This is a genomic window from Adlercreutzia agrestimuris (genome assembly GCF_943193125.1).
Classification (GTDB): domain Bacteria; phylum Actinomycetota; class Coriobacteriia; order Coriobacteriales; family Eggerthellaceae; genus Xiamenia; species Xiamenia agrestimuris.
The window spans coordinates 230,686-287,758 of sequence record NZ_CALPCX010000003.1 but is presented as its reverse complement, the minus strand read 5'-3'; the positions used below and the strand labels follow the sequence as shown (position 1 = coordinate 287,758).

Annotated in this window: 48 protein-coding genes, 8 tRNA genes and 1 other RNA gene (1 of these 57 cut by a window edge); 43 read left to right on the top strand and 14 right to left on the bottom strand. The window is 45.4% G+C overall.

The features are described 5' to 3' along the window. Positions 1-134: 134 nt before the first annotated feature. The 6 genes from NFR28_RS06885 (at position 135) to smpB (ending at position 2,848) form a co-directional block, all read left to right on the top strand. A tRNA-Cys gene (locus NFR28_RS06885) sits at positions 135-208 on the top strand. 27 nt (positions 209-235) lie between these two features. Then, a tRNA-Gly gene (locus NFR28_RS06880) sits at positions 236-311 on the top strand. A gap of 53 nt (positions 312-364) precedes the next feature. Further along, positions 365-916, top strand: a complete 552-nt coding sequence (locus NFR28_RS06875) for a 2-thiouracil desulfurase family protein (protein WP_251179088.1) — start codon at positions 365-367, stop codon at positions 914-916. 73 nt (positions 917-989) lie between these two features. Beyond that, positions 990-1,271, top strand: coding sequence for a hypothetical protein (locus tag NFR28_RS06870; RefSeq protein WP_251179087.1), 282 nt, complete (start codon positions 990-992; stop codon positions 1,269-1,271). Positions 1,272-1,277: 6 nt separating this feature from the next. Then, on the top strand, positions 1,278-2,354 hold the full coding sequence (locus NFR28_RS06865) for a M42 family metallopeptidase (protein ID WP_251179086.1): 1,077 nt from the start codon (positions 1,278-1,280) through the stop codon (positions 2,352-2,354). A gap of 29 nt (positions 2,355-2,383) precedes the next feature. Then, on the top strand, positions 2,384-2,848 hold the full coding sequence (gene smpB / locus NFR28_RS06860; protein WP_251179085.1) for an SsrA-binding protein SmpB: 465 nt from the start codon (positions 2,384-2,386) through the stop codon (positions 2,846-2,848). Positions 2,849-2,872: 24 nt separating this feature from the next. Here smpB and ssrA read toward each other — a convergent pair. Both ssrA and NFR28_RS06850 read right to left on the bottom strand, forming a co-directional pair. Next, positions 2,873-3,242: a transfer-messenger RNA gene (gene ssrA, locus NFR28_RS06855) on the bottom strand. A 154-nt stretch (positions 3,243-3,396) separates the two neighbouring features. After that, positions 3,397-4,137 carry a hypothetical protein gene (locus NFR28_RS06850; protein WP_251179084.1) on the bottom strand — a complete coding sequence of 247 codons (741 nt, stop codon included), beginning with the start codon at positions 4,135-4,137 and terminating at the stop codon, positions 3,397-3,399. Between the two features lie 294 nt (positions 4,138-4,431). On the opposite strand from NFR28_RS06850, the gene NFR28_RS06845 reads away from it, so the two are divergent. Continuing rightward, positions 4,432-6,123, top strand: coding sequence for a L,D-transpeptidase family protein (locus NFR28_RS06845; protein WP_251179083.1), 1,692 nt, complete (start codon positions 4,432-4,434; stop codon positions 6,121-6,123). An 82-nt stretch (positions 6,124-6,205) separates the two neighbouring features. Here NFR28_RS06845 and ybaK read toward each other — a convergent pair whose 3' ends face one another. Further along, a complete protein-coding gene (ybaK, locus tag NFR28_RS06840; protein WP_251179082.1) occupies positions 6,206-6,694 on the bottom strand; it encodes a Cys-tRNA(Pro) deacylase in 489 nt (162 codons plus the stop codon). 70 nt (positions 6,695-6,764) lie between these two features. Here ybaK and murI point away from each other — a divergent pair, with 70 nt between their 5' ends. From murI to NFR28_RS06820, 4 genes are all read left to right on the top strand, one after another. After that, positions 6,765-7,664: a glutamate racemase gene (murI, locus tag NFR28_RS06835; protein WP_251179081.1), complete on the top strand. Its 900-nt coding sequence runs from the start codon at positions 6,765-6,767 to the stop codon at positions 7,662-7,664. Between the two features lie 55 nt (positions 7,665-7,719). Next, positions 7,720-8,325, top strand: coding sequence for an RdgB/HAM1 family non-canonical purine NTP pyrophosphatase (gene rdgB / locus NFR28_RS06830; protein WP_251179080.1), 606 nt, complete (start codon positions 7,720-7,722; stop codon positions 8,323-8,325). Positions 8,326-8,395: 70 nt separating this feature from the next. Beyond that, positions 8,396-8,469 (top strand) — tRNA-Gly (locus NFR28_RS06825). 11 nt (positions 8,470-8,480) lie between these two features. Further along, a tRNA-Pro gene (locus tag NFR28_RS06820) sits at positions 8,481-8,557 on the top strand. A gap of 4 nt (positions 8,558-8,561) precedes the next feature. On the opposite strand, the gene NFR28_RS06815 is transcribed toward NFR28_RS06820, so the two are convergent. Beyond that, complete coding sequence (locus tag NFR28_RS06815) at positions 8,562-8,804, bottom strand: glutathione S-transferase N-terminal domain-containing protein (protein ID WP_251179079.1); 243 nt, start codon at positions 8,802-8,804, stop codon at positions 8,562-8,564. 231 nt (positions 8,805-9,035) lie between these two features. Continuing rightward, positions 9,036-9,111: transfer RNA gene (locus NFR28_RS06810), tRNA-Arg, on the bottom strand. Positions 9,112-9,587: 476 nt separating this feature from the next. Between NFR28_RS06810 and arcA the strand changes: the two genes are divergently transcribed. The 5 genes from arcA (at position 9,588) to argS (ending at position 16,653) form a co-directional block, all read left to right on the top strand. Next, the gene (gene arcA, locus NFR28_RS06805) at positions 9,588-10,808 is read left to right on the top strand and encodes an arginine deiminase (RefSeq protein WP_251179078.1); all 1,221 of its coding nucleotides are present in this window, start codon (positions 9,588-9,590) and stop codon (positions 10,806-10,808) included. 146 nt (positions 10,809-10,954) lie between these two features. Continuing rightward, a complete protein-coding gene (argF, locus tag NFR28_RS06800) occupies positions 10,955-11,950 on the top strand; it encodes an ornithine carbamoyltransferase (RefSeq protein ID WP_251179077.1) in 996 nt (331 codons plus the stop codon). A 24-nt stretch (positions 11,951-11,974) separates the two neighbouring features. Beyond that, positions 11,975-12,928: a carbamate kinase gene (gene arcC, locus NFR28_RS06795; protein ID WP_251179076.1), complete on the top strand. Its 954-nt coding sequence runs from the start codon at positions 11,975-11,977 to the stop codon at positions 12,926-12,928. A gap of 189 nt (positions 12,929-13,117) precedes the next feature. Next, a complete protein-coding gene (locus NFR28_RS06790) occupies positions 13,118-14,734 on the top strand; it encodes a YfcC family protein (RefSeq protein ID WP_251179075.1) in 1,617 nt (538 codons plus the stop codon). Between the two features lie 191 nt (positions 14,735-14,925). Then, positions 14,926-16,653: an arginine--tRNA ligase gene (gene argS, locus NFR28_RS06785; protein WP_251179074.1), complete on the top strand. Its 1,728-nt coding sequence runs from the start codon at positions 14,926-14,928 to the stop codon at positions 16,651-16,653. Between the two features lie 111 nt (positions 16,654-16,764). Here argS and NFR28_RS06780 read toward each other — a convergent pair. Both NFR28_RS06780 and NFR28_RS06775 read right to left on the bottom strand, forming a co-directional pair. Continuing rightward, positions 16,765-16,840 (bottom strand) — tRNA-Lys (locus tag NFR28_RS06780). 80 nt (positions 16,841-16,920) lie between these two features. Beyond that, positions 16,921-16,997 (bottom strand) — tRNA-His (locus tag NFR28_RS06775). A gap of 174 nt (positions 16,998-17,171) precedes the next feature. Here NFR28_RS06775 and NFR28_RS06770 point away from each other — a divergent pair. Beyond that, positions 17,172-18,416 (top strand): NYN domain-containing protein, encoded by a 1,245-nt coding sequence (locus NFR28_RS06770; RefSeq protein WP_251179073.1) that lies wholly within the window; start codon positions 17,172-17,174, stop codon positions 18,414-18,416. Between the two features lie 85 nt (positions 18,417-18,501). Here the strand turns inward: NFR28_RS06770 and sstT are convergent, their stop codons facing one another. Further along, positions 18,502-19,764: a serine/threonine transporter SstT gene (gene sstT / locus NFR28_RS06765; RefSeq protein WP_251179072.1), complete on the bottom strand. Its 1,263-nt coding sequence runs from the start codon at positions 19,762-19,764 to the stop codon at positions 18,502-18,504. Positions 19,765-20,039: 275 nt separating this feature from the next. Between sstT and NFR28_RS06760 the strand changes: the two genes are divergently transcribed. The 7 genes from NFR28_RS06760 (at position 20,040) to thrS (ending at position 29,422) form a co-directional block, all read left to right on the top strand. Further along, positions 20,040-20,124 (top strand) — tRNA-Leu (locus tag NFR28_RS06760). Positions 20,125-20,386: 262 nt separating this feature from the next. After that, positions 20,387-21,781 (top strand): trigger factor, encoded by a 1,395-nt coding sequence (gene tig, locus NFR28_RS06755; protein WP_251179071.1) that lies wholly within the window; start codon positions 20,387-20,389, stop codon positions 21,779-21,781. A 156-nt stretch (positions 21,782-21,937) separates the two neighbouring features. Next, a complete protein-coding gene (locus tag NFR28_RS06750) occupies positions 21,938-22,558 on the top strand; it encodes an ATP-dependent Clp protease proteolytic subunit (protein ID WP_275556973.1) in 621 nt (206 codons plus the stop codon). Between the two features lie 14 nt (positions 22,559-22,572). Then, on the top strand, positions 22,573-23,979 hold the full coding sequence (clpX, locus tag NFR28_RS06745) for an ATP-dependent Clp protease ATP-binding subunit ClpX (RefSeq protein WP_251179069.1): 1,407 nt from the start codon (positions 22,573-22,575) through the stop codon (positions 23,977-23,979). A 53-nt stretch (positions 23,980-24,032) separates the two neighbouring features. Then, a complete protein-coding gene (locus NFR28_RS06740; protein ID WP_251179068.1) occupies positions 24,033-26,711 on the top strand; it encodes a valine--tRNA ligase in 2,679 nt (892 codons plus the stop codon). Positions 26,712-26,865: 154 nt separating this feature from the next. Beyond that, complete coding sequence (locus NFR28_RS06735; protein ID WP_251179067.1) at positions 26,866-27,375, top strand: zinc ribbon domain-containing protein; 510 nt, start codon at positions 26,866-26,868, stop codon at positions 27,373-27,375. Positions 27,376-27,505: 130 nt separating this feature from the next. Continuing rightward, positions 27,506-29,422 carry a threonine--tRNA ligase gene (gene thrS / locus NFR28_RS06730; RefSeq protein WP_251179066.1) on the top strand — a complete coding sequence of 639 codons (1,917 nt, stop codon included), beginning with the start codon at positions 27,506-27,508 and terminating at the stop codon, positions 29,420-29,422. A gap of 138 nt (positions 29,423-29,560) precedes the next feature. On the opposite strand, the gene NFR28_RS06725 is transcribed toward thrS, so the two are convergent. Further along, positions 29,561-30,199 (bottom strand): NAD(P)H-binding protein, encoded by a 639-nt coding sequence (locus tag NFR28_RS06725; RefSeq protein ID WP_251179065.1) that lies wholly within the window; start codon positions 30,197-30,199, stop codon positions 29,561-29,563. Positions 30,200-30,334: 135 nt separating this feature from the next. Beyond that, positions 30,335-31,786 (bottom strand): cation:proton antiporter, encoded by a 1,452-nt coding sequence (locus NFR28_RS06720; RefSeq protein WP_251179064.1) that lies wholly within the window; start codon positions 31,784-31,786, stop codon positions 30,335-30,337. 162 nt (positions 31,787-31,948) lie between these two features. Between NFR28_RS06720 and NFR28_RS06715 the strand changes: the two genes are divergently transcribed. After that, positions 31,949-32,899, top strand: a complete 951-nt coding sequence (locus NFR28_RS06715) for an ion transporter (RefSeq protein WP_251179063.1) — start codon at positions 31,949-31,951, stop codon at positions 32,897-32,899. A 9-nt stretch (positions 32,900-32,908) separates the two neighbouring features. On the opposite strand, the gene NFR28_RS06710 is transcribed toward NFR28_RS06715, so the two are convergent. After that, positions 32,909-33,841, bottom strand: a complete 933-nt coding sequence (locus NFR28_RS06710) for a patatin-like phospholipase family protein (protein ID WP_251179062.1) — start codon at positions 33,839-33,841, stop codon at positions 32,909-32,911. Between the two features lie 220 nt (positions 33,842-34,061). On the opposite strand from NFR28_RS06710, the gene trxA reads away from it, so the two are divergent. The 5 genes from trxA to NFR28_RS06685 all read left to right on the top strand — a co-directional run bounded on the left by trxA (position 34,062) and on the right by NFR28_RS06685 (position 38,542). Then, the gene (gene trxA, locus NFR28_RS06705) at positions 34,062-34,373 is read left to right on the top strand and encodes a thioredoxin (RefSeq protein WP_251179061.1); all 312 of its coding nucleotides are present in this window, start codon (positions 34,062-34,064) and stop codon (positions 34,371-34,373) included. A gap of 141 nt (positions 34,374-34,514) precedes the next feature. Continuing rightward, the gene (gene trxB / locus NFR28_RS06700; protein ID WP_251179060.1) at positions 34,515-35,507 is read left to right on the top strand and encodes a thioredoxin-disulfide reductase; all 993 of its coding nucleotides are present in this window, start codon (positions 34,515-34,517) and stop codon (positions 35,505-35,507) included. Positions 35,508-35,563: 56 nt separating this feature from the next. Then, a complete protein-coding gene (prfA, locus tag NFR28_RS06695) occupies positions 35,564-36,646 on the top strand; it encodes a peptide chain release factor 1 (RefSeq protein WP_251179059.1) in 1,083 nt (360 codons plus the stop codon). A 1-nt stretch (position 36,647) separates the two neighbouring features. Beyond that, positions 36,648-37,625, top strand: a complete 978-nt coding sequence (prmC, locus tag NFR28_RS06690; protein WP_251179058.1) for a peptide chain release factor N(5)-glutamine methyltransferase — start codon at positions 36,648-36,650, stop codon at positions 37,623-37,625. A gap of 32 nt (positions 37,626-37,657) precedes the next feature. Continuing rightward, the gene (locus tag NFR28_RS06685; protein WP_251179057.1) at positions 37,658-38,542 is read left to right on the top strand and encodes a purine-nucleoside phosphorylase; all 885 of its coding nucleotides are present in this window, start codon (positions 37,658-37,660) and stop codon (positions 38,540-38,542) included. Here NFR28_RS06685 and NFR28_RS06680 read toward each other — a convergent pair. Both NFR28_RS06680 and NFR28_RS06675 read right to left on the bottom strand, forming a co-directional pair. After that, on the bottom strand, positions 38,482-39,045 hold the full coding sequence (locus tag NFR28_RS06680) for a gamma carbonic anhydrase family protein (protein WP_251179056.1): 564 nt from the start codon (positions 39,043-39,045) through the stop codon (positions 38,482-38,484). The genes NFR28_RS06685 and NFR28_RS06680 overlap by 61 nt on opposite strands. A gap of 39 nt (positions 39,046-39,084) precedes the next feature. Further along, positions 39,085-39,384 (bottom strand): hypothetical protein, encoded by a 300-nt coding sequence (locus NFR28_RS06675; RefSeq protein ID WP_251179055.1) that lies wholly within the window; start codon positions 39,382-39,384, stop codon positions 39,085-39,087. 542 nt (positions 39,385-39,926) lie between these two features. Between NFR28_RS06675 and ilvD the strand changes: the two genes are divergently transcribed. From ilvD to NFR28_RS06625, 10 genes are all read left to right on the top strand, one after another. Next, complete coding sequence (ilvD, locus tag NFR28_RS06670) at positions 39,927-41,621, top strand: dihydroxy-acid dehydratase (protein ID WP_251179054.1); 1,695 nt, start codon at positions 39,927-39,929, stop codon at positions 41,619-41,621. Further along, the gene (gene ilvB / locus NFR28_RS06665; protein WP_251179053.1) at positions 41,618-43,594 is read left to right on the top strand and encodes a biosynthetic-type acetolactate synthase large subunit; all 1,977 of its coding nucleotides are present in this window, start codon (positions 41,618-41,620) and stop codon (positions 43,592-43,594) included. Before ilvD ends, ilvB begins: the two co-directional genes overlap by 4 nt. A gap of 3 nt (positions 43,595-43,597) precedes the next feature. After that, positions 43,598-44,083, top strand: coding sequence for an acetolactate synthase small subunit (gene ilvN / locus NFR28_RS06660; protein WP_120360516.1), 486 nt, complete (start codon positions 43,598-43,600; stop codon positions 44,081-44,083). Between the two features lie 38 nt (positions 44,084-44,121). After that, complete coding sequence (gene ilvC, locus NFR28_RS06655) at positions 44,122-45,120, top strand: ketol-acid reductoisomerase (protein WP_251179052.1); 999 nt, start codon at positions 44,122-44,124, stop codon at positions 45,118-45,120. 200 nt (positions 45,121-45,320) lie between these two features. Then, entirely contained in the window at positions 45,321-46,901 is a 1,581-nt protein-coding gene (gene serA / locus NFR28_RS06650; protein WP_251179051.1) for a phosphoglycerate dehydrogenase, read from the top strand. A gap of 116 nt (positions 46,902-47,017) precedes the next feature. Further along, positions 47,018-48,553, top strand: coding sequence for a 2-isopropylmalate synthase (locus NFR28_RS06645; RefSeq protein WP_251179050.1), 1,536 nt, complete (start codon positions 47,018-47,020; stop codon positions 48,551-48,553). After that, positions 48,553-49,971, top strand: a complete 1,419-nt coding sequence (trmFO, locus tag NFR28_RS06640) for a methylenetetrahydrofolate--tRNA-(uracil(54)-C(5))-methyltransferase (FADH(2)-oxidizing) TrmFO (RefSeq protein ID WP_251179049.1) — start codon at positions 48,553-48,555, stop codon at positions 49,969-49,971. The genes NFR28_RS06645 and trmFO overlap by 1 nt, the downstream gene beginning before the upstream one ends. 14 nt (positions 49,972-49,985) lie before the next feature. Next, positions 49,986-50,936 carry a tyrosine recombinase gene (locus NFR28_RS06635; protein ID WP_251179048.1) on the top strand — a complete coding sequence of 317 codons (951 nt, stop codon included), beginning with the start codon at positions 49,986-49,988 and terminating at the stop codon, positions 50,934-50,936. A 160-nt stretch (positions 50,937-51,096) separates the two neighbouring features. Further along, complete coding sequence (locus NFR28_RS06630; RefSeq protein WP_251179047.1) at positions 51,097-51,657, top strand: hypothetical protein; 561 nt, start codon at positions 51,097-51,099, stop codon at positions 51,655-51,657. Beyond that, positions 51,647-52,087 (top strand): hypothetical protein, encoded by a 441-nt coding sequence (locus tag NFR28_RS06625; RefSeq protein WP_251179046.1) that lies wholly within the window; start codon positions 51,647-51,649, stop codon positions 52,085-52,087. The genes NFR28_RS06630 and NFR28_RS06625 overlap by 11 nt, the downstream gene beginning before the upstream one ends. Positions 52,088-52,114: 27 nt before the next feature. Here NFR28_RS06625 and NFR28_RS06620 read toward each other — a convergent pair whose 3' ends face one another. Next, positions 52,115-52,465, bottom strand: a complete 351-nt coding sequence (locus tag NFR28_RS06620; protein ID WP_275556972.1) for a nitrous oxide-stimulated promoter family protein — start codon at positions 52,463-52,465, stop codon at positions 52,115-52,117. Between the two features lie 234 nt (positions 52,466-52,699). On the opposite strand from NFR28_RS06620, the gene uvrA reads away from it, so the two are divergent. The 3 genes from uvrA to NFR28_RS06605 form a co-directional block, all read left to right on the top strand. Next, positions 52,700-55,636, top strand: a complete 2,937-nt coding sequence (gene uvrA / locus NFR28_RS06615; protein WP_251179045.1) for an excinuclease ABC subunit UvrA — start codon at positions 52,700-52,702, stop codon at positions 55,634-55,636. A gap of 152 nt (positions 55,637-55,788) precedes the next feature. Further along, positions 55,789-56,316 carry a GNAT family N-acetyltransferase gene (locus NFR28_RS06610; RefSeq protein ID WP_251179044.1) on the top strand — a complete coding sequence of 176 codons (528 nt, stop codon included), beginning with the start codon at positions 55,789-55,791 and terminating at the stop codon, positions 56,314-56,316. 33 nt (positions 56,317-56,349) lie between these two features. After that, on the top strand, positions 56,350-57,073 hold the 5' portion of the coding sequence (locus NFR28_RS06605) for an alcohol dehydrogenase (protein WP_251179043.1). 143 nt of this gene lie beyond the right edge of the window; 724 of the gene's 867 nt are visible here — the first part of the coding sequence; it begins with the start codon at positions 56,350-56,352; the stop codon falls past the right edge of the window.

The following is a 57,073-nucleotide window of genomic DNA, read 5'->3' as shown; positions in this document are numbered from 1 at the left end:
GACATGGCTCAGCTGGTAGAGCATCACCTTGCCAAGGTGAGGGTCGCGGGTTCGAATCCCGTTGTCCGCTCCATTGACATTAAAAGGCCGGTCAGGCGGTTGTTTGACCGGCCTTATTAATGAAGCGATTTTGTGGCGACGTGGCCAAGCGGTAAGGCAGAGGCCTGCAAAGCCTTTATCCCCGGTTCGATTCCGGGCGTCGCCTCCATTCGCTATCTCTGCAAGAGAGACATATGCGGACATGGCTCAGCTGGTAGAGCATCACCTTGCCAAGGTGAGGGTCGCGGGTTCGAATCCCGTTGTCCGCTCCATTGATTCTTAAAGCCGGTCTTATGATCGGCTTTGTTGCTTTAAGGGGTCAACCATGGTTGCAATAGCCATAAGCGCTTGTCTTTTGGGCGAGCCGTGTCGCTGGGATGGTCAAGCTAAGCCATCGTCTCTTGCGTTGAGTTTTATACAGGCACCTGAGGTGTCGGTGATTCCCTTTTGTCCTGAAGTCTTAGGTGGGTTATCAACGCCGCGTGACCCTTCTGAACTTGTCAGAAGCGATATGTCGGTTTGCGCTATGACGCGTGCGGGCGCTCATGTAACCGATGCCTTTCGTATGGGAGCAAAACAGGCACTTGCGCAACTGAAGGCAAACAACGTTGTTCTTGTGATAGCTAAGGAAGGTAGTCCTTCGTGTGGATCATCACGCATATATGATGGTTCTTTTACTGGGCAAATGATTGAGGGCGAGGGTATGTCCACGCAATTGTTTCGCCAGAATGGTATGGTTGTTGTAAGCGAAGAGCGCATAATGGATCTTTTTAGCGAGTATTGTGCAAAGCATGCCGATGAGTGCAGTGATGTTGCGTGTGGTTGGGATGCTGAGGACTTTGCGTTGTGGGTTCAAAAGAACGCAACAATTAACTAAACTTAACAACGGTAAATGTGCGAAAAGACGCAAGCTACGAGAAAAGATATATTTGAGTTAGAGAAGGGACAGCATGCAAACATATGTGGCACATTATCAGTCGCCGGCAGCATCAGATGCGCGCGGTTTAGGACTCTTTGAGTTTGAGAGCGATGCTCGCGCTGGCTCAAAAGCCAACATTCATGACGCGCGATTAAAGATGCTTGAACTGTTTGGTAAAGATGCTGTTTCGTGGTCTATTGTAAAGGTGGAAAAGAAGAAGGCATCACAGGCTGAAGTTGATGGTCAAATGATGCTTGATTTTCGTCCACCAAAACCCGAACGTAAACGTGCGGTACGCAAAGAATATTGGTAGGTCATTATGAAGAAACAAGAAGTTAAGTTTTTAAAGAAACTCTTAGAGACACCCTCGGCAACAGGAAGCGAAGAGGGAGTAGCAGAGCTTGTACGCGATCGCCTGGCTTTAGTGGCAACAGAAATTCAAACTGACGTTATGGGTTCTGTGCATGCTCGATTACAAGGCAAGACACAAGGACCTTCCCTTATGTTGTCAGCGCATATGGACGAAATAGGTCTTATGGTTACCTATATTTCAGATGACGGCTTTTTATCGGTAGCGGCGGTTGGTGGTGTAGACGCTGCAATTTTGCCAGGAATGCGCGTTGATGTGCATGCATCACAGTCAGAAGAACCACTTCGCGGAGTTGTAGGAAGAAAACCTATTCATCTCATTAAAGCTGATGAGCGTACTACGGTAACCCCGCTCGATCAATTGGTGATTGATTTGGGTATGAAGCCTAAGCTGGTGAAAAAACTCGTTTCTGTTGGCGACGTGATAACTTTTGCCGTTGGCTTCGAGCGCTTTGGTGACAATATGGCCGTGTCTCGAGCTTTTGATGATAAATGTGGCGTGTGGATTATTTCTCGCGTTCTTGAAAAGCTTGCAGAGGCAGGGGGAGCGCCAGGTGATTTCATTGCAGCATGTACGGTTCAAGAAGAAATTGGCGTTCGAGGAGCTACGACGTCGGGATATAGTGTCAATCCGGATGTTGCAATTGCCTTTGATGTGACACATGCAACTGATTATCCGGGAATTTCGCAATCAAAATATGGAAAAATTTGTTGCGGACAAGGTCCGGTTATTGCACGTGGTCCAAATATTAATCACGAAGTATTTGCTCGCTTAGTTGCTGCAGCTGAGGCTGAAGGAATTCCTTATCAAATTGAAGCTGAGCCTTCAGTGACAGGAACCGACGCACGTGCGCTTCAAGTATCACGCGGTGGTATTCCAACCGGTTTAGTGTCTGTCCCGCTTCGTTATATGCATACACCAACTGAAGTTGTGTCTTTGAAGGATTTAGATGCAACGGTTAAGTTGCTCGTTCGTTTTGCGCAGGATTTAGACGAAGATGCATGTTTCGTTCCGGGCGTTTCTTAATCATGATGCTGCGATAAGGATGTTTGGTTATGAAGCGTTCTCAAGAATCAATTGCTCAGAACAAAAAAGCATTTCACGAATATGAAATTTTAGAAACCTTTGAAACAGGTATCGTTCTTACTGGTACTGAGGTGCGCTCTCTGCGTGAAAATCACTGTCAGATGACGGATTGCTTTGCGCTGATTCGTGATGGGGAAGTATGGCTTAACAATGTACATATTGCGCCTTATTCACATGGCAATATTGCAAATCCTGATCCCGATAGAAAACGCAAGTTGCTCTTGCACAAGCGTCAAATTCGCAAACTTGCTGAGCAAGTGAAGGAAAAAGGTTATGCGCTTGTGCCACTTAAGATGTATTTCAATGAGGATGGTCGCGTGAAGGTGGAAATTGCCTTGGCGCGTGGCAAAAAGCTCTACGACAAGCGTGCGTCCATGGCGGCTCGAGATTCAAAACGCGAAGTTGAGCGTGCGCTTAAAGAGCGGAGCCGATAAAGAATAATTGAAACATGAGTGAAATGGTGGAGGCGCGGAGAATCGAACTCCGGTCCATACTATATTCTCCTTGAGGCACCTACAAGCTTAGTTTATGGTCAAAGTTTAAGAACGGTTTAGTCCACAAACAAACAAAACCTTTCCGAGTCAGTTCAATCTTTATCTAAACCATACTGGCTACGTGTTTAGATGCATTCCCCTCAGATGACACCGCGCTTGGGTCGGGGACTTCCCAAGGTTGGCGGCCAGGTGCAATTAAGCAGCCATGGCGAGCGCCGGAGCGCTCTGAGTGTTATTTTTGCCAATTAAATTGACTTTACCCCTGTTTAACGTGGCGAGGAGACCACGACCTGCTCCTCAATTCAAACATACCATGTCGAAACCAGTCGCCCCCATGTAAATACAACTATGGGATATACGCACAAAGCGTACCCATTAGAAACGCTGATCCACCATTTTCAAGGTTCTTTGCCAAAAAAGGCAGGAGGTCATACTAACAGCCTGCCTTTACTCATGCAAGTAATACTGCATCAATTAAGCAATAAATGCTATTTCTTCTTCAAGAAAGAAAAGTCAAGTGCGCCTTTGATGTCATCAAAGGCATCTTTAAGCTCGGCTGCTACTGCAACGCCATCCTTGTAAATAGCATTCATGTCAGAAGTTGCTGCAGCTACTCCTTCTTTTGTGATGCCGAGATCAAACTCGTCGTCATCGTCATCGTCATCGTCATCAAAGACTTCATCTTCGTCTTCAACGTAGTAGTATTCAACTTCTTCGCCATCTTCAAGCAGGACAAAACCAATCTCTTCGTCATCATCGTTGACGATATAGCGAACAACGTCATCATCGTTGAGCTCAATCTCAACAACTTCAAACCCGTAATCATTGTCTGAAGGCTCAACAAGGGTTACTTCTTCAGAATCTTCGGCAAGGTAGTCTACGTCATAATCATCTAAAGTGCCTTCATTGGGAAGGTCATCCATTGAAGTGTCGTCACCATCAGGATCAATGATGTGATATCCCTCTTCTGAGAGAAACATTCCAGTTTCATCTGTAATGGTTTCTTCAACCAAGCTTGGAGCAGTAGGATCTACGTCTTCGCCATCATAGCCAGAGTTAGATTCAAAGGTTCGATAGGCATGTTCTAGATCTGTGGTGAGGTCTGTAGGATCCATAACCTCGTCATCTAAAAAGGATTCAACGTCTTCAATTTCGGTTTCTTCATCAATTTGCTCAGCGTCGGTTTCTGCCCCAGATTCGAGGTCTGTTAACTCATCTTCTAGGCTCATAGGTAGCCTCCTTTGTTGATTCTATGGCGCGAAACACATCGCTTCTTGTATTGCTAGTAATCATCATAGATCACTTCTTTTATAGATGAGGTTACAGGTTGTCTAAAGTTATCCTATGAACGGTTGAGGAGCAGAAGTTGCGTGATTTCGGTCGATATTCTGTCAGATTTATCGTGAAAATTAAAAACATTTGTTACCATTTAGGACACCTATCTTTATTGTGGTTAATGGACCGTTTTTTGAACGAACCATAATTGATGCATTGAAAAGACGATTCGTTTTTTGAGAGAGAACATGGCAAAAAAGAAGAACCAAACGTCACGCGGTCGTCATGCGGCTGGCGTGTCTTCAGATAAGGCAAAAAAGAATAGTACTGTAGGAGCAGATCTTCCGGCGAAGGCAACTGATGAAACTACTAAAATTGATCAAGTAACCTCTCCTGCAGAAACAAAGGAAGCTTCTGATACTCAGACTTCGGCGTCAGCTGAACCTATACGTGAAGGCGCATTTACGCCAGCACTGAATACGCCTGTGAGACAAATTGACATGACGAATGCTAAGCGTCATGGAAGAAAACATGGCGCTGCAAAAATTCTGGCAATCACTGCAGGTGTATTGCTCATACTGGCTATTGCTGCATATTCTGGAGTGGCTCTTTATTTCACCGATAGGTTTATGCCTCAATCAAAAATTGGCAATTTAGATGTCTCACTTATGACTGCCGATGAGGCTCAAGATGCTATTGAGCAGTCCATCGCAGGTTATGAGTTGTCAATAGTTGGTGATGGATTTGATTTGGATCTTACTGCTTCAGATGCAGGCTTAGCTATTGATGCTGAGGCGGTAGTTCGTGCGGCGCTTTCTCACGAAAATCCTTGGGATTGGCCAAATGAGCTACAGAAACCCCATGATGAAACCGGCGCACTTGTTACCACCTATAACAACTCTGGCTTGGGTGATGTTATTCGTGCAGCCGTAGAAGAATATAATGCAAATGCCACACAGCCAACAAACGCAACTATTGGCTATGATGCTACTACTCATTCCTTTGTAGTGCGAGCTGAAAAACCTGGTACGGCGCTTAATCCGGATGCTGTAATTCGTGCGGCAGACGAAGCAATTATTGCGCTCTCTTCTCAGGCAAAACTGACCGATGCGGATCTTTTGCAGCCTGAAGTCACTTCAACGGACCAGCGCTTGGCAGATGCGGCCTCTCAAGCAAATAAGATGATTACGGCTAACCTTGTGTTGGATATGGATGGTATTGACGTAGGAGAGATCAATGCTGATTTACTATCGCAGTGGATCACCATTGATGAAAATCTACAGGCAACACTTGATACCGAAAAGCTCACTGAATGGGTGGATAATCTGGTAAAGGACTGTTCAACGGTAGGTACGCAACGCACCTATAAGCGTCCCGATGGTAAAGAATGCACCGTTGATGGCGGTATTTATGGTTGGGAAGTTGATGGTGAAGCACTTCAGACAATGGTGCGAGATGCGGTAGATGGCGGAGCTGTCCAAACGATATCAGTCCCTACGCTTTCTGAGGGAGATGCATATACCGCTCCCGGTGAGCAAGATTGGGGCAAGCGTTACCTTGATATTGACCTAACAGAACAATACGTTCGCCTTTATGATGATAAGGGTGAATTGGTCTGGGAGTCTGATTGCGTTTCTGGTGAACCTGATGGTGAGCATGATACTTCAACAGGTGTCTTTTGGCTCAACCGAAAGGCAAGCCCCTCAAAACTCATTGGTTATGAGGGTGATAAGCGTATTTATGAAACCGAAGTAAGATACTGGATGCCTTTTGACGGAAATGCTATTGGCTTGCATGATGCAGATTGGCAAAGCGAATTTGGCGGTGAGCGTTTCAAGGAAGGCTTTGGCAGTCATGGGTGCGTCAATTTGCCTGTTGACAAAGCAAAAGAGCTTTATGATCTGATTGAGGAAGGCGACGTAGTCGTCAGCCACTGGTAAACCAGGGAAGTAATGGTCGGTTACAGGCAGGTTGTTGGTAAGTGCGTTACAGACGTATGAGTTTGTGCGTTCAGATGAAAACCTATATTAACGTTAAGTCTGCAAAGCTGGCATTGATAAGCTGGAAAAGATCAGAGGGTGCCATTTCAAGCTGGCATCCCAATCGTCCTCCTGAAAACGTTATCGTGTCATAGAGCTGGGCTGTTTCGTCTATGTATGTGTCAAATGCTTTGTTCATTCCAATAGGCGAACAACCTCCGTGAATGTAACCAGTTAATGGCAGCAATTCTTTAGACTTAATCATAGCAATGGATTTTTCGCCACATGCCTGCGCTGCTTTTTTAAGATCAAGTTCGCATTCGACAGGGATCATAAAAACATAGTGCTGACCAGTTTTACCTTGTGTTACAAGCGTCTTGAATACTTTATCGGGGTCAAGCTCTAAAAGATGAGCCACTTCTGTGCCTGATAACGCTTCAGGGCATTCAAAATAGCGAACGATACAAGGTAGACCCGAAGCTTCTACTTCGCGGATTGCATTAGTTTTTTTCTCAGCGTGTGACTTTGACATAATGAATACGCTCTATTCTCTTTGGTGTAAACACGATGTGATGTCATTAGAGGATTCGTTCACGGTTGCTATGCTAGGTTATACTAACAACATGATAAGAGACAACAACATTTCAAGCTGTGCACCAATTGGCATCTTTGATTCAGGCTTTGGTGGTATTACAGTAGCGCGCGCAATCGCAAAAGCGCTTCCTCATGAATCAATTGTCTATGTCGGTGATTCTGCGCGCTGTCCATATGGACCTCGAGAATTATCTGAGGTAGACGGATTTGTGCAGCAAATCGGGAGTTGGCTTGTTGAGCGCGGTGTTAAGATGCTGGTAATTGCTTGCAACACTGCCACTGCTGCAGGTTTGGTACATGCGCAGCAAACGTTTTCGGTGCCGGTTATTGGAGTGGTTGAGCCAGGTGCACGAGCAGCGGCTCAGACTACAAAGAATAAGCGCGTAGGTGTTATTGCTACGAAGGCGACGGTTGAATCAAACGCTTATACTGACGCTATTCGACATATTGATGCAGGAATCACTGTTTTTTCTACCGCTACGCCGCGCTTTGTGGAAATTGCTGAGCAAGGTATCCGTATGGCTGAAGGTCCTATTGAAGATTACACCTCACTTGCCTCTAAGGTGTATGTTCGCCCAGCTTTTCAGGAAATTGCACGAGAGTATCTTGAGCCGCTGCGAAGATGCGATATTGATACTCTTGTACTTGGATGTACGCACTTTCCCCTGTTGAAAGCATTAATTGGCAGTGTCATTGGGAGAGAAGTTACCTTGATTTCTTCCGCTGCAGAGGCGGCTAAAGATGTAGCAGAAATCCTCAGAAGGCAAAATGCGCTCGCCCCTGAAACCGCGGTTCCATCCTATGACTTTTTTACAACAGGAGAAAATGTTGAAGAGTTTAAATCGTTTGGAAGCCGAGCCTTTCGACAACCTATTGAGCATGCCTGGTCGATTAGTTTTGACGAGTGATTCATAGATAATGAATGTTTGCAACCTTGGGTAAAAAAGTAGATTGAGAGTAATTATGCCAACGATAGTTATCGCAAGTAACAACAAGCATAAGGTCACTGAAATATGTCAGATTCTTGATTTTGATGGCTGGGAGTTTAAGACCCTTGAGGAGATGGGTATTACCTCAGATCCAGAAGAAGACGCTGACTCATTTGAGGGTAATGCGCGCATTAAAGCTCAAGCGGTAAAAGCGCTATGTCCTCAATGCGCTGTTTTGGCTGATGATTCTGGTTTAGTAGTCGATGCTTTGGATGGACGGCCGGGTGTGTATTCATCTCGTTTTGCAGGCGAAAATTCAACCGACGCGCAAAACAATGCTTTGCTTTTGTCGGAATTAGAAGGAGTAGAAGAGCAAGAGCGCACTGCCCGTTTTGTCTGCACAATCGTATTTTATGATGAAACAGGTCATGAATATGTAGCGCAGGGAAGCGTTGAAGGGCTTATAGGATATAAAGAATGTGGAGAAGGTGGATTTGGATATGATCCGCTTTTTTACCCCGATGTGTTTAATCACGAATGTACGTTGGCGCAGGTGGCTCCTGAAGACAAGAACAGCGTTTCACACAGGGGCAATGCTCTGAGAAAACTCAAAGAAATGGTACAAAAGAGCCAAGCTTAATGACAATTATCGAATATTCCAAAGATTTTTCTACGATTTCAAAAACTTAGGCTATAATGCCTAAAGCACTGCGGGTGTAGTTCAATGGTAGAACTCGAGCCTTCCAAGCTCGCCACGCGGGTTCGATTCCCGTCACCCGCTCCATTCTTCTACGTCGGGGCGTGGCGCAGCCTGGTAGCGCGCCTGCTTTGGGAGCAGGATGTCGCAGGTTCGAATCCTGTCGCCCCGACCATTTTTTAACAGTAGTTCTCTTTAATCCATGCAATAATATCGTCTGATTCGTAGAGTGCTTTGCCCTGATGTACGAGGCAGGGCACTTGTGCTTTTCCACCCAGTGTGATGAGCTTCTCACGGTTGTCGCCCTCAAGGATGTTAGCCAGCTTGATGTTCAGTTTGTTATTTTCTAAATACGAAATGACCTTATGACAAAACGGGCAGGTTGGCTTGTAATAAAGCACAGCGTTTTCGATTGTTTTCATGCGAACTCCTTTTGTTTACTATCAACAAGAAAAAACTGAGATCGGAATATCTCTTTTAGGTTTGTTGCAAGAAGGACTTATGCCCAAAGCTTGAACACACAAACGTAGTTTATGTAGTTTGCTATTTTGTTTGAAGGATTGCCGCGCGATTGTCCCCTGATTGTTTTTTGAGAACACAAAAGATGAAGATAAAAGGGATGAGACAAAAGACTTTGGACCTGATGGTTAGAGTGGTGCGCCCAGTAGGATTCGAACCTACAACCTACGGATTAGAAGTCCGTTGCTCTATCCGTTGAGCCATGGGCGCACAACGAAGTTGATTATAGCGCAACATAATCAGCATGACAGATAAGTCTGTTTGAAAGTTAGTAAAAGCAATAATTTGCTCCATTTATGCCTATAAAACCTTATAAAAAAGCCATCTATGAGGAAATGCATTATTTTTAACAATTATGCAACTTGTTACATATGACATTAAAATAGTGACGCTTAAAATCCCCCGTCAAACGCGAAAAATGAGTTGATATTTTGGCTAAAGATGGGGTGGTTTGCTTCACTAAAGTTATGTTGAATATATGAAGCGGGAAATGGAAGATGATCAAAATACAAGGAAATGGCTGGTGCTATAAAAGCGATAAGAGATTGTTGCTATTTTGTGGTTGCTTTTTGGTTGGGTTCATGCGAACTTTTATCTATGCGTTTTTGCCAGGTGCGCAACGGTGAACACGCAATTTGTTTTTTGGAAAATGCATAAAATGCATGTGATTTTAAGGAGGGTTGCTTATGGCTGGCGTGAACGTCAAGAGCGAGATCAAGCCTCTTAAGAAGGTCTTGCTCCACCGCCCCGGCGACGAGCTTTTAAACCTCACCCCCGACACGCTTGAAGAATTGCTCTTCGATGACATTCCATTTTTGCGTGTCGCTCAGGCAGAGCATGATCGCTTCGCCGAGATTCTTCGCTCTGAGGGCGTGGAAGTGGTTTATCTTGAGGACCTCGTAGCGGAAGTCGTAGCTTCATCTAAAGATCTGCGTGAACAGTTTGTTTATCAGTGGATCGAAGAAGCTGGTATTCGTACCGAGCGTTACAAGAAGATCATCCATGACTACTTGGAAGAGAACTATCCCGATCCTAAAGAGTTGGTCTTAAAGACCATGGCTGGCATCAATCTTCAAGAGCTGCATGTCAACAAATCTGACTCTTTGGTTGATTTGGTATCTGATACGTGCAAATTGGTGTGCGCACCGATGCCGAACCTCTACTTTACTCGTGACCCGTTTGCAATGATTGGTAACGGCGTTTCTTTGAACCATATGTATTCAGAGACACGTAACCGCGAGACCATCTATGGCGAGTACGTATTTAAGTATCATCCTGATTACAAAGATGTGCCGCTGTACTACAGCCGCTACAACACCTTCCACATTGAGGGTGGCGACATCTTAAACATCAATGATAAGGTCTTAGCTGTCGGCATTTCTCAGCGCACCGAGCCCGATGCAATTGACCAACTTGCACACAACGTGTTCAACGATCCGACCTCAACTATTGAGACGATCCTTGCATTCAACATCCCGAACTCTCGTGCATTCATGCACCTGGACACGGTATTTACCCAAATTGATACCGATAAGTTCACCGTGCATCCTGGCATCATGGGCCCGCTGACGGTCTTTGAAGTTACCTCTGATGGTAACCAAGGCTTGAAGGTTCGCGAGCGCAATGAGCCGCTTGAGCACATCTTGGAAGAGTATGTGGGTTGCCCCGTTGAGCTCATTCCTTGCGGTGGCGGCGATCGTATTGCTGCTGCTCGTGAGCAGTGGAACGACGGTTCTAACACCCTGTGCTTGCGTCCTGGCACCATCGTTGTGTATGAGCGCAACGACGTTACCAACGAAGTACTTCGTGAGAAGGGTCTCAACGTACTTGAGATGCCTTCAGCTGAACTCTCACGCGGTCGTGGTGGCCCACGCTGCATGAGCATGCCGATCTGGCGTGAGGACTAATCTTAGTTCTGAAACCCAGATTGCATGATTTACGTCTTTGGCAGTTGGTTGTAGCAATACCGTTACAACCAACTGTTAAGAGGCGGGCGATAACTTGGCGTCGTCCGTCGATTTTTTGTTGATAAACAAAAAGAAAGGAATACACAATGCCTGTAAATTTGAGTGGTCGCTCATTCCTGCGTCTTCTTGACTTCTCTACTGAGGAGATCGAGTATCTGTTGAAGCTTTCTCGTAACTTCAAGGATTTGAAGCGTACCGGCACCCCGCATCGTTATCTTGAGGGCAAGAACATCGTTCTGCTTTTCCAAAAGACTTCTACTCGTACCCGTTGCGCATTTGAGGTTGGCGCTATGGACCTCGGTATGGGCGTAACCTATCTTGATCCGGGCAGCTCACAAATGGGCAAGAAGGAATCTATTGAGGATACCGCTCGTGTACTCGGCCGTTTCTATGACGGTATTGAGTTCCGTGGCTTTGACCAGGCTGACGTAGAGGATCTTGCTGCTAACGCTGGCGTTCCGGTATGGAATGGCTTGACCGACGCATGGCATCCGACTCAGATGCTTGCTGACATCCTGACTGTTCAGGAGAACTTCAACTATGACATCAAGGGTAAGACCTTGGTATTCATGGGCGATGCAAAGAACAATGTTGCTCGTTCTTTGATGGTTGTTTGCGCTAAGCTCGGCATGAACTTCGTGGCTTGTGGCCCGAAGGAGTGCTTCCCGGATCCTGAGCTCGTTAAGACCTGCGAAGAGATCGCAAAAGAGAACGGCTGCACGATCACCCTTACCGATGACGCTGTTAAGGGCTGCACTGGCGCTGACGTTATCTACACCGACGTTTGGGTATCAATGGGTGAGCCTGACGAGGTTTGGGCAGAGCGCATTAAGCAACTCGAGGCTTATCGCGTAACCGAGAAGCTCATGGGTGTTGCTAACAAGGACGCAATCTTCCTGCACTGCCTGCCGGCATTCCATGACACCAACACCACCATTGGTGCTGACATCGCTAAGCGCTTTGGCGTATCTGAGATGGAAGTTGAGGACTCAGTATTCGAGTCTAAGGCCTCTAAGGTCTTTGATGAGGCTGAGAACCGCATGCACACCATTAAAGCTGTTATGTACGCAACCCTCCAATAATTATTGAAAGGTTCGGTGAACTAAATGGGTTACAAGAAGGGATCTGGTCCTTCCGTAGTAATCGCTTTGGGCGGCAACGCACTGGGCAACACCCCTCAAGAACAGCTTGAGTTGGTAAAGAATACCGCTAAGCACATTGTCGACATGGTAGAAGACGGCGTTAACGTTGTTGTATCACACGGCAATGGTCCTCAAGTTGGCATGATCAACAATGCATTTGCATATGCTGCTGCCAACGACGGCAAGACCCCGGAGATGCCTTTCCCCGAGGCCGGTGCTATGAGCCAGGGATACATTGGTTATCAATTGTCTCAGGCTATTTTGAACGACCTTCGCGAGCGTAACATTGACCGTTCTACGGCTTGCATCGTTACGCAAACGGTGGTTGATCCAGATGACCCCGCGTTCCAGAATCCGACCAAGCCGGTTGGCGCTTTCCTTTCCGAAGAAGAGGCAAAAGCCAAGGCTGACGAAACGGGCTGGACGTTTAAAGAGGATGCGGGCCGTGGCTGGCGCCAGGTCGTAGCTTCTCCGAAGCCGGTTCGCATTGTCGAGTTCGACGCCATTAAAGACCTGATGGATAACGGTTATATCGTTGTTTCAACTGGTGGCGGCGGAGTTCCGGTATTTGAGATTGACGGACACTATGAAGGTGTTCCGGCAGTTATCGACAAAGACCGTTCTTCGTCAAAATTGGCATCGGACTTTGGGGCAGACATGCTGGTCATTTTGACCGCTGTCGAAAAGGTGTGCATCAACTTTGGCAAGCCTGATCAAGAGGAACTCTCTACTATGACAGTTGCTGAAGCTCGTAAGTACATTGAAGAGGGTCAGTTTGCTCCTGGCTCAATGCTTCCGAAGGTAGAGGCTTGCATCGAGTTTGTTGAGTCTCATCCTGAGGGCAAAGCACTCATTACGTCGCTTGAGTGTGCAGCTGCTGGTCTTGAAGGCAAGACGGGTACTGTTATCACGGCATAATTGTGCTTGATTGCAAGCTCGGTTCATTCGCCAAAATGAATTAGAGCTGAATTCCTCTCCGGAGTCGCGCCACGGCTCCGGAGAGGGTGGGTACACCGCAAATGATACGGTTATGCTTCCGCCATTTGTAGGAAATTTCTCGTTCGCCAATTGTCATATACCAAGATCCTTTAATAAGGAGGGGTTGAAATGACCGAGAATGAAAAAGCAAAGTCAAGAAAGAAGCGTTCGATTTCGTCGTTTACTATCTTGCTCATCATCCTGATTGTCCTGGCAGTAATCACTGTTATTATGTCGGGCATGGGTGTTGAAGGTGTTACAGGCGCTACGATTGCCAACGTAGCTACAGCACCGGTTAAAGGCTTTACAGATGCCTTGCCTGTATGTTTGTTCGTACTTATCCTTGGCGGTTTTTTGGGCATTATCACCGAAACTGGCGCTTTGGATGCAGGTATTGCAGCTTTGGTAAGAAAACTGAAGGGTAACGAACTTGTTCTGATCCCGATTTTGATGTTTATCTTCTCAATTGGTGGTACCACGTACGGCATGTGTGAGGAAACGGTACCGTTCTATCTGCTTTTGGCAGCTACGATGGTGGCAGCTGGCTTTGATAGCTTGGTTGGCGCTGCGGTAGTTTTGCTTGGTGCAGGTTGCGGCGTTTTGGGTTCAACGGTTAATCCGTTTGCTGTTGGCGCAGCTGTTGACTCACTCTCTACTTCTGGTATTGCAATCAATCAAGGCACCATTATTGTTCTTGGTTTGATTCTGTGGCTTGTTACCCTGGCCATCTCAATCGTGTTTGTCATGCGTTACGCTAAAAAGGTAAAGGCTGACAAAGGCTCAACCATTTTGTCACTGCAAGAGCAGCAGGCAATGATGGATGAGTGGGGCATGAAAGAGTCTACCGAAGAAGAGAAATCGGGCGATTCTGCAAGTGAACCAAAGATGACTGCTCGTCAAAAGTGGTCGCTGATCGTATTTGCTCTTACGTTTGTCATCATGATCGTAAGCTTCATCCCGTGGGAAGACTTCGGAGTTGAAATCTTTAACGCCGGCGCTTCTTATGAAGAAGTTACTGCAACTGTTTCTGGTGAAGACGTTGACGCTGTTTGGGCTGACGCCGAAGGTAGCAATTTGATCCTTGATCCTGATGCTGCTATTGAGACGGTTGGAGAAGAGCAGGTAACTGAAGGATGGTCTTCATTCCTGACTGGTTTGCCATTGGGTCAGTGGTACTTTGACGAGGCTTCAACATGGTTCTTGTTGATGGCTATCATCATTGGTATTGTAGGCGGAGTTTCTGAGGCTCGATTCGTTAAAGCATTCATCAACGGCGCAGCTGACATGATGAGCGTTGTATTGATTATTGCTTTGGCTCGTTCAATCACCGTATTGATGGGTGAAACTGGTCTGGATCTCTGGATTCTTGAAAACGCAGCTAACGCACTGCAAGGTTTGTCGGCGTTCATTTTTGCGCCTCTGTCATTCTTGCTCTATGTTGTGCTTTCGTTCTTGATTCCGTCTTCATCTGGTATGGCTACGGTTTCTATGCCAATCATGGGACCGCTTGCCAACAACCTTGGTTTCTCACCAGACGTTATGATCATGATCTACAGCGCTGGTAATGGTTTGGTGAACCTCTTCACCCCGACCAGTGGTGCTATCATGGGTGGTCTTGCCTTGGCTAAGATCGAATACTCAACCTGGTTGAAGTTTGGTGCAGTGTTGTTCGTAATCTTGGGTGTGGTATGTATGGTTATCCTGACCGCAGCCATGATTTTGATACCGGGCACGGCAGCTGTATAGCGCATATAGGTTTTTTGGCGCATAACCTATAGTTGCAAAGGGAACCTTGTCTTCGGCGGGGTTCCCTTTGGTTTATTTCGGCTTATATTCGCATTATTTCGCGCGTATATGTATGAATTCCAAAAACTTTTGCATAATGATGTTACAATCGCATGCATTATTGATTTAACCGATAGAGAAAGCAGTTCAATATGCAAATTCGCGAACAACTGGAAGAGCTTGTTGATTATGCAATCAAGCAAGCATGTGAGGATGGCTCACTGTCTTTGACCGATATTCCCGAAGCTTCTCTTGAGCGTCCGCGCGATGAAGCGAATGGTGATTGGGCTAGTACAGTAGCAATGCGTTGCGCAAAGCAGGCAAAACGTAATCCCCGCGAAATTGCACAAATTATTATTGACCATTTACCTCAAAATGACGTAATTGCAGCAGTTGAGATTGCAGGTCCAGGTTTTATTAACTTCCGTCTATCAGACGCTGTTTTGCAGAGTGTGGTAAAAGATGTTCGCATCTCTCAGGAAAACTATGGCAAAGGCGAGATCCCGGAAGGGGAGCGCTATGTCAATCTAGAGTATGTTTCAGCTAACCCAACTGGTCCTCTGCATGTAGGACATGGTCGTTGGGCAGTTTTGGGAGATGCAATGGCTCGCGTAATGCGTCATGCAGGCTATGACGTTTTTGAAGAGTTCTACATTAATGACCATGGTACCCAGATGGATGTTTTTGGTAACTCGGTTGCTGTTCGCTATATGCAGCGTTTAGGTTATGACTACGAAATGCCTGAGCAATGTTATGGTGGTAGCTATGTTGGTGACATCGCCCAAGGTATCATTGATAAAGAGGGCGACAAATATGTTGAGCTTTCTGATGAAGATCGCATGAAGGCATTTCGTGAGATTGCTTATCAAGAAATGCTTGATCTGCAAAAAGATGTCCTTGGACGTCTTGGTACCACCTTTGATACCTGGTTTAGCGAGCGCAGCTTGTATGTTGAGGATCAAGACGGTGAGAGCGCAGTTTCTGTTGCGCTTAAGGCAATGGATGACAAAGGCTACGTCTATACTGAAGATGGTGCAACGTGGTTTAAGTCAAGCGCATTAGGTGACGAAAAAGACCGTGTTCTGATCAAAGCTAATGGTGAGATGACGTATTTTATGTCAGATGTAGCCTATCACTACAACAAAATGCAGCGTGGTTTTGATCATCTGATTGATCTTTGGGGCGCAGATCATCATGGATATATCAAGCGTTGCGAATGCATGCTTGAAGCATGGGGATGGCCTGGAGCTCTTGAAGTCGTGCTTGGTCAGTTGGTGAATTTGTATCGCGATGGTGTGGCTGTGCGTATGTCTAAGCGTACAGGTGAAATGGTGACACTTGAAGAGCTTATTGATGAGGTAGGAGTTGACGCAACGCGTTACACCATGCTTTCGCGTTCATCTGATCAACAAATTGATTTTGATATTGAGCAAGCTAAAAAAGAAGATAACTCTAATCCAGTTTACTATGTGCAGTATGCCCATGCACGCATCTGCTCTGTAATTAAAAAAGCTGCATCCCCTGAAGATATTGCTGCTTTTGAGGCAGGGGAGATTGACATGGATGAACTGGCAGCTCGCACTGTGCCTGAAAATGTTGATCTTGCTCCACTTACGCATGAAAGCGAATTGGCGCTTATGCGCAAAATTGACGAGTTTGGCTCACTTGTTGCACTGGCAGCACGCGATCGTGCACCATTCCGCTTAACGCATTATGCACAAGAGCTTGCTGGGTTATTCCATTCGTTCTATTCAAACTGCCATATTATGAACGAACCTGAACCCATCAAGGAAGCGCGTCTTGCTTTGGCTGACGCTACGCGTATCATGCTTGCATTAACGTTATCGCTTTTGGGTGTAAGTGCACCTGAAAAGATGTAAAAGCTTGAGGGTTAATTAATAGTTCTCGTATGGCGCATCTTTGGATGCGCCATATTTGTATTTGAAGCTTTAAGCAATAAAAAAAGGCCTAACGACCTTTGATGTAAAAAATGGTGCTCCGTGAAGGACTCGAACCTTCGACCTTGGGATTAAGAGTCCCCTGCTCTACCAACTAAGCTAACGGAGCATATGTAATAATGCTTACGCAACGATCAAATATTGTATTGCAACACCTTAAACCGTGCAAGCATTTTTTCAAAAATGCGATGGGGTGGATGATCGGACTCGAACCGACGACCTCCAGAGCCACAATCTGGCGTTCTAGCCAACTGAACTACACCCACCAAGACGCAAGGCAAAAGTATACGATTACTTTGGCATCGATGCAAGTACTATCTTGCCAAATATTGTCAACATTATTCCAAATAGCTGATGAAAGGCTTATATGCAATTGGTTGGGGTAGTATGAATATGCTGTATCTCGAAAGATTCAAACTAATTACAGTCAAGGAGTATTGGTGGAAATAAAAACATCATCAGAGAAACGATTTGCACTCTTAATTGATGCAGACAATGTCTCGTCAAAATACATCAAACCAATTAACGATGAATTGTCTAAGTATGGCACAGTTACTATAAAGCGTATTTACGGCGATTGGACACTTTCGCTTCATGCTAAGTGGAAAGACGCACTCTTAGAAAACTCAATTACCCCAATTCAGCAATTCGGTTATACCCAGGGCAAGAATGCCACCGATTCAGCAATGATTATTGATGCCATGGATATCCTTTACGGTGGTTCAGTAGATGGCTTCTGCATTGTGAGTAGCGATAGTGATTTTACACGCCTTGCATCTCGTATTCGCGAAAGCGGTCTAACTGTTATCGGAATGGGCGAGAAGAAAACTCCAATTCCTTTTCGACGTGCTTGCGATATTTTTACCGTACTGGAGCTTTTGGTTGCTGATTCGAATGGGCGAAACGAAAAGACGCGAACTCGTAACGTCACGGCGCCTCCGTCTCAGGCGCATAATTCAGGTCCTACTATTGAACAAGTTGAGCGAGCTATTATCACAATCATCACTGACAATACCAATAACGGGAAGTCGACAGGCTTAGGCGAAGTGGGTTCGCGATTACTCAAGCGATATCCCGACTTTGATGTGCGCAGTTATGGTACAAGTTTACTTTCAAAGCTTCTTGAGAAATTTGATAGCGTCGACATCATAAAAGATGGCAGCTCTGTAGCGGTGGTGTTAGCTGAATCTTCTGAAAGCGAAGATAAGCAGACAGGATTAGCGCCTCTAAGAGTTTCGGGTGTTTCTGATGAAGCTTCGCAAAAGCAGCATGCTGCAAAGAACGTTAATGCAAATGCAAAACGATCATTCAGGCGGCGTCATGAGAAAACGAAAGAAGCGCTGGAAGCTTCCGATACCTCTTACAATGAGCCGCAAACGAAGTCATTGGAACAGCAAAAGCGTGATAAACCCGATAAAAGGCTTCAGCAAAAAAGATTGTCTACAAAAAACGAGCAGTCTCAAGCATCAGGTAAAACACCAGATACTCTCATTAGAGAGCTACTTGAAAGCCAATCAGACAAAACAATGAACCTCTCTGACCTTGGCAAACAAGTTCGTGCAAAATATAAGAACTTCAAGGTACGTGATCTCGGTTTCACCCAACTGCGCACGTATGTGGCAAGTCTGCCAGGGATTGTTGTAACTAAAGACGATAAAAAATATGTTGCGCGAATTCAAGAATGATCTGCGTATTTGTATTTAAGAGTTTATGGTAAACAAAAAGAAAGGGGCTTTCGCCCCTTTCTTTTAAACTTTAAGCGTCAATGTGTTAGTCAAGTTCGTCTGCGCTGAACTCGTCTTTCTTGTTGAAAACGAGAGGCTTTCCAAGCTTTCGCCATTCGCGCATCTCTGCTGTAGCGGTAAAGAGTACGTCTGAAGAGGAGTTGAGTGCGGTTTCGCAAGAGTCTTGGATAACTCCGATAATGAAGCCGATGCCGACAACTTGCATTGCAATATCATTAGGAATACCAAAGAGTGAGCAAGCAAGCGGAATAAGCAGCAGTGAACCTCCAGCGACTCCGGATGCTCCACATGCGGATACTGCAGCAAGCACACTTAAGATGATGGCAGTAACAGGATTGATTTCTACACCAAGCGTATGGGCTGCCATCATAGTCATGACGGTGATAGTAACTGCAGCACCAGCCATGTTGATGGTTGCGCCTAGGGGAATTGATACTGAATAGTTGTCCTTGTTGAGTCCAAGCTTGCGGCACAGCTCCATGTTAACAGGAATATTTGCAGCGGAACTGCGTGTAAAGAATGCCGTCAAACCTGAGTCTTTTAAGCAACGAAAAACAAGCGGGTAGGGGTTTTTGCGAATTCCCCAGAAAACAATAGCAGGATTGGTAACAAGAGCAATAAACAGCATGCATCCAACCAAAACGAGCAAAAGACGTCCGTAGAGCGTGAAGATTTCCGGGCCGTTGTTGCCTACTGATGTATAAACCAAACCGAGAATACCGAATGGCGCGAGCGAAATTACCCAGCGAACAACAGTTGAAACTGCATTGGAAATGTTGCTGAAAACTTCTTTTGTTGAATCGGAAGCTACACGCAAGGCGATGCCAAGCAGTACAGCCCATAGCAAAATGCCTAAATAATTTGCTTCAGTGAGCGCGCCGACGGGATTGGCAACAGCATTTTGAATAACAGTAACAAGGACGGTTGCAACATCTGATGGAGCACCTTGTTCTTCTGCCGCAACCACCAATTCAAGATTGAGAGGAAAGAGGTATGAAGCAATAACTGCAACAAGGGCTGCTACAAAGGTAGAGATAATATAGAGCACTACTACAGTACCCATTGCTCCAGATGATTTTGCATTAGCCAATGCGCTAATAACCAGAAAGAAAACAAGGATTGGTGCAACTGCTTTTAATGCAGAGACAAAAAGCGTTCCGAGAAGCTCAATGGCAGCAATATGTGGCACGGTAAGAGCTAATACCACACCAATAACAAGCCCCACGAGGATGCGCTTAATAAGAGAGATGGAATTCCAAGCTCTCGCAGCACGTTTGACGTATTCCATTGCAATATTCCTTTCTGGTAGCACGTCATAGATAAAACATATAACTTAAAGTGGAATTAGTTTAGCAGAGTCAAAGGCGTCAAACTCGCCAGTCTGAAGAAAGGTTTCATGAGGGGTAAATATGCACTCTTGACGGACAAAGTGCCTAAAATGTTACGTGGTACAAAACCAAATTGACATACCAACAAAGGCAAACTTCTGATACTATAGATAAGCTTTCGCATGACTTTGTGCAGATTCGTTACGTTTGCAGAGAGGCATGTTAAGGAAACTGTGCGGGCGTGGCGGAATTGGCAGACGCACCAGATTTAGGTTCTGGCGAGGTGACTCGTGAAGGTTCAAGTCCTTTCGCCCGCACCATACAAAATGCAAGCAGCCAAGTGTGGCTGCTTTTTATTAGCAACAAGCGCAATCTCGTTCTATTTTAGAAGGCTAACGGCTTTTCATTGGTTCTGTATGAATCTGCTTTATAGAGACTTTCGGAAGATAGATATATGTGCGATAATGGTTAGTCGGTGCGCAAAGTAAGTATTTGTGCTAATTGCGTACAAAAATGAAGTATTTACTCTTGCATGCCGTCTAAGCAAACTTGCTTAGAGAGTTAACGATGGAGGAAACGTACGTGGAAACAAAAGTTGAAACCTTAGAAGACAACAAGGTGAAGGTTAGTGTTACGGTTGACGCTAAAGAAGTTGATGATCGCATTGCTCGTGAGTATAAAAACATTGCGAACAAATATAACTTCCCGGGCTTTCGTAAGGGTAAAGCACCCCGTCCGGTAATTGATAACGCACTTGGTAAAGAAGCAATTTTGGCTACTGTAACTGATGGGGTTGTCAACAACGCATATCCGCTGGCTATTGAAGAGATCCGCGTTTATCCAATTGCAAAGCCTCAATTTGATGATCCTGAGCTTGTAGAAGGCGGCAAGCCATTTGAGTTTTCATTTACTGTTGAAGTAAAACCTGAGGTTGAACTTTCAAGCTATGAACCTGTAGCCATTGAGCTTCCAGTTCAAAATGCAACTGACAAAGAGATTGAAACTCAAATTGAAGCTCTTCGTGAGCATTACTACACCCTTGAGCCAACGCCGGCAAACACTAAGGTTAAGGCAGATAGCTATGTAGACATTGCTATGAAGGCTACCAACGATAAGGACGAAGAGATTCCTTCTCTTACCGCTGAAGATCGTCCTTACGGTCTTGGTTCGGGTTTGTTCCCAACTGAATTTGACGAGCAACTAATTGGTCACAAGAAAGGCGAGACGGTAAGCTTTACGCTTGATATGCCCGAAGAGCCTACGTTGTTGCTGGCTGCCCAAAAAGGCAAGACTGACAAGATCAACTTTGAGATCGAAATTAAGGCAGTAAAGAAAAACGTACTTCCTGAACTGACTGATGAATGGGTTAAAGAAACGCTTGGTTTCGAGAACGTTGCAGATTTGCGCGAGCGTGTTTCTGAGACCATTGAGCAGCAGAAAAAAGACATTATGCCGCGCCTTAAGGAAGGAGCTTGCTTAGCACAACTCCAGGAGCGCTTTGAAGGAGAAGTGCCAAGCGGCATGAAAGAAGAAGCTGAAGCTAATTTGATTCAAGACTTCTTCCGTCAGCTGCAGGCTCAGGGAATGAGCTTTGATATGTATCTCATGTCTCAGGGCATCAACGCTGACCAATTCAAAGAAGACTTAAAGAAGCAAGCTGAAGACATTACCGCTCAGGACTTGGCTCTTGATGCATGGGCAAAGCACTTCAATATTGAAGCATCTGATGAAGATGTTACCGCTGAGTTTGCGAAGACGGGTGTTGAAGACCCGGCTGCATTACAAGATGAATGGCTTCACAACGGTCAGCTGCACCTCGTTCGTCAGGGCGTGCTTCGCGCAAAGGCAGTAGAGAATCTAATGGATTCAGCTGTTGTAACCGAAGTTGAGGACATGACTGAATCTGATAAAAAAGAAACCAAAAAGGGTTCGAAGAAGGCAAAGCAGGACAAAGAAGCTGAGTCAGAGGAAAAGTAATCAGATATCCTTTGTTTCTTGCACACATGACGTAAGTATGGCAGTTTTGCCATCATATGTTAGATAAGACTACGACCTGCAAGCTATGTCTGTGTGACAGACTGGTGGTGCGGGTCGTAGGTGGTTATAACAACGATTAACTAAGTGAGGTTATATATGGGAATGGAAACGAAATCAGCTTTAATTCCATATGTTATTGAGCAGTCTCCGCGAGGCGAGCGTTCCTATGATATTTACTCTCGTTTGCTTAATGAGCGTATTATTTTCTTGGGCGAACAAATTGACGACCAAGTAGCAAATTCAGTGGTAGCGCAGCTCCTGCATTTGGAAAGCGCTGATCCAGATAAAGACATTTCGCTCTACATTAATTCTCCGGGTGGCTCAGTTACTGCAGGTTTGGCTATTTTGGACACCATGGACTTTATTAAGTGTGATGTGTCTACTATTTGTTTAGGTGAGTGCGCTTCTATGGCGGCAGTGCTTTTATCTAATGGTGCAAAGGGAAAACGTCTGTGTCTGCCGAACTCTATGGTGCTCATCCATCAGCCTTCTGGTGGTGCCCAAGGCCAGCAAACAGAAATTGCTATCGTTGCTGACTTTATGCTTAAAACTCGTGATCGCCTCAATCGAATCTTGGCTGAGAATACTGGTCAAACTATCGAAACTATTCAAAACGATACTGAGCGCGATAACTATATGACTGCCGAAGAAGCGCTTGCTTATGGTTTGGTTGATAAGATCACAACGTCGCGCGCATTGCGCAATGATGCCGAATAGGTTGAAAAACGGATATGAGTAATCCAAACAATAATCAGAATACCCCTAAAGGACCAGATGAAATTGTGTGCGCATTTTGCGGGCGTCATTCAGATGACGTTATGGCAATGATTTCTGGACCCAATGGGATTTATATTTGCGATGAATGCGTTGCTGTTTGCGCTGATGCTATGATGCAGGATCTCGGTTTCGGTATGCATAGCTACCATGACTCAGATCAACAGGGTAACTATGGTAAGCATGATCAAGATACCATGGATTTTCAGGAGCTTGACCTTGAAGCTCACGACAAAGAAAACCCACGTCCTGCAGACATCCTTGACAATCTTCCAACTCCTCATGAGCTATATAGCGAACTCTCTGAGCATGTTGTTGGACAAGAAAGTGCGAAAAAGGCCTTGTCGGTTGCGGTATATAACCACTATAAGCGCATTAGTCTTGGTGCGGATGCAACCGATGACGATGTTGAATTAGCCAAGAGCAATATTCTTTTGCTTGGTCCTACGGGTTCAGGTAAAACACTACTTGCTCAAACGCTCGCTCGTACCTTGAAAGTACCATTTGCTATTGCTGATGCAACAACGCTTACTGAAGCTGGTTACGTCGGCGAAGACGTCGAGAATATCTTATTGAAGCTGATTACCGCTGCTGATTTTGATATTCCACGTGCTGAAATTGGCATCATTTATATTGACGAGATTGACAAGATTGCGCGTAAGGCTGAAAACCTTTCCATAACCCGAGATGTTTCTGGTGAAGGTGTTCAGCAAGCATTGTTGAAAATCGTTGAGGGCACAGAGGCAAGTGTGCCACCGCAAGGCGGTCGCAAACATCCACAGCAAGAGTTAATTAATATTGATACCACCAATATCTTGTTCATTTTGGGCGGTGCATTTGTAGGCTTGTCGGATATTATTGCCGAGCGTGTCGGAAAAAGTGGTTTGGGCTTTAATGCTGAGTTGCCCGAGTCAAAAAAGCACGCTGAGGCTGAGTTGCTAGCCAAGGTCCTTCCTGAAGACTTAAACAAATTCGGTATGATTCCGGAGTTTGTTGGCCGCATACCTGTAATCACATCGCTTTCTGAGCTTTCGGAAGAAGACTTGGTACGCATTTTGGTTGAACCTAAAAACGCATTGGTAAAGCAGTACAAGCGCATGTTTGCTTTTGAGAACGCTGACTTGATTTTCACTCACGATGCGCTTGTTGCCATTGCCCATGAAGCGGTAGAACATGGTACTGGTGCGCGTGGTCTTCGCTCAATTTGCGAACGAGTCTTGCAGGATGTTATGTATGACTTGCCAGAAATTAAGGGTACTTCTGTCGTTACCATCAATGATTCAGATATTACTGGTGAGACTAAGCCTCTCATTGTTGAGACGAAACCTGTCGCGGATAAACGCACACAAGAGATGAGTGCCTAAGCTATCAAGACGGTTGAGGTAATCAAAAAGGGTGTAGGTAAGAAAGGGCGGTTATGGCCTCGGATAATGCACAAAGTGCAAAGAACAGTGTAAATTATGACTTCCAAGCTCACGAGCGACCGCTCTTTGATGCTTGGCAGCAACATGGTTATTTTCAGCGTACTCCTGGATTTGGCGAAGGAAAGGATCACCCGTATACCATCGTCATTCCGCCTCCAAATATTACTGGTGTGCTTCATATGGGCCATGCGCTCAATGATACGATTCAAGATGCCTGCATTCGCCATGCACGTATGCAGGGTCGTCCTACGCGATGGATTCTTGGCACGGATCATGCAGGCATTTCCACGCAAACAAAAGTAGATAAAAAGCTTGCTCAGGAAGGCATTAGTCGCCTAGAGATTGGTCGCGAAGCTTTCATTGAGGCTTGTTACGATTGGTATAAAGAATACGGAACAACCATTGTTAACCAGATCAAGGGTATGGGTTGTTCATGCGATTATGCTGATGAGCATTTCACGCTTGAGCCAGCTTACGTTAAAGCAGTTCGTAAACTCTTTGTAGATTGGTATCACGACGATCTCATCTATCGCGGTAAGCGCATTGTTAACTGGTGTCCACATTGCACAACTGCTATTGCTGATGATGAGGCTGAGTACGTAGACGAAGACGGCAAACTGTGGTTTCTTCGTTATCCGCTCACTGAGCCGGTTGATGGAATGGACTATCTTGTTGTTGCTACGACGCGTCCAGAAACTATGCTTGGTGATACGGGCGTTGCAGTTAACCCTAAAGACGAGCGCTTTGCGCACCTGGTCGGCAAAACAGTGTCGCTGCCATTGGTAGATAGGGAAATTCCCATATTCGCCGACTGGCATGTCTCGACGGAATTTGGTACCGGTTGCGTTAAGGTGACACCTGCTCATGATCCTAATGACTGGGCTATGGGTGAGCGCAATAATCTTGAGCGTATCAATATTTTTGACGAAACTGCTCATGTTGTTGACGGTTATGGTCGCTTTAGTGGGCTTGATCGAGATGAAGCGCGTGAGGCTATTGTTGCAGCCTTTGATGAGCTGGGATTACTTGATCACATTGAAGAACATGAACACAGTGTCATGACATGTTATCGCTGCCATACCAAGCTTGAACCATGGGAGTCTGAGCAGTGGTTTGTTGCAGTTGATGGTCTTAAGCAGGATGCTGCTCGTGTAGTTGAAGATGGTTCAATTCAGTTCCATCCGCAGCGCTGGAAGCAAGTGTATCTTGATTGGCTAGAAAACTTAAAAGATTGGTGTATCTCACGTCAGCTGTGGTGGGGTCACCGCATTCCTATGTTTTATTGCGATACCTGCGGATGGGAGGATGCTTCGGTAGAAGATATTGAAGTATGTCCTAAATGCGGTGCGCCAGTGCGTCAAGACGAAGATGTTTTGGATACATGGTTCTCATCTCAGTTGTGGCCTTTTGCTACTATGGGTTGGACTGAAGAGGGGATGGATGCACCTGAGATTAAGGCTTGCTATCCAACGCAGGTGCTCTCAACAGCGCGTGACATTATGGGTCTTTGGGTTGCTCGCATGGTGATGTCGTCCATGTATTGTTGCAAGCAGATTCCCTTTGAGCATGTCATTATCCATCCAACGGTTTTGGCAAAAGACGGCAAGCCAATGTCAAAGAGTCGCGGCAATGGTGTTGATCCGATTAAGTTGATGGTAGATTATGGCGCTGATGGCATGAGGTTTGGCTTGCTTATGCAGGTGACGGGCGCTCAAGATCTTAAATTTGACGAAGACAAGCTTTTAAGTAGTCGAAACTTCGCCAATAAAATTCGCAATGCAGCACGTTTTGTAATCATGAACCTTGAGGGATACGATCAGGGCGAACCTGACCCGTGCACACCGGCTGACAAGTGGATTTTCAGTCGCTTGGCTCATTTGGTTGCTAAGCTTGATGGGTGCTATGAGAATTTTGAATTTGGTGAAATAACTCGTGAGTTGAACGCCTTCTTCTGGAATGAGTTCTGCGATTGGTATATTGAGTTTTCAAAAGCCCGCCTGAATGGATCGGCGCAGGATCGTGCAATTTGTCAACGCAATCTTGCGTTCGTGCTTGATCAGTCGTTGCGTTTGCTTCATCCTATTATGCCTTTTGTAACCGAGGAGATTTATCAAGAGCTTCCAATCAAGAAAGACTCACCGTATTTGATTGGCGCAGCATGGCCAAGTGCTCAGGAGCTTTCCGTATATATTGATTCGGAAGCTGAGCGTGCAATTGAGATGGTATGTGAGATTGTTTCAGCTATTCGCTCAACACGTGCGCGTTATGGTATTTCGCCCAAAACCGCCCTTGAAGTGGTCGTAAAGGCCAATGAGGAGGACGTAAGCTTACTCAATGAGCAGCATGAACTTATTGAAAGCATGGGGAACACAGCGTCGTTAGTTCTGGATGCTCAAGCGCAAAAGCCAGCTGAGTCAAGCGTGGTTCTGACATCTGGACTAGAGGTCTATTTAGTCTTAAGCGGTCTGGTAGATTTTGATGCTGAGCGTGCACGTCTTCAAAAGGAAATGGTAAAGCTTTCAAAGGATGCGGAGAAGTTTGCTAAAAAGCTCTCAAACCCAGGCTTTTTAGCAAAGGCAGCTCCTGAGATTGTTGAGAAAGATACAGCTAAGTTAGCTGATCTAAAAGATCAGTTGTCACGTGTTGAGGCACAGCTGCAAGAGCTTGGATAGGTTGCAGGCGTTTCGCTATCGTAGTATTTATGACGTCTGACCATTCAGCTCATCATCTTTGTTATAATGTCTGATCGTGCGCATGCAGCACAGTTTTATGTAGTGAATGGATGCGCACGATGAAAGCACTGGTATGAGATAGTAAGAGGTTACTATGCAAGAACTACTAGCCCAACTTTGGACTCCTGAGCTTCAAGCAGCATTGACCGTAGTTTTAGTTGTTTTGGTTATTTTGTACGTACTCTCAGTTATCTGGGTAGTTCGTGATGCGTATTTGCGTGGGTCGTATTGGTATGTTTGGGCAATCGTAGCATTGGTACCCTTTATTGGTGTGATTGCCTATTGTCTGCTTCGCCCGCCGCTTCTACAAATTGACAAAGATGAGCAAGAGCTTGAAATAGCGCTCAAACAACGTGAGTTGATGAAGTATGGTGAATGCGCAAGCTGTGGTTATCCGGTTGAGTCGGATTACGTTATCTGCCCGAATTGCCATTCGCGTTTGAAGAATCTTTGCTCAACGTGCAACCATGCACTTGATCCTACGTGGACGGTATGTCCGTATTGCGCCCAGCCAGTTGGTGGCGCTTCATCGCGCAGCCGTCGTAGCGCTTCTTCAGATCGAACACATCAGCCGCATCAAGCGGCCACGCCTCGTTCTCGTTAATGGCAGCATGTCTGATTTGACACTGCTCTGTTTTTAGAACTGCGAAGCCGCCACCTTAGGGGCGGCTTTGTTGTTAAATATCCAAACTGCAGGCGCTTTGTGCGCGCCCGGCAAAAGAAAGGAATTCTGTATGAAAGTAGTTCTGCCCGACGGATCATCAAAGGAACTTGAAGCTGGATCAACGGTTGGTGATGTTGCCGCTTCAATTGGTGCTGGTCTTGCAAAAGCAGCACTCGGTGGAAAGATTAACGGCGATTTTGCTGATCTGACCACTGTTGTGCCCGATGGTTCAACGGTTGAGATAATCACAGAGAAGAGTCCCGAAGCACTTGGGATTATGCGTCATTCAGCTGCGCATGTTATGGCTGAAGCTGTTCAAGAGTTATTTCCTGGTGCTCAGATAGGTTTTGGACCGCAAACAGAAGATGGATTCTTCTATGATTTTGCGCTTCCTCGTGCAATTTCAACTGAAGATTTTGCAGCTATTGAAGAGCGTATGGCTGAGATCATTGCTCGCGATGAACCGTTTGTACGTGAAGTTGTTTCTCGAGATGAAGCAAAAGAGATTTTTGCTGACCAGCGTCTGAAGCTTGAGCATATTGATGATCTTGATCCGGATGAGGAGATTATTATTCGTCGTCACGGTGACTTTGTAGACCTTTGTTCTGGTCCGCATATGCCGAGCGCGGGTAAAATTGGTCCGTTTAAGCTTATGAAAACGGCTGGTGCGTATTGGAAAGGCAACTCTGATAATGAGATGCTTACGCGTATTTATGGCACGGCATTCTTCAAGAAAAGTGACTTGGAAGAGTATCTGCATAACCTTGAAGAAGCTGAAAAGCGTGATCATCGTAAACTTGGCAAAGAGCTGGGCATCTATATGATGGATCCTATGGCTGGTGTGGGTCTTCCGATGTATTTGCCTAAGGGTGCTCGTGTGATTCGCACGCTGCAAGAATGGCTTCGTCGTGACCTGTATGATCGCGGATACGAAGAGGTTATTACACCTCACATTTACAATGCAGATGTGTGGAAGACGTCAGGTCACTATGGCTTTTATCATGACAACATGTATTTCTTTGAGATCAACGAAGGTACTGATGAAGAGCCTCGTATGAGTGAGTATGGCGTAAAGCCCATGAATTGTCCGGGTCATGTAATGCTTTATAAAAACGAATTACATTCATACCGTGATTTGCCGCTTCGCTATTTTGAGTTCGGTACGGTTTATCGTCACGAAATGTCTGGTGTAGTGCACGGTCTGCTTCGTGCGCGTGGTTTTACTCAGGATGATGCTCACGTATTCTGCACGAAAGACCAGGTTGTAGACGAAGTTGTGGCTATCCTTGATTTGGTTGACCATATTATGTCTACGTTTGGTTTTGAATATGAGGCAGAGATTTCTACGCGCCCTGAAAAATCAATCGGCACCGATGAGATGTGGGAGCACGCAACAAACTCTCTGAAAGAAGCATGCGAACGTCACAATCTTGCTTACGAAATTAACGAGGGTGATGGTGCTTTCTATGGTCCAAAGATTGACATTAAAGTTAAAGACGCCATTGGACGCACGTGGCAGTGCTCTACGGTGCAAGTAGACTTTAATATGCCCGAGCGTTTTGGTTTGACGTATCGCACGGAAGAGAACACCGAAGAGCGTCCTTGGATGTTGCATCGTGCTATCTTTGGTTCTATCGAGCGTTTCTTAGGTATTCTAATTGAGCATTATGCGGGTGCGCTTCCACTTTGGTTAGCTCCTGTACAGGTCATAATTTTGCCTATTGCTGACAGGCATATTGATGCGGCAGTGGCTTTGAAGAAACTTATTAAGGATGCTGGTGGTCGTGCTGAAATCTATGATCAGAACGAACCGATGCGTGTAAAGATAGCTAAAGCGCAATCAGAAAAAGTACCTTACATGGTTGTTATAGGTGATAAAGAAGTTGAGGATGGAACGGTTAGTGTGCGTGACAGGCACGAAGGTGATTTGGGATCATGGCCGGTTGAGAAACTCCTTGAAGTGATTTCTGACGCAGCGCTCAACTAGTTGAGTCTTCTGTTTTCTAAAGACTGCATCAGCTCAGAGCGTCAAGCGCGTAGATATGCAAAGTGAAATGGCTACCTTGAATTCAAGGTAGCCATTTGCTTGCTTGCGGACAAAATAGCGTATGGTGTAAAGATGGAATTAAGCCATTAAAAGCGCTTCCTCAATGGGTGTTTGACCTTGGCAGATATTGATCACTTTATGATAGGTGGTGGGCATGTCAAGGCACTCTGCAAGGACGCATGCGACATCTTCAAGTGTGTTTTCGCCAACGGCAGGAGGATTGATCTGGATAAGTCCACTTCCTTTGCTGTCGGTAAGATAGCTTGCTTGGATGATGGTATAGGTGAGATTGGTGTTTTGAATAAGCCATTCATCGGCAAAGAATTTCGCAATATAGTAGTCGGTCAGAGACGCAAATGCAGGGTTATCTTGCCATGTTTCAGGTTGAGTGGCGTCAAATGAACTCAACATAATAAAACGCTTGATACCAGCAAGCTCACATGCTTTCATGAGCGAAACGGCGCCAAATGCATCAACTTGAAGAAGATCCTTTCCGCGAGAACCAGCTACATAATAGACAGCGTCAGCATTTTTGAGTGGGTATACCATCGTCTTTGCTGGTGCCCTAAGATCAAATTCAAGAGGAAATACCTTATCGCTTGCTGAGACAGCTTCAGGATGACGCGATGCTGCTATAACACTTACGCCTCGCTTTACGAGATCGGCGGTGAGGAGTTTGCCGATGCGACCACTGGCACCTGCTATAAACGCTCTCATGTTCTGTAATCCTTTCGCCAACAGCACTTTTGCACACTCTTATAGATATAACCTGACGGAATAGGAGACGCCAGCTAATCGTTGCGATAGCTAAAGAGTTGTCAGTTTCTTGTTGCTATGTTGTTAGCGATTTCCTCAACGATCATCATTTGTTGTATCTGAGGTAATGTTATGCGACGAGGTAACTGCGGTATTCGTGTCATAGTTTTTACTATTAATGATTAATTGCGAAATTTGATGATCAGTAAGACCAAGTTGTTTGCCACGCGCAATTGCTGCTTCGCGAAGATGCTTGCGTCGTAAATCGCGTTCTTGCTGATACATGCTTCGCTCGAGATCACGGTGTTTGCGAATAATGGCAGGGGTGGCTTTTGGGTTTGCTGCAATTTGCTTAGCAGCTTGCAAGGGTTGCGCGTTAATAGTGCGCATGACCAGTTGAGCAAGTATTGGCATGATAAGCACAGTAATGCCGCCTGCAGCAACTAAAACAGACGCAGTAGTTTGACTCATTGCTCCAGCGTTTACCGCAACGGTGGTGACTGCGACGATAAGGGGGAGTGCTGTGGTGCAATAGAGCGCAACTGTTATGCGTTCGTTGATGGTAAGTGGTTCTGACTCTTTGTCGGTAGTGAGTGCTATAAAGATTGGAAGCGTGCGAACAAAGAGCAAAAGAACAATAAACTCTATGAGTAACAAAGGTTGTTCTGCGATGGCGCTCATGTCAATTTTTGCGCCAGAAACAATGAAGAAAAGCGGAATAAAAAACCCGTACGAAAGCGATGTGAGTTTTGTCTCAAGAATGGGGTTGTCGTCCACGATAATATAGCGAAGCACAAAGCCGGCAGCAAAAGCACCCAGCACAATGTCGAGCTTAAATACTGCCGACAATGCAGTCAAACAAACAAGAAGCATGATTACGCCGCGTACCATCATTTGAGAATTCGTGTTGGCATTGCGTTCAATAAAACCAAAAAGCTTGCTACCAGCCATGCGGGCATGTTTAGGTACGACTCCCGCAATGACAGCAATTGCAATAAAACCTATGAGAATCAGTATGGTTTGCCAACTTGCGCGCGTAGAGAGAAGAAGCGTCATGGCAATCACCGGACATAGTTCTCCCCACGTACCGTATGCAAGAACTGAGTCGCCAATGCGCGTATTAAGGAGGTGGCGTTCCTGCAGAATAGGAAGCAAAGTTCCAAGTGCTGTTGTGGTAAGAGCAATAGCAACCGCAATGCCATCAATGTGTCGTGCGGAGAAGGTTGGCCAAATGACAACAACAAGAAAGGCAAGGGCAAGCGTTAAAAACCAGGTTACAAGACCGCGCTTGCCTTCATGACCTGTCAAATTGTGGGGATTGATTTCATAGCCTGCGAGCAGAAACAAAAACGCAAGACCAAGGTCTGACAAAAGCGAAATAGATGCAGTCGTTTGAATCCAGCCTATAAGGTAAGGACCAAGAATTGCGCCCACAATGAGCAAAAATACCGTCTCAGACAAAGGTCTTCCAGGAATAGACTGCACGATTAAGGGGCACAGAAATGCCACAATACAAATCGTTGCAAGTGATATGAGATCGACGGTCATTAATTCGACTCTTTCCCGTAAATTTTCACTGTGTATATGAGTTATATAATGGCAGATGATAAGACAAAAGCGGCTAGATATGTGCTTTGAAAGAGAGTTGTTGAGCGCATGTGTGTTTCAAGTTACGCAGATTAAGTAACGTTGTGCTAAGGATTATTTGACGTGACAAATAAGAAGAAAAAACGATCATATGGCTTACGGCGAATACGTCACACGATCAGCTCATCTCATGTATCGCTTAGTAAGCGCGAGGCATTTTATGCTCTTGAAAATCCGCATGCCGCAAAACCTTTTCCCAAATTTATAGGGTATTTTCTGTTTGTTTTGATTCTCTTGAATGCCATTGTGGTCTTTTTGTCTGCGCAACCAGGGCTTGACCCTGTCACGAGCTATGTCATCAAAATCTTTTTTGCATTTTCGGCACTTTGCTTTGCCATTGAGTATTTTGCTCGCATTTGGATTGCTGATCTGGCATATGGTAACTGCACACCGTTTCAGGCGCGCATACGCTACATTATTTCTCCGCTGGGCATCGTTGATTTACTTGCGTTTTTGCCTTCCATGATTGGTTGGTTCGTTCCTATGGATGAAACTCTACGCACGATTATTGACTTAGTGCGTCTTGTTCGTGTTATTAAGATTTCGCGTTATATGCGAGGCTTACGTACTATTGGTCGTGTGCTGGTGATGCGCAAGCACGAAATTGCTGCCGCTTTTATGGTGATCTTCCTGTTGATTCTTATATCAAGTGTATTGATGTATCAGGCTGAACATTATGCCCAACCAGATAAGTTCACCAATCTTTTAACTGGAATGTATTGGGCTGTTACAACTATTACGGGAACTGGCTATGGGGATCTTGTACCAATAACGCCTATAGGACGTCTTATCGGTTCAATCATTATGCTGTTATCAGTTGCTGTCGTGGCAATACCTGGAGGTATTTTCTCTGCAGGTTTTGTTGCAGAGTATCAAAACGCTAATGTTCGCAAGATAACTAGATCGCTCGATAAGCGAGATAATGAGCTTCAAGAGTCTGCCAAAAACAACCTAACTGATTCTAACGCCGCTTCGGAAAATGATGAAAAAAGCGACAGTAAAGATCAGACGTAAGGTCATTCTCTAAGCAGGGGTTGGAATAACAGGAACAACATCTTGTGCGAGATAAGCTTGTAAGGCGGGCCAGGCAGCAGCTGCACTTTGGTATCCTTGCTCCCAAAGTGCAAATAATTTTTCAGGATCTTTTTCCATGGAACTGACAGTCACAGGTTCAGGCGGCCTGATTACAAAGATACTCCCTTGATCATGGAGTTTCGGCAATGCTCTATAGATGCGATTGTAGTCAAAATGGCGGTTTTGGAGACGCTCAACATAGTAGGGGTACTTGTGGTATCGCTGCATCATGAGTGCCATCAATTTGTTTGAGCCTTTGGTACAACCTGCGTCTTGGGTGAGCACGACAATATGTTTAGGTGCATCAGTAATAAGTGAATAGCCGAGTGGCACAGAATCGCAGGTGCCACCATCTAGAAGCAGTTTTCCATCAACTTCAACAATTTGACTGACAAGTGGCATTGATGAGGATGCAATAAGATAATCAAGATCTGCTTCGGCGTCATGAAATTCATGATAATCTGCTTCACCCGTTTCTAGATTGCTTGCAACGGTAATAAGTTCAATCGGAGAGTTGTTGAAATTCTCATAGTTAAAAGGGTAGAGTTCATTTGGAATTTCATTAAATGAGAAATTTCTTCCCATGGCGTTTCCTGTGCGCACGTAGCTTTGAAGTGAAAGATAGCGCGGATCAGTGCAAAAAGTGGTGTTGATGACGCACGTTCTTCCAATTTCGCCAGCTACATAGTTATAGCCACAAAGGGCACCTGCTGAAACGCCAATGACGCGTTTACAGATAAGCTTATGCTCCATGAAATAATCAAGTACTCCTGCAGTGAATTGACCACGCATAGCACCGCCTTCAAGGACGAGATTGGCGTTGGTTATAGAACTATTTTCCCAAGCAGGAGGTAAGGTGGTGGTAGCAAAATCTTCTAGCATGCTGTTCTTCCTTTGGTACATTTGTTTGAACGCTATTATAGCGTTTGGATTTTGTTGTGTTACCAAAGAGCATAATGTGTGTCTCTGTTTGGTAACAATACCATTTGTGGGACAATTTATAAAAGCTGACCGTTCTACAATACTTTGATGTGGAACCATCGGCGATAAGCTGCGATTATGTGAATAATCAAAAGGGCTATAGTTTCAAGGAGGCTATTGTATGGCAACCGAAGTAATTAGTTCAAATGACTTTGCACACAAAGTATTAGAGGCAACTGAGCCTGTGCTTGTTGATTTTTTTGCTACATGGTGCGGACCGTGCAAGATGCTTGCACCGACCATTGATGAAGTGCGTGGTGAGGTGGCTGGCAAAGCAAGCGTCTATAAGCTTGATATTGATCAAAGTCCTGATATTGCGCAAGCGTATGGCGTTATGAGCGTTCCAACGCTTATTGTCTTTAAGAACGGTCAGCCTGTTAAACAAGCAGTTGGTATTCAGCCAAAACAAACACTTCTTTCAATGCTTGCTTAACTATTTGTCTCAGTGTGCATGTGTCTCATGAGCATGTAGGCTATTACAGTGCACAAAGCGGCGTCGGGTGACCGGCGCCGTTGTTTATAACTCTTCAGCGATAGCATAGGTGTAGGGTTGCGCGTGGTAAAGGAAGACGTCATGGATCAACTGAATTATATTCCAGAGTCTGAGGCAGCAAAAATGGCTGCTGAGGCAAATACGTTGGGAGTTGCCATTATTGGCGCCGGCCCTGCTGGAATGACAGCTGCCCTTTATGCTGCAAGAGCCGGGTTAGATGCTGTTATGTTTGAACGTATTGGCTTTGGTGGTCAACTTGCTCAAACAGAGATGGTTGAGAACTATCCAGGATTCCCTGAAGGGGTTAACGGTTTTGAGTTAGCGTATGCTATGAAACAGCAAGCTGAGGTATTTGGCGCTGGTTATATAGGCGAAGAAGTCATCGGCGTTGATTTTTCGCGTACTCCAAAGGTGATAAAAACCTCATTTGGGAGTTATGAGGCAAACGCCGTTATAATCGCGAGTGGTGCACGCGCACGCAAACTGGGGTTGCCACTTGAAGCAGATCTTCAGGGTAGAGGTGTTTCGTACTGCGCAACGTGCGATGGCAATTTCTTTAAAGACAAGGTTGTTGCTGTAGTTGGCGGGGGAAACACTGCCGTGGCTGATGCGATTTATCTTTCGCGTATCTGCAAGAAGGTGTATCTCATTCATCGTCGTGATACGTTGCGTGCGACAGCAATCTATAATGATCGGCTCTCTGAGCTTCCAAACGTAGACATTCTGTGGAATGCTGAAGTTCGCCAGCTTATTGCCGAGGATGGTAAATTGGCGGGAATTCGCGTGGAGCGCACGCATGAGCATGAGATGATCAGCATTCCGTTATCGGGACTCTTTATTGCAGTAGGAAACGAACCAAACTCTGAATTCTTGAAAGATAGTGTGTCTTTAGATGCTTCGGGCTATGTGCAAACTGATGAGTTTGGCAAAACAGATCTGCCCGGTGTTTATGCAGCAGGAGACGTGCGTACCAAAAGCTTGCGACAGGTGGCCACAGCTATAGGTGATGGTGCGATAGTGGCTGAAGATGCTGCCGAATATCTTGCAACCCTTCCCCTGCATGGTATAGATTAGTGAGCTCTGCTATACTTTAGAGTCGCAAATTTACGCTGAGCTAAAAGGAAAATAACATGCAAGATAACGATATGCGCGAAAAGCTTGTCAAGATTATTGAGGCATATGAGTCGCTTCAGGCTAAAATGGGCGATCCTGACGTGCTGTCGAATCAAAAAGAATACAATCGCTTAGCTAAAGAATATGCTAATCAAGGGCCTCTTGCTCATAAAGCTCAAGAGTATGTGAGTGCTGTTGATGATTTGGAAGCTGCAAAAGAAATGCTTGCAGATGCAGATACGAAAGAGTTTGCTCAAGAAGAAATTGCAAGCATTGAAGCTAAGCTGCCTGAACTTGAAGAAGAGATCAAGTTTATGTTGATCCCTGCAGATCCAGCCGACGAAAAAGACATTATTGTTGAGATTCGCGCTGCTGCTGGTGGAGATGAAGCAGCTATTTTTGCAGGTGATCTGTATCGTATGTATGAGCGCTTTGCCTCCGCGCAAGGATGGAAAACTGAAACGTTAGATGTCTCGGCATCTGAGGCTGGTGGCTATAAAGAAATCTCCTTTAAGGTCACCGGTGACAAAGTTTATTCAGTCATGAAATTCGAGTCTGGCGTTCATCGTGTTCAGCGAGTTCCTAAAACAGAAAGCCAAGGACGCATCCATACTTCAACTGCTACGGTAGCTGTGCTCCCGGAAGCTGATGAGGTAGAAGTTGATATCAATGAAAACGATCTTCGTATTGATGTGTATCGCGCAGGCGGTCCGGGCGGTCAGTGCGTTAATACGACTGACTCTGCGGTGCGTATCACACATATTCCTTCTGGACTAGTTGTGCAATCACAAGATCAGAAATCTCAATTGCAGAATAAGATTGCTGCTATGGCTGTATTGCGTGCGCGTCTATACGAAAAGATGCTCGCCGAACAACAAGCTGCCGAAGGTGCTGAACGCCTCGCTCAGATTGGCTCTGGTGATCGTGCAGAGAAAATTCGTACCTATAATGGTCCTCAAGATCGCGTGACCGATCATCGCATTGGATACAACGGAACCTATAATGGTGTTTTGCTTGGTCAGGGTGGTGCTGGTCTTGCTGAACTCATAACAGCACTTCAAGCTGCTGACAGAGCACAAAAACTGGAAGCAGCCGTATAGCATGTGGACGATCAAAGCAGCGCTTGATTGGACGGTTGGCTACCTTGATCGTAAAGGTGATGAGAATCCTCGGCTATCTGCTGAGTGGCTCATATCTAAAGCAACGAGCTTGTCGCGTATTGAGCTCTATGTAAACTTTGATCGACCTCTCACACAATCTGAACGCAATGTCTTGCATGAGTTTGTAGCTCAACGCGCTCAGGGAACACCATTACAATACATTACTGGTGAGGTGGCATTTCGTCATCTTGTCTTATCAATTACTCCTGGCGTACTCATTCCGCGTCCTGAAACTGAAGTTTTGGTAAGTGAAGCTTTGAAGTTGCTTCCTCAGCCGGTTCGTCCTCGCGCTCATGATGAGGTAGTGGCCACAGAAGAAGAAGCGGCTTTGGTAGATGCTGCAGAATCGCCTCAGGTACCCGATAAATTGCTTGTTGCCGATATAGGCACAGGAAGTGGATGCATAGCCTGTTCCTTAGCCTACGAACATCCACTTGTTCATGTTGTGGCAACAGATATATCTCCGCAAGCAGTAACACTAGCCCGGAAAAATGTTGCGAAGTGTGATCTGGATAATCGCATTCGTGTGCTTGAGGGAGATCTTGGTGATCCGATTTTGGCAGCAGATAAGCAAGCGTCTGCTGAAAGAGAACCACTCATGGGGAGATTTGATTTGATTGTTTCAAATCCGCCCTATATTCCCCGAGCAGTATTGCAAACAATTTCTCGGGAAGTGACAGATTTCGAGCCTATTCTTGCACTTGATGGTGGGCAAGACGGAAACGATGTATTGCGAAGATTATTGCCCTTTGCTCAAGATGCACTCAAGCCTGGTGCAGCGTTTGTGTTTGAATTGCACGAAGATGCGCTTTATGCAGCGCGTGACTTAGCGCAAGATAATGGGTTTGAGCAGGTGGCTATCGTGCAAGATTTGACAGGCCGCAACCGTTTGTTAATCGGGCACAAGCCTCAACATTGAGTTGTGTAAGCACATCTAAGGAGACTCCTATTATGCATGCCCAAAATCATCTTGAGCAGCAATTACATGCTGCCGCAGCACAGCTTCGCCAGCATTTCGGTCATATTGATTATGAAGCGCTCATTATTTTAGGTTCGGGGCTAAATGCTATTGCGGATAAATTGCAAGAGACACAGACGCTTTCATATGCCGAAGTTGAGGGAATGTGTGTTTCAACTGCAGCAGGGCATGTTGGTCAGTTTGTGAGTGGGAAACTTGCGGGATGTCATGTGCTTGTCATGCAGGGGCGTTTGCATGGTTATGAAGGATATAGTGCTCAAGAGGTAGCTTACCCCGTCTGGGTTGCGGCGCATCTTGACATACCACTTTTGATTACGTCGAATGCTGCTGGCGCACTTAATGTGAATTATGCGGTTGGAGACTTTTGTCTCATGAAAGACCAAATAAATCTTACGGGAAGAAATCCTTTAGCAGCAGCTGAACCAGCACAAATATACGACCGATTTGTGAGCATGTTTGAGGCGTTTGACCCTGCTTTGCAAACTGTTACACAAGAGGTTGCTTTGAAACGCAATATTTCCCTGCAGACGGGTGTTTATGCAGGACTGTTAGGTCCAAGTTTTGAAACGCCAGCCGAGATTAGAATGCTGCAAGTTTTGGGTGCGGATAGCGTAGCTATGAGTGTTTGCGAAGAGGTAATTGCGGCACGTGCAGCTGGTATGAAGGTAATAGGTGTCTCTCTTATTACGAATATGGGCTGTGGTATTGAGGGAGCTAACCCAAATGATCTTGAGGTACAAGATGTGGGTGCTGCTCGTGTAGATGATTTTTACGCACTATTGGAAGGTGTTTTGTCTCATATTGAGCGAGAAAGGGCAATGGAGGGCGCATCATTTGGTACGGTGTCACCGCGATAGACGATACCTTCATCATGTAGGCGGTAGCCAATTTCGGTGTAGCTTTGCGCATCTTGGATGAGCTCTTCAATCTCTTCATTGCTCAAAGCACGTTTGATGCGAGCAGGAGATCCCATGACAAGTGATCCGTCAGGAACTTGGGTGCCTCCAACAACAACAGAACCAGCTGCTACCAGACAATTGTTTCCAATATGGGCACCATCAAGCACAATTGCGCCCATGCCAATGAGTGAATTGTTGCCGACGGTGCAACCGTGCACGATAGCACCATGCCCGACAGTGACGCCATCTCCAATTGTGCAGTCGTAATCAGGGCTTACATGAAAGCAGCATCCTTCTTGAATGTTGGAGCGTTTGCCCACAGAGATCTTTGCGCCATAATCCCCACGAAGCGTGGCATTGAAAAGAATGAGCGTTTCTTTGCCAATAGTTACATTTCCTACGAGGGTAGCATTTTTAGCTACAAAACAGGTTGGATCAAGGCAAACACCAAAATAGGTCATGAGAAACTCCGTTGAGGTAGGCGAACAGTTCGTCAAGAATTATATGCTGAGAGACTGCGCTTCATTTGCTTGTGTTGTCTCAACGGATCCTTGTGATATACCAAAGAACAGCAAAAGCCATAGTGCTATGCAAAGCAGAAATGCGAGAGCAATTCCTAATAAGGTACGCAAAAGTATGCTTTCGTTAATATCCGATAAGCGCGGATGAGTATCTTCGGTTATGTCGTAGTGTGTAGTGTGGGTATGTGTAGGGGCAACGGTTGTATGTGCTGTCGCGGGTCGAACATGAGGGTTGCGCGGGTAGTTCTTATGGGAATGAGTTTGTACCGTGGCGCTCATGGTGGCCTCCTCGATTTACTCGTTTCTTGTTAGTGTAGGCGGGAGTGAATAACAAAGCACTTCGCGGCAAGGTTATTGAAAACATCATGTAACTGAGTTGTTGTGCATGATGATTGTTGGTTAAGCTTCCGTAATCTTTTAAATTGTTGCGTTCGCGTAAAAACTGAACTTATTTCATAATCATCTTTGGGTTCAGACGTATACTTCGTGTACTAATAACATATGTCATAAATGCGATGACGAGGAAAAGTAGGGGCTAACCCATTCAAGCAAGAGAGCTAACGGTTGGTGGAAGTTAGCAATGGGCGACCCGAATGCCACCTCTGAGCAGTTTAGACTGAACCAATGTGACGTTAAGGTCACCCCCTGAACGTCACATATGCAAGTAAGCTAAACCGGCGACACCGTTACCGTCGAAAAGATATGCAGCTGCAAGTTGTAGCAGGCGTGTAGTTGCATGCACTTTCTTTCGTGTCTTTGTCCTGGTGCAGCTTGCAACCAGGTTTTTTTGTGGCATAAACCGACGCGAAAGGATGGCGTTCATGGAAATAGAACGTGCAATGAGAAGCGATGCAATACGTTTAGGTGTTGCTCGTGCTCCACATAGGTCACTTCTAAAAGCCGACGGTATAACCGATGAAGAAATGAAGCGGCCTTTTGTTGCTGTTATTAACTCCCGCAATGACATAATTCCTGGTCATAATAATCTCGACAAGATTGCAGAGGCAGTTAAAGCTGGCATTTATATAGCTGGCGGCGTGCCGTTTGAAATCTCAACAATTGGCGTTTGTGATGGCATTGCTATGAACCATGACGGCATGCATTATTCGTTGGTATCGCGTGAAGTGATTGCGGATAGTGTTGAATGTGCTGTACAAGGACATGCGTTTGACGCAATGGTTTGTATTCCTAACTGCGACAAGATTATTCCCGGTATGATTTTGGGAGCATTGCGCGTTAACATTCCCACTGTTTTTGTATCGGGCGGCCCGATGCTTGCAGGCAAACAAAAGGGAGGATGCGGACCAACTACTGATCTTAATACTCTATTTGACGGTGCAGGTAAAGTTGTTGCAGGCACCATGAATGAATCTGAATTGAAGTATTACGAAGATACCGCCTGTCCAACCTGCGGTTCTTGCTCGGGTATGTTTACAGCAAATTCTATGAATTGTCTGTGTGAGGCGCTTGGTATTGCGCTTCCAGGAAATGGAACTATTCCAGCGGTATATTCAGAACGCATTCGCCTTGCGAAGCATGCTGGAATGAAGGTCATGGAACTTCTTGAGCAAAACATAACTATCAAAGACATCATTACGCCTGCTGCAATTGAAAATGCCATGGAATGCGATATGGCGTTTGGCGGTTCTACTAATACCGTACTTCATCTTACTGCTATAGCTCAAGCTGCAGGGTTTCCCATATCTATGGATGATTGGGATGCAGCAAGTGCGCGAACTCCGCACTTGGTGAAACTGCAACCTTCTGGTCCGCGACCACTTTCAGACTTGTATGAGGTTGGCGGGGTGCCGGTTGTTATGCGTGAGCTTGATCGTGCTGGATTGATAAGAAGAGATGCTCTCACTTGCATGGGACCTATGACAGATTATCTGGATCTATTAGATCACCAGGGGATAAGCGCTGATGGAGAAGTATGCAAAACACACACCGACCCTTATTCAAAGCAAGGTGCGCTGCGTGTACTTCATGGCAATCTTGCTCCTGATGGCGCTATTGTTAAAAAAGCTGCAGTTGATCCGTCAATGATGTGTCATACGGGTCGTGCGCGTGTTTTTAACTCTGAGGAAGAGGCATGTGAGTGCATTACTTCAGGAGGCATTAATCCGGGAGAGGTAGTGGTAATTCGCTATGAAGGACCCAAGGGGGGCCCTGGTATGCGTGAAATGCTTACGCCAACCTCGGCAATTGTTGGCATGGGGTTGTCTACTTCAGTAGCTTTGATTACCGATGGAAGGTTCTCGGGTGCCACAAAAGGACCTGCCGTGGGACACGTGAGTCCTGAAGCGGCAGCTGGAGGGCCTATTGCACTTGTTGAAGAGGGCGACATTATCACAGTTGATATTGAAGGGGGCGTGCTGACGCTTCAGGTAAGTGATGAGGAATTACAAAGGCGCAAAGAGCAGTTTGTGCCGCTTCCTCCTAAACATAATCATGGTGTTTTGGCGAAGTATGCCAAGTTGGTTAGTTCAGCAGATAAGGGGGCATATATTTCATGAGTGAGAAGCATGCAACAAAACCATCGTTTCAAAAACAGGGCAAAGTTATGAATGGTGCTCAAGCGGTGGTTGCCTCGCTTGAAGCTGAAGGCGTAGATACTGTATTTGGCTACCCAGGTGGGCAGGCCATAAAGATCTATGATGCACTCTATGACTCACAGCAAATCAATCACGTGCTTGCTCGTCACGAGCAAGGTGCAGTGCATGAAGCTGATGGATATGCGCGTGCAACAGGACGCGTTGGTGTAGCTATTGTCACAAGTGGCCCAGGTGCTACCAATACCGTGACAGGTATAGCAACAGCCTATATGGATAGCGTGCCTTTGGTGATAATAACCGGTCAGGTTCCACGTGGAGTAATTGGTACTGATTCATTTCAGGAATCTGACATTGTTGGTATTACCATGCCTGTGGTTAAACACAGTTTCTTGCTGCAATCAACCGATGAGCTCACGCGTACGTTTCGCGAGGCGTTTCATATTGCAAGCACAGGACGCCCTGGTCCGGTTCTCATAGACGTTCCCAGTGATTTGGCTTCAGAGGAGATGCTTTTTGTTTACCCTGATAGCGTTTCACTTCCCTCTTATAAGCCAACTTACAAAGGCAATGCTAAGCAAATTCGCGCGGCAATGCGCGCTATCATGGAAGCGAAGCGACCCGTGCTTTACATTGGTGGCGGTGTGATAGCCTCTGGTGCAACAGAAGAAGTTGTAGAGTTAGCGAATATGATGCAAATCCCTGTTGTAACAACACTGATGGGCAAAGGTGCATTTCCTGCTTCAAACTCACTTAATTTAGGGCCAGTAGGTATGCATGGGGCAAAGTATTCAAACCTTGCCATGACAGAAAGCGATCTTATTATTGCTATTGGCGCACGTTTTTCGGATCGTGTAACGGGTAAAGTTTCTGAATTTGCGCCAACAGCAAAAGTGATCCATATTGATATTGACCCTGCTGAAATTGGAAAAATTCGCGATGCTGAAATTCCGATTGTTGGTGATGCGCGAAGTGTTGTTGGGGCTTTGGTATCCAATCTGAAGAAGGCCGAGGCTCTTCCGCAGACGGAGAAGTGGCTTGAAAAGTTGCGCGCGTGGCAAGAGCGCTTTCCTTTTTATCATCCTCATGTAGTTGCGGGCGAAGAAGCGGGCACTATTGTTCCGGAACTTGTTATGACATCGTTGTCTGATCAGCTAGATCCTGCTAACTCTATCGTGGTAACTGAAGTTGGTCAGCATCAGATGTGGGCATCGCAGTTCATTGACAGAGAAACGCCGCGCAGCTTTTTATCAAGCGGCGGTCTAGGCACTATGGGTTTTGGTTTTCCTGCGGCAATCGGGGCTGCAATTGGTGAGCCTCAGAAAACAGTTGTGTGCGTAGCGGGAGACGGTTCCTTTCAAATGAACAGTCAAGAGATGGCAACTGCGGCAATTAATCAGGTGCCGGTGAAGGTGCTCATTATGGATAATCGCTGCCTAGGTATGGTGCATCAGTGGCAAAAGCTTTTTTATCATGAGCGCTATTCTTCTACGCTGCTTGATGCATGTCCTGACTTTGTAAAGCTTGCAGAAGCGTATGGCTGGAAGAGTAGGCAGGTGGATGATCCTTCTCAGATTGACCAGGCTATTGCTGATATGTTGGCATCTCCAGATCCGTACTTGCTTGATGTTGTTATTTCGCGCGACCAAAACGTATATCCTATGGTAGCTCCTGGTAAAGCGCTTGATGATGTAATGGGCGCTATTGACGTTGCGGTGGGCGCCGTTCGTACAGATATGCCTAACGCGCAAGAGCCAAAGTCTCCTTGCTCAAAAATTGATGCGCAATTCGGAGGACGTTGGGAAATAGATCCAGAAGACGTCAAAGAGCGTTTAGATGTAGCGCAAGCGGTAGCGCAAGGGGATGCGCTTAGTGCAGCTGAGGTTTTACGCGCGCATATGTCAGCAATACCGCAAAATAACGCAGGAGAGGAATAGCTCATGAAGCATGTACTATCTGTTTTGGTTGAGAATAAACCAGGTGTACTTTCGCGCGTGACAGGATTAATTTCTCGACGCGGTTTTAACATTGAGTCGCTTTCTGTGGGTCCTACTGAAGATCCAACTATGTCGCGTGTGACAGCCATCGTTAAGGCTGACGAGGTGGCTTATGAGCAGATTACCAAGCAGCTCCATAAGCTGATTAGCGTATACAAAATCAGTGATCTTACTGATGAGGGAGCAATTGAGCGTGAGCTTGTTTTGTTTAAGGTCAACGCTCAGCCCGAACGACGTAATGAAATCATTGAAATAGCAAATGTCTTTCGCGCAAAAATTGTTGATGTGGGACGATCTTCGCTCACCATTGAGGCAACGGGAGATGAAAGCAAACTCAAAGGTATGGAGGATCTTTTCCGTGCTTATGGAATAAAAGAGATCATCCGTACCGGCAAGATTGCTATGTCACGAAATTCGAAAGAACAGTAACCAAAGGTATCACCAGTCAAGAGAAAGGAAACGAAACCATGGCTGTGACAATTTATTATGAGCAAGACGTTAATCCTGAGATCATCAAGGGACGCAAGATTGCCGTTATTGGCTACGGAAGTCAAGGTCATGCTCATGCACTTAACCTGATGGACTCAGGTTGTGATGTGCGTGTAGGTCTTCGTGAGGGTTCTGCTTCTTGGGCAAAAGCAGAAGAAGCCGGCTTGAAGGTGTGCACCATGGATCAAGCCGCTGAAGAGGCAGACTTTATCATGATGTTGGTGCCTGATGAATTACAAGGCAGTATCTATGCTGAGTTTATTGAACCGCATCTGAAAGAGGGGGATGCGCTTGCTTTCGCACATGGTTTCAACATTTTGTATGGCTTCATCAAGCCACCTGAGTTTGTAGATGTGGTTATGTGCGCTCCTAAAGGACCTGGTCATATTGTTCGCCGTCAATATACCCAAGGATCAGGTGTTCCTGATTTGGCCTGTGTTGGGCAGGATTATACGGGCAACGCGTGGGATTTGGTATTGTCATATTGTTGGGGTGTTGGTGGTGCGCGATCAGGCATCATTAAGGCAACCTTTAAGCAGGAAACTGAAGAGGATCTCTTTGGCGAACAAGCTGTTTTATGTGGCGGATTGGTTGAGTTGGTAAAGGCTGGTTTTGAAACGCTTGTTGAAGCGGGATATCCGCCTGAGTTGGCATATTTTGAGTGCTATCACGAAATGAAGATGATTGTTGATTTGATGTATGAGAGCGGCATTCACTTTATGAATTACTCCATCTCAAATACAGCCGAGTATGGTGAGTATTATGCCGGTCCGAAGGTTATTAATGATCAATCTCGAGAAGCCATGCGCGAGATTTTGGCGCGTATTCAAGATGGATCGTTTGCGCGTGACTTTATGGATGATTGCGAAAATGGCCATGCATGGCTTGAAGAGCGCCGCGAAGCCATCAATGACCATGAGATTGAGCGTACCGGCGAGCGTATTCGCTCTATGTTTACGTGGGTGAAGTCAAACTAAAGGGCTTGTAAGACTTCGTGTGCTTATGCTTTTGGACACCTCCGACTCGTTGAGGACCTTTGTTTTATGAGTTGGAGGTGTTGTGTACCGTAAATATCGGTCTCGTTATGCAAGATAGAGACACTAAAACGGTTTGCTCAGCTACACTATGAAAAAGTAGACATACCAACACTGTGATGAGAAGAGATAGGGGTTATGTTATGTCGAAAAAGGTGCTCGTAACCGATAAATTATCTGACGAAGGAATTGAGGTACTTCGTGATCGGGGATATGAGGTTGATGTTCGCCTTGACATGACAGAAGGTGATCTCTTAGAGACTATCCCAGCATATGAAGCTCTTATCGTTCGTTCGGCCACAAGCGTCACCAAAGAAGTTTTAGATCGTGCTGAGAATCTCAAGATTATTGGTCGTGCTGGTGTTACCACAGACAATATCGATATCGTTGCTGCCACAGATGCGGGAGTTATTGTTTGTAATGCACCCACCTCAAACATTGTGAGCACCGCAGAACATACCATGGCTTTGATGCTTGCTGCAGCAGGCTGTGTGCCGCAAGCAAACGCTTCAATGAAGGAAGGCAAATGGGAGCGCAATAAGTTCATAGGTACGGAACTTTTTGAGAAAACACTTGCCATTTTTGGATTGGGACGTATTGGTGGTTTGGTGGCAGAACGTGCGCGCGCGTTTGGCATGAATCTCATTGGCTATGATCCTTATTGCCGTCCTGAACGTGCTGAAGCTTTAGGTGTTGAGCTTTTTAGCAACATTGAAGAAGTGTTGCCTTTGGCGGATTTTATTACCGTGCACATGCCTAAAACGCCTGACACTATTGATATGTTTGGGCCTGATGAATTCGCCGCTATGAAAGATGGCGTAATCCTTGTGAATACTGCTCGCGGTGGCATATATAACGTGAAGTCATTGGCTGATTTTGTTGCAGCTGGAAAGATTGGAGCAGCTGCTATTGATATGTATGAGGTTGAACCTTGTCTTGAGTCACCTTTGCATGAGTTTGATAACGTCATTTTGACTCCGCGTATAGGCGCTGCAACACGTGAAGCACAGCGACGCGCTGCAGTTCAGATTGCAGAATATGTGGCAGCTGGTCTGGAAGGTTCACTTGTGCCAACGGCACTCAATATGACCCCAGTAGCTCCTGAGGCAGCAAGCAAAGTTGGACCATATGTTCCTGCCTGTCAGATGATGGGTCGTATTCTGGCGCAACTATCAACTTCGCTTCCGCATACTCTCTGCATCACCGCAGCCGGATCATTGGTTGGCACTGACATGTCTATGCTTGTAGCAGGTGCACTTTCGGGATTGTTGTCGTACAAGTCTGATTCGGTTGTGACACCGGTGAATGCTGAAGCGGTAGCGAATCGCCACGGTATTAGTACGACAACGGCTTTTGAGTATGACGCGCATGAATATGCTTCCATGGTGCGCATTGAGGCTGATGGTCAAGAGATCAGCGCTATGCTCTCCGGTCCTAGTGCTACTCCGCGCATTGTATCCCTTTTAGGATATCGTCTTGATATAGCTCCTGGCCTTACCTCACTGGTATTTGAGTATCCTGATGCAGCAGGCCGTATGGGTATTATTGGCACGATTTTAGGCGATGCAGGCATCAATATCACCACCATGCAAATTGGTGAAAAAGCAGACGAATCTTGTGTTTTAGTGTACATGAACATTGAGGGCGAGATAAGCGATGAGGTGCTTGCGCGTCTTCATGAAGAAATTAGTGATCTACAAAATCTTTGGGTTATCAAACTCTAAGTTGGTTTCTCGAACCAAACTAAACCATGATAAAATTATTCGCCTGACCTTCTTTGGTGATTGAAGGTTTTTTGAGAGGCGATCATCAATGTGATTAAGAAAGGACGTGCTCATTTATGACTCGCAAGATCGACATTTTTGACACGACGCTGCGCGATGGTGAGCAATCACCAGGCGCTTCTATGAATACTGAAGAAAAACTTGTCGTAGCGCGTCAACTACTACGTCTTAACGTTGATGTTATTGAGGCAGGCTTTCCAATTTCAAGCCCGGGAGATTTTGAATCAGTTCGCCGCATTGCTGAACTTGCAGGTGAGCAGGCTGTGGTTTGTGCGTTGACGCGTGCGGTAGAAAAAGATATTGACGCAGCCGCAGATGCACTGAAATACGCCAAGCGTCCGCGTATTCATACCGGCATCGGCGTAAGCCCATCTCATATGCGCGATAAATTGCGTATTACTGAGGATGAATGCGTTGAGCGTGCTATTAAATGCGTAAAGTATGCGCGTAACTATGTTGAGGATGTTCAGTTCTATGCTGAAGATGCTGGTCGATCTGACTACGATTTCTTGGTACGTGTTATTCAAGCAGTAGTAGATGCCGGTGCTACCGTAGTTAATATTCCTGATACCACAGGTTATTCATTGCCAGAGGAGTTTGGTAGTCGCATTAAGTATTTGGTTGACAATGTTAACGGTATTGATCGTGTAACTATTTCAGTCCATTGTCACAACGACTTAGGCATGGCAACTGCGCTGTCTTTGGCTGGTGTTAAGAATGGCGCACGCCAAGTTGAATGCACCATCAATGGATTGGGCGAACGCGCTGGTAATACCGCTATGGAAGAAGTGGTTATGTCAATCAAGATGCATCAAGATGAACTTGATGCACACACTGACATTAATACGCGCGAATTCATCAAAGCAAGCCGTTTGGTGAGCTCAATTACTGGTATGAATGTTCAAGCGAACAAGTCAATTGTTGGTGCAAATGCCTTTGCGCACTCATCCGGCATTCACCAGGATGGCGTTTTGAAAAAGCGCGATACCTATGAAATCATTGATCCCGCTGAAGTGGGTGCTGGTCAAAGCCAAATTGTTTTGACCGCACGTTCAGGTCATGCGGCATTAAAGCATCGCTTAGAAGAGCTTGGTTATGAGCTTAATGGTGATGCTCTTGATCAGGTGTATGAATCATTCTTGAATCTTGCTGATCGCAAGAAAGAGGTCTTTGATGAAGATCTCGAGAGTCTTATCAACGAGCATGATCGCGAAGAGCATGCGCTCTTTACTCTTGAATCGGTTCAGATCAGCTGTGGCTTCCCCTTGAAGCCAACGGCTACGGTAACACTTAAGAATCAAGCGGATCAAGTTGTTACGGCTTGTGACTTCGGTACTGGTCCTATTGATGCAGTATATAAGGCTGTTAATAAAATTGTTCAGGTTGACAATGAGCTTTCCGAGTTTTCGGTGCAATCAGTAACGCGTGGCATTGATGCTCTAGGTGAGGTTACCATTCGCGTAACAGCTCCTGACGGAGAGATCTACACCGGTCGCGGCGCTGACGGAGATATTATTGTTTCGTCAACTAAAGCATATCTGAACGCTTTAAATCGTTTGTTGATTGATAAGCAGGAGCGCAGGCGCGCATAATGAGTATTGTGTCAAACAATACGCTTCAGCAGAATGGGGTTGCCGCTAAAAACGGCAACCCTGTTGTTGTGATAGGTGCAGGATTGGCTGGAAGCGAAGCTGCACTGCAGTTGGCAGAACGTAATTATCAAGTGAAGCTTTTTGAAATGCGTCCTCAGATACAGACCGCAGTGCACAAAACAGATCAGTTTGCTGAATTGGTATGCTCTAACTCACTTAAGAGTACAAAGCCTGAGAGTGCTGCAGGGATGCTTAAATCAGAACTCGCATCTCTTAATTCATATCTTTATAAATACGCCTGCAAGCATGCCGTTGCCGCGGGAGGGGCGCTTGCGGTTAATAGAGAGTCTTACTCGCTTGAGATAACACAACTAATTGAGTCGCATCCGCTCATTGAGGTCCTGCGTTCAGAAGTGACAAGCATAGCTGATGTAACAAGAGACGCTTCAGCGGTAATAGTAGCATCGGGACCTCTTACTTCGGACGCTTTGGCTGCTGATCTGCAAACCATCACTGGCGAAGAACACATGGCATTTTATGATGCTGCAGCCCCCATCGTCATGGCTGATTCGCTTGATTTTGATAAGCTGTTTGTGCAAAGTCGATACGAAGAGTCAACTGAAGCGGCGGTGGGTGACTATCTTAATGCGCCTTTTACCCAAGATGAGTATGATGCCTTTATTCGCGAACTTATTGCTGCTGATCGTGTTATAGCGAAATCATTCGAGACTAAAGAGCTTTTTTCAGCATGCCAACCTATTGAAGAGATAGCACGCAAAGGTCATGATGCGCCTCGATTTGGAACGCTCAAGCCCGTTGGATTAACTGATCCACGTACTGGAAAACGTCCGTGGGCAGTGCTTCAGTTGAGAGCAGAAGATAAGCAAGGGCAAAGCTTTAATCTTGTTGGCTTTCAAACCAATTTGACATTCGGTGAGCAAAGACGCGTATTCCGTATGATTCCTGGGTTGGAACATGCCGAATTTGCGCGTTTTGGGGTTATGCACAGGAATACTTTTATCAATGCACCTCAATTGCTTGATAGGTCCTTGCGTCTTGTAACACAAAAGGCGGCAGAGTTGCCAGTTCCTGTTTTTGTTGCAGGTCAGCTAGCTGGTACTGAAGGATATGCTGAAGCCATACGGTCAGGCCTTCACGTTGCCCTTGAGGTCAGCGCCTATCTTCGTCAGATTGAAACACCGGTTGTACCTAAAGAGATGGTGTTTGGTGCGCTTTTAGCTTATGCTACCGATGCAAATACCGTAGATTATCAGCCAATGCATGTTAATTTTGGAATTATAGAACCGCTTGAAGTACGCATTAAAAATAAGGGACAACGGTATCAAGCATATGCAGAACGCGGCTTAGATGCATGTATGCGTTACTGCGAAGATTTGCGAAAACTTGGTCTTCTGTAAGAGAGTGAGTCAAAGTGGCTGAGTTGGAAGATATTCGTCAAGTAGGCGATGATGCAAACGCTGCAATCGAGGCATTTTGTTATGAGTTTAAGGCATCTCGCAATGTTTCTGAGCATACGCTTCGTGCTTATCGAAGTGACTTGTTTGATTATGCACGCTGGTGTGCGCGCGAGGAACTGGACATGGCGCGTGTGACTCATAGGCAGATGCGCCGCTACTTGAGTATGCTTGATGAGGCGCAATATCAGCGAAGTACAATTAATCGTAAGCTCTCTGCTCTTCGTACGTTTTATCAGTGGCTGTGTGTTACCGGTCGAAGCGAGTGTGACCCTGTTACAGTATTGCAGGGACCCAAACAACCCAAAACAATGCCGCATGTTTTGCAACCCAAAGATATGGTGAAGCTTCTTCGCGTGCATTCGGCATTTGATGCAGAGGGTAACCCGCGCAACCAATCTCTCAATGATGTTCGAGATCAAGCTATTCTTGAATTTCTCTATGCATGTGGCGCTCGTATTTCAGAAGCTTCATCGCTTTTGTTGTCGAATGTTGACTTTGCAGAAAAGCAAGTGAAGGTGCTTGGTAAGGGCTCAAAAGAACGTATTATTCCGCTTCATGATTTGGCGGTTTCGTCAATGCGTATTTATATGCATACTGCTCGAATGCAATTATTGGGTGCAAGTCATTCTGACTATTTTTTTGTATCGTCGCGTGGTAATCGAATGGGAACTGACGCTATGCGAAAAATGTTTAAAGCAACAGTTATTCAGGCAGGTCTTGATGAACGACTTACGCCTCATGACATGCGTCATACCTTTGCAACTGACTTGTTGGAGGGTGGGGCAGATTTGCGCAGTGTTCAAGAAATGCTTGGACATGCAAACCTCTCAACTACTCAGGTATATACTCACTTAAGTCCGAAACGCCTTCAAGAGGTACACGCGCAAGCGCATCCCCGTGCTTAGTGGTGTTTTTTGGTGGCATTTGGGTATCAGGGTCAATACTTGAACTAAACAGATTGTCATTTCACAAAACATTTATTGTTTTGCTCGCAACAATAGTATGAGTTGTATGAAATGCAGCTACCAACGGAGTAATTAACTCATAGCGTTGAAAGGAAAAACAATGAATAAAAAGCTCATTGCAACCATGTCAGCCGCTGCACTTGCATGCGGCTTGATGTTTGCGCTTACTGGTTGCGCTCAAGATGACGAGACAACTTCGCCTGAAGTGCCAACAACGCAAACCTCAACCGTCTCGCAAGGTCTGGAAGCAGGCTGGTCAGAAGACGATCAAGCAACAAACGAAAACCTTTCAGCTAATGCTGAAGGTATGGAAAAAACCGACAATGGTCAAGCTTCAACGGAAAATGAGGATCGTGAGACTCTTGTCGTGCAAGTAACCGAACTTGAAGGTTCAAAGGTAACCTGTATTGAGGGTAATGTTTTAGAGCCAAAAGAGGGCGGTGAAGGTTATGCCTTCCAGCCTGAGAATGAAGAAGCTATCACGTTTGAGAGTGATCAAGTAACCTACATTGATTCTATGGGTGACACGCTTCATGAAGTACCAACATTAAGCGTTGGTGATGTTATTGTTGTTGCAGGTCCTGCTTCTCAGGGCAACATTGCTGTTGAGACGGTTGAACTTCCTAATTTAGCTTACTTGGCAGGAGCATATGCTGAATAATGTTGGTAAGGTGTCTTCGCGCACCCTCATGATTATTGCTGGGTTTGTATGGCTTATAGCGGGAGTAAATGTTTTCGCTATGGGTATAGGCGCCTATTTAAACCAACAAGGTTGGATAACCTTAGTACTTATGGGTGGAACGCTAGTGATTTTTATCGCGTTCCACCTTTTCGTTTTTCGAAAAATGGTTCATAAGCACACCGAACGCATTACCAGCTATCAAGGAACGAAAACTGCATTTATAAAGTTTTTGGATAAACGCGGCTATCTTATTATGGCATGCATGATGGGTGGCGGTATTTTGCTTCGTGCAACAGGTATCGTGCCAAATTGGTTTATTGCCTTTTTTTATACCGGTTTAGGGGCAGCTTTGGCTATTGCTGGAGTATCTTTTTTGCGTCGTGCGTATCTTCATGCTCAGGCGCACTAAAATGAAAGCTTATAAGTTGGAAATGAATTATTTACCTATAAGGTGGCGTATGGCTGCAAGAGGATGCTTGGTAATCATGCGCGGTCCGCTATAACGCATTACTTTACATACGCGTTTTCTCATCTCGGGTTTATAACAATGGTAAGGACATTCATCACACGATGTTTTGGTCTCCATTTGTCGACACTTTAGCGTTCGTTCTACTGCGTATTCATCAAGTTGAGCACAGTGCTGGCAAACAGGTTCTTTGCAGTAAGCTTGGTGTTGACGTAAGGATTCATCGTGGTTTCCTGCACAATATAAAGCAACCATTTGAGAGATGGTTTTCATTTCGCGAAGACGACGCTTCTCTGTTTTTGTAGACGATGTGTTTGGCATAGTTGCTTTCTCGTCAGTTGAATGTGTTCACACTTTGTTGTCTTGAGCCTATCAAATTATTTGTTCCTTTTTTTAAAAAGGCGTCTCTCTCAATAAATCTCCATTCATATTTGTAAAACGTTTATGAACGTAAAACACGAACATATGTTTCGTTAGTGATATGAGTTAGAATAGAGCGAAACTTCAGTGAGCCAACAAATTGTATTTTGCTAAGACGGGTGAAAGTAATAAGTTATGGGTCAGAATGAGATTGTTATTAAGGGTGCTCGCGAGCACAACCTGAAAGATATAGATGTGACCATTCCGCGTGATGAATTGGTTGTAATTACTGGTTTGTCGGGTTCGGGTAAGTCTAGTCTTGCATTTGATACGATGTACGCAGAGGGTCAACGTCGCTATGTTGAGAGTCTGTCCAGTTATGCGCGTATGTTTTTGGGCCAGATGTCGAAGCCAGACTTAGACAGCATTGATGGTTTGTCACCAGCGGTATCAATTGATCAGAAGACAACATCTAAAAATCCGCGTTCAACCGTTGGTACTACAACTGAAATCTATGACTATTTGCGTCTGCTCTTTGCACGTGTTGGTATTCCACATTGTCCTGAATGTGGCCGCGTTATTAAAAAGCAGACCACCGATCAGGTGACTGATGAAATTATGGCACTTGCTCCCGATGCAAAAGCCATAATAATGGCACCTGTAGTAGCAGGGCGCAAAGGTGAATTTACTAAGCTCTTCGCCGATCTACAAAAAGAAGGTTTTAGTCGTGTTCGTGTCGATGGGGAGATTGTTAAACTTGCATCAGAGCCCCTTACGCTTAATAAGAAATACAAGCACTTTATTGATGTTGTAGTTGACCGCGTCCAACTCAAGGATAGTGCACAAAGCCGCATAGCAGAGGCGGTAGAGTTAGCTACAAAACTTGCAGATGGACGTGTACTCGTACAAGTTTTAGATAAAGAAGGAAATCAGCTAGGAGAAAGTGGCGGTAAATCTTCTGGAGCAACGGGTGGTCTGGGTGCAGGAGAACATTTATTTTCGCTTGCGCTTGCTTGCCCAGAACACGGTCATTCAATGGACGAATTGCAACCTCGAGATTTTAGTTTCAATGCCCCCTATGGTGCTTGTCCTGATTGTTTGGGTATTGGAAGCAGGGAAGAGGTTGATCCGAGCTTAATTGTTCCGGACCCTTCGCTTTCTCTTAATGAAGGTGTTATTGCTCCTTTTAAAAGTGGAAATTATTATCCACAAGTACTTCGTGCAGTAGCAGAGTCTGTTGGCGTGACAGCGGATACACCTTGGGAAGACATGCCTAAAAAGGCACAGAAAGCATTGCTTTATGGTTTAGGTGACAAGAAGATTCGCGTTGATTACGTGACAGTAGATGGTCGTGAAACGTATTGGTATATAGAATGGGAAGGTGTTGTTGCTGCGGTTGAGCGCAGGTATCAAGAAGCGCAAAGTGATTCGCAGCGAGAAAAGCTTGCAAGTTACTTTTCAATTAATCCTTGTCAAACCTGTCATGGTAAGCGTCTGAAGCCGGAAATTCTGGCAGTTACTATTCAGAATTGCTCTATTTATGATGTCACCAAAATGAGTGCTGCTGAATCGCTTCGATATTTTCAAGAGCTCCATTTTGAAGGTGCAGAAGAATCAATTGCGGGTCCGATAGTAAAAGAGATAAAAGCAAGATTAAAGTTTTTGGTGGATGTCGGTCTTGATTACCTCACGCTTGACCGAGCAACCGCAACTCTTTCAGGCGGAGAGGCGCAGCGTATTCGTCTTGCAACGCAAATTGGCGCTGGCTTGATGGGTGTTCTGTATATCTTGGACGAGCCTTCTATTGGCTTGCATCAGCGTGACAATGAGCGGCTTATTTCAACGTTGGAACACTTGCGAGATTTAGGTAACACCGTCATTGTGGTTGAACATGACGAAGATACTATTCGTGCAGCAGACTTTGTAATTGACATGGGGCCTGGTGCTGGTGAGCATGGAGGCGAAGTTGTTGCGTGTGGAACTCCGGAAGAAATCTTAGCAGCCGATCACTCTCTTACAGCAGATTATCTGAGTGGACGCCGTCGAATTGCAGTACCGCATACCAGGCGAAATCCACAACGTGGTGAACTCAAGTTAATTGGAGCTACTGAAAACAACTTGCAAGATGTCTCTATTGGAGTGCCTTTTGGCACTTTGACGGTTGTTACGGGAGTCTCGGGATCGGGGAAGAGCTCTCTTATTACTGATACCTTGGCGCCTGCACTAGCAAATCGTGTGAATCATGCTCATCGTAAGACGGGAGTTTATAAAAAGATTACCGGCGTGGATAAGATTGATAAGGTAATCAATATTGATCAGAGCCCTATTGGTCGTACCCCTCGATCCAATCCTGCAACTTATATTGGGTTATGGGATGATATCCGTGCCTTGTTTGCTAGTACACAAGAGTCAAAAGCGCGTGGTTATGGGCCAGGTCGTTTTAGCTTTAATGTGAATGGCGGAAGATGTGAGGCGTGTAAAGGTGACGGTCAAATAAAGATCGAAATGCACTTCTTGCCTGATATTTTTGTGCCATGTGAAGTGTGTGAGGGTCGTCGCTATAATCGTGAAACCTTACAAGTCACCTATCGTGGAAAGAATATTTCTGATGTCCTTGATATGACCGTTGAAGATGCATTAGCTTTTTTCGAGAACATTCCTGGAATTAAAAGAAAATTGCAAACACTTCACGATGTAGGTCTTGGATATATTCGCCTTGGACAACCTGCTACGACACTATCAGGTGGTGAAGCTCAGCGCGTTAAACTTGCAAGCGAGTTGCAAAAAAGACAAACAGGTAAGACCTTTTATATTCTGGATGAACCAACTACGGGTTTGCATTTTGAGGATGTTCGACAATTGCTTGAAGTTCTCCAGCGCTTAGTGGACGCAGGAAATACGGTTTTAGTTATTGAGCATAATTTAGATGTCGTGAAAAGCGCTGATTACATCATTGATTTGGGACCCGAAGGAGGCAATCGTGGTGGCACCATTGTTGCAACTGGTACCCCAGAAGAGGTTGCACAAATAGAACAGAGCTATACTGGTCACTTCTTAAAGCGCATACTTGTTGATAATTCAGTGCATGATACAGTGCTCGAAGCATTGGCTGAAGTAGATGGTGATGAATAAAATAAATTCTTAGGTGTTCTGTCACCTAACCTTCAGGAGTAACTATGGTCTCCTAGGGTAAAATATCTACCTATCTTTTACATTAATTCGTCCTGCGTCCGCTTTGAGTTGGGCGTGGGACGAATGTGGTTACATGATAAAAGGAGTTTGTTTTGAAGTATCGGAAGGCATGCGAACAAGATATTGATCGCATCATGGAAATTCTTACTGATGGCAAGCATTCTTTGGGACTTCTCAATATTGACCAATGGCAAGGTGACTATCCTAAGAGAGAGATTGTTCAATCTGATGTAGACCAAGGAGCTTCTTTTGTCGTTGAGGACAACGATCATATTATTGGTACTGCAATGACAAGCTATAATGGAGAAAGCATATACGATGCCATTCAGGGATCATGGCTTACTTCTTCTACTTCTCAAGACCCGCGTTATGTAGTTATCCATCGTGTTGCAGTAGCAAGAGATAGCCTTGGAAAAGGTGTGGCACGCTTCTTGCTTTCTGAAGCTGAAGCAGCGGCGCGTAAACTCGGTTGCGAGAGCGTTCGAATTGATACTCACGAGGGAAACACCCCGATGCGCTCTTTGCTAACAAAGTTGGGATATTCTGAGTGTGGTATCGTACTTATTGAACATGCCGAGGAGGCAACTCCTGAGCGTGTTGCTTACGAAAAGATCTTGTAACTGACTGTTAAAGCAGAAAAGAAGCCTGTTTATATGACCTCACATCAGCGAGAAAAAATAGCTCTGATTGTTTTTGCTCTGCTTATTGTATTGAGCCTTTTTGGCTTGTGTTGGTATCTTGTAGCAGGTCATTCGTGGAACGTAGCTGCTTCGAACATTGATGATACTTTCGGCGAGATGGACGGTTATACAGCCATTGTCTTTCCAGGGACGGTAGACCCTGCTTTAATGGATGTAGAAAGCGAGCCAAAAGATTCAGTCAATAAGCGTATTAATCCAGATCCCATAGATCAAAAAGATCTCAAAAAAAGTGAAGAGGGTAGCAGCAATCAAACGCTGTCGTCCACAAAAGGCAAAGATAAACCAGATGAATCGGAGCATGCGCGTACAAAAGTGCCTAATACCGCTAAAGAAGAACTTGAGAATAGTGATGAAGCAGGTGAAGGAAGCTTAGACGAACTAACAAGTAGTTCGCTCTCTGAAAAAGAGCCCCTTACCCTTGAAGCGATTATGGATTCTTATGAAGAAAAAGGCGCATCAGTATTTAAGCTTGAAACCGATAATCTTGCTTATTACGAAGACGGCATGATTCTTAAAAGACAAGGACATCGTTATGGTGTCTTTAGCGTAGATCCGCTTATGCCCTATAAGGCAATAGAGGATAAGGTTGCTTATTTTGATTCATATAACGTTGATTTTATTGTTGCAATAACGCCATCAACTGCGCTCGTTTCTCGGGTAGCAGGAATTGATATTG

What these genes read in the sequence shown, in the direction of transcription:
- NFR28_RS06725 (WP_251179065.1), bottom strand. Translation starts at nt 30,199, where the DNA reads ATGAGAGCGTTTATAGCAGGTGCCAGTGGTCGCATCGGCAAACTCCTC.
- NFR28_RS06815 (WP_251179079.1), bottom strand. Translation starts at nt 8,804, where the DNA reads ATGAAAACAATCGAAAACGCTGTGCTTTATTACAAGCCAACCTGCCCG.
- smpB (WP_251179085.1), top strand. Translation starts at nt 2,384, where the DNA reads ATGAAGCGTTCTCAAGAATCAATTGCTCAGAACAAAAAAGCATTTCAC.
- NFR28_RS06875 (WP_251179088.1), top strand. Translation starts at nt 365, where the DNA reads ATGGTTGCAATAGCCATAAGCGCTTGTCTTTTGGGCGAGCCGTGTCGC.
- ilvC (WP_251179052.1), top strand. Translation starts at nt 44,122, where the DNA reads ATGGCTGTGACAATTTATTATGAGCAAGACGTTAATCCTGAGATCATC.
- NFR28_RS06630 (WP_251179047.1), top strand. Translation starts at nt 51,097, where the DNA reads ATGAATAAAAAGCTCATTGCAACCATGTCAGCCGCTGCACTTGCATGC.
- NFR28_RS06790 (WP_251179075.1), top strand. Translation starts at nt 13,118, where the DNA reads ATGACCGAGAATGAAAAAGCAAAGTCAAGAAAGAAGCGTTCGATTTCG.
- NFR28_RS06865 (WP_251179086.1), top strand. Translation starts at nt 1,278, where the DNA reads ATGAAGAAACAAGAAGTTAAGTTTTTAAAGAAACTCTTAGAGACACCC.
- NFR28_RS06645 (WP_251179050.1), top strand. Translation starts at nt 47,018, where the DNA reads ATGACTCGCAAGATCGACATTTTTGACACGACGCTGCGCGATGGTGAG.
- NFR28_RS06870 (WP_251179087.1), top strand. Translation starts at nt 990, where the DNA reads ATGCAAACATATGTGGCACATTATCAGTCGCCGGCAGCATCAGATGCG.
- NFR28_RS06750 (WP_275556973.1), top strand. Translation starts at nt 21,938, where the DNA reads ATGGGAATGGAAACGAAATCAGCTTTAATTCCATATGTTATTGAGCAG.
- NFR28_RS06710 (WP_251179062.1), bottom strand. Translation starts at nt 33,841, where the DNA reads ATGCTAGAAGATTTTGCTACCACCACCTTACCTCCTGCTTGGGAAAAT.
- ybaK (WP_251179082.1), bottom strand. Translation starts at nt 6,694, where the DNA reads ATGTCAAAGTCACACGCTGAGAAAAAAACTAATGCAATCCGCGAAGTA.
- arcA (WP_251179078.1), top strand. Translation starts at nt 9,588, where the DNA reads ATGGCTGGCGTGAACGTCAAGAGCGAGATCAAGCCTCTTAAGAAGGTC.
- NFR28_RS06740 (WP_251179068.1), top strand. Translation starts at nt 24,033, where the DNA reads ATGGCCTCGGATAATGCACAAAGTGCAAAGAACAGTGTAAATTATGAC.
- ilvN (WP_120360516.1), top strand. Translation starts at nt 43,598, where the DNA reads ATGAAGCATGTACTATCTGTTTTGGTTGAGAATAAACCAGGTGTACTT.
- uvrA (WP_251179045.1), top strand. Translation starts at nt 52,700, where the DNA reads ATGGGTCAGAATGAGATTGTTATTAAGGGTGCTCGCGAGCACAACCTG.
- sstT (WP_251179072.1), bottom strand. Translation starts at nt 19,764, where the DNA reads ATGGAATACGTCAAACGTGCTGCGAGAGCTTGGAATTCCATCTCTCTT.
- argF (WP_251179077.1), top strand. Translation starts at nt 10,955, where the DNA reads ATGCCTGTAAATTTGAGTGGTCGCTCATTCCTGCGTCTTCTTGACTTC.
- trxA (WP_251179061.1), top strand. Translation starts at nt 34,062, where the DNA reads ATGGCAACCGAAGTAATTAGTTCAAATGACTTTGCACACAAAGTATTA.
- NFR28_RS06685 (WP_251179057.1), top strand. Translation starts at nt 37,658, where the DNA reads ATGCATGCCCAAAATCATCTTGAGCAGCAATTACATGCTGCCGCAGCA.
- NFR28_RS06620 (WP_275556972.1), bottom strand. Translation starts at nt 52,465, where the DNA reads ATGCCAAACACATCGTCTACAAAAACAGAGAAGCGTCGTCTTCGCGAA.
- NFR28_RS06850 (WP_251179084.1), bottom strand. Translation starts at nt 4,137, where the DNA reads ATGAGCCTAGAAGATGAGTTAACAGACCTCGAATCTGGGGCAGAAACC.
- ilvD (WP_251179054.1), top strand. Translation starts at nt 39,927, where the DNA reads ATGGAAATAGAACGTGCAATGAGAAGCGATGCAATACGTTTAGGTGTT.
- rdgB (WP_251179080.1), top strand. Translation starts at nt 7,720, where the DNA reads ATGCCAACGATAGTTATCGCAAGTAACAACAAGCATAAGGTCACTGAA.
- trxB (WP_251179060.1), top strand. Translation starts at nt 34,515, where the DNA reads ATGGATCAACTGAATTATATTCCAGAGTCTGAGGCAGCAAAAATGGCT.
- NFR28_RS06845 (WP_251179083.1), top strand. Translation starts at nt 4,432, where the DNA reads ATGGCAAAAAAGAAGAACCAAACGTCACGCGGTCGTCATGCGGCTGGC.
- NFR28_RS06625 (WP_251179046.1), top strand. Translation starts at nt 51,647, where the DNA reads ATGCTGAATAATGTTGGTAAGGTGTCTTCGCGCACCCTCATGATTATT.
- NFR28_RS06680 (WP_251179056.1), bottom strand. Translation starts at nt 39,045, where the DNA reads ATGACCTATTTTGGTGTTTGCCTTGATCCAACCTGTTTTGTAGCTAAA.
- clpX (WP_251179069.1), top strand. Translation starts at nt 22,573, where the DNA reads ATGAGTAATCCAAACAATAATCAGAATACCCCTAAAGGACCAGATGAA.
- murI (WP_251179081.1), top strand. Translation starts at nt 6,765, where the DNA reads ATGCTAGGTTATACTAACAACATGATAAGAGACAACAACATTTCAAGC.
- argS (WP_251179074.1), top strand. Translation starts at nt 14,926, where the DNA reads ATGCAAATTCGCGAACAACTGGAAGAGCTTGTTGATTATGCAATCAAG.
- serA (WP_251179051.1), top strand. Translation starts at nt 45,321, where the DNA reads ATGTCGAAAAAGGTGCTCGTAACCGATAAATTATCTGACGAAGGAATT.
- arcC (WP_251179076.1), top strand. Translation starts at nt 11,975, where the DNA reads ATGGGTTACAAGAAGGGATCTGGTCCTTCCGTAGTAATCGCTTTGGGC.
- prfA (WP_251179059.1), top strand. Translation starts at nt 35,564, where the DNA reads ATGCAAGATAACGATATGCGCGAAAAGCTTGTCAAGATTATTGAGGCA.
- thrS (WP_251179066.1), top strand. Translation starts at nt 27,506, where the DNA reads ATGAAAGTAGTTCTGCCCGACGGATCATCAAAGGAACTTGAAGCTGGA.
- NFR28_RS06720 (WP_251179064.1), bottom strand. Translation starts at nt 31,786, where the DNA reads ATGACCGTCGATCTCATATCACTTGCAACGATTTGTATTGTGGCATTT.
- prmC (WP_251179058.1), top strand. Translation starts at nt 36,648, where the DNA reads ATGTGGACGATCAAAGCAGCGCTTGATTGGACGGTTGGCTACCTTGAT.
- NFR28_RS06675 (WP_251179055.1), bottom strand. Translation starts at nt 39,384, where the DNA reads ATGAGCGCCACGGTACAAACTCATTCCCATAAGAACTACCCGCGCAAC.
- trmFO (WP_251179049.1), top strand. Translation starts at nt 48,553, where the DNA reads ATGAGTATTGTGTCAAACAATACGCTTCAGCAGAATGGGGTTGCCGCT.
- ilvB (WP_251179053.1), top strand. Translation starts at nt 41,618, where the DNA reads ATGAGTGAGAAGCATGCAACAAAACCATCGTTTCAAAAACAGGGCAAA.
- NFR28_RS06735 (WP_251179067.1), top strand. Translation starts at nt 26,866, where the DNA reads ATGCAAGAACTACTAGCCCAACTTTGGACTCCTGAGCTTCAAGCAGCA.